44 protein-coding genes and 1 other RNA gene (1 of these 45 running past the window's edge) are annotated in these 42,021 nt (G+C 66.7%); 26 read left to right on the top strand and 19 right to left on the bottom strand.

What is annotated here, in order from left to right; genetic code table 11:
• Together ABE422_RS16365 and ABE422_RS16370 are read left to right on the top strand one after the other, a co-directional pair.
• Positions 1 to 463: the 3' portion of an inorganic diphosphatase gene (locus ABE422_RS16365; protein ID WP_313211503.1), read on the top strand. It extends 173 nt beyond the left edge of the window; only the last 463 of its 636 coding nucleotides appear in the window; its start codon lies beyond the left edge, outside the window; the stop codon is at positions 461 to 463.
• Between the two features lie 80 nt (positions 464 to 543).
• Positions 544 to 783 carry a hypothetical protein gene (locus ABE422_RS16370; RefSeq protein WP_313211505.1) on the top strand — a complete coding sequence of 80 codons (240 nt, stop codon included), beginning with the start codon at positions 544 to 546 and terminating at the stop codon, positions 781 to 783.
• A 13-nt stretch (positions 784 to 796) separates the two neighbouring features.
• Here ABE422_RS16370 and ABE422_RS16375 read toward each other — a convergent pair whose 3' ends face one another.
• Complete coding sequence (locus ABE422_RS16375; RefSeq protein ID WP_313211507.1) at positions 797 to 1,123, bottom strand: tetratricopeptide repeat protein; 327 nt, start codon at positions 1,121 to 1,123, stop codon at positions 797 to 799.
• A 31-nt stretch (positions 1,124 to 1,154) separates the two neighbouring features.
• Positions 1,155 to 1,784 carry a superoxide dismutase gene (locus ABE422_RS16380; protein ID WP_313211509.1) on the bottom strand — a complete coding sequence of 210 codons (630 nt, stop codon included), beginning with the start codon at positions 1,782 to 1,784 and terminating at the stop codon, positions 1,155 to 1,157.
• A 187-nt stretch (positions 1,785 to 1,971) separates the two neighbouring features.
• On the opposite strand from ABE422_RS16380, the gene ABE422_RS16385 reads away from it, so the two are divergent.
• Together ABE422_RS16385 and ABE422_RS16390 are read left to right on the top strand one after the other, a co-directional pair.
• Positions 1,972 to 3,387: a deoxyribodipyrimidine photo-lyase gene (locus tag ABE422_RS16385; protein WP_346483335.1), complete on the top strand. Its 1,416-nt coding sequence runs from the start codon at positions 1,972 to 1,974 to the stop codon at positions 3,385 to 3,387.
• A gap of 151 nt (positions 3,388 to 3,538) precedes the next feature.
• Positions 3,539 to 4,234 (top strand): OmpA family protein, encoded by a 696-nt coding sequence (locus tag ABE422_RS16390; protein WP_088432184.1) that lies wholly within the window; start codon positions 3,539 to 3,541, stop codon positions 4,232 to 4,234.
• Positions 4,235 to 4,588: 354 nt separating this feature from the next.
• Here ABE422_RS16390 and ABE422_RS16395 read toward each other — a convergent pair whose 3' ends face one another.
• Complete coding sequence (locus ABE422_RS16395; protein WP_346483336.1) at positions 4,589 to 5,611, bottom strand: LysR family transcriptional regulator; 1,023 nt, start codon at positions 5,609 to 5,611, stop codon at positions 4,589 to 4,591.
• 367 nt (positions 5,612 to 5,978) lie between these two features.
• Here ABE422_RS16395 and ABE422_RS16400 point away from each other — a divergent pair, with 367 nt between their 5' ends.
• From ABE422_RS16400 to ABE422_RS16425, 6 genes are all read left to right on the top strand, one after another.
• Positions 5,979 to 6,752: an SDR family oxidoreductase gene (locus ABE422_RS16400; protein ID WP_313217951.1), complete on the top strand. Its 774-nt coding sequence runs from the start codon at positions 5,979 to 5,981 to the stop codon at positions 6,750 to 6,752.
• A gap of 91 nt (positions 6,753 to 6,843) precedes the next feature.
• Positions 6,844 to 8,055, top strand: a complete 1,212-nt coding sequence (locus ABE422_RS16405; protein WP_346483338.1) for an efflux RND transporter periplasmic adaptor subunit — start codon at positions 6,844 to 6,846, stop codon at positions 8,053 to 8,055.
• A gap of 160 nt (positions 8,056 to 8,215) precedes the next feature.
• Complete coding sequence (locus tag ABE422_RS16410; RefSeq protein ID WP_313211513.1) at positions 8,216 to 11,386, top strand: multidrug efflux RND transporter permease subunit; 3,171 nt, start codon at positions 8,216 to 8,218, stop codon at positions 11,384 to 11,386.
• A 25-nt stretch (positions 11,387 to 11,411) separates the two neighbouring features.
• Positions 11,412 to 12,149: an SDR family oxidoreductase gene (locus ABE422_RS16415; protein WP_313211514.1), complete on the top strand. Its 738-nt coding sequence runs from the start codon at positions 11,412 to 11,414 to the stop codon at positions 12,147 to 12,149.
• The gene (locus ABE422_RS16420) at positions 12,143 to 13,573 is read left to right on the top strand and encodes an efflux transporter outer membrane subunit (protein WP_346483340.1); all 1,431 of its coding nucleotides are present in this window, start codon (positions 12,143 to 12,145) and stop codon (positions 13,571 to 13,573) included. Before ABE422_RS16415 ends, ABE422_RS16420 begins: the two co-directional genes overlap by 7 nt.
• Positions 13,574 to 13,733: 160 nt before the next feature.
• Positions 13,734 to 14,006 carry a hypothetical protein gene (locus ABE422_RS16425; protein WP_313211516.1) on the top strand — a complete coding sequence of 91 codons (273 nt, stop codon included), beginning with the start codon at positions 13,734 to 13,736 and terminating at the stop codon, positions 14,004 to 14,006.
• Positions 14,007 to 14,087: 81 nt separating this feature from the next.
• Here the strand turns inward: ABE422_RS16425 and ABE422_RS16430 are convergent, their stop codons facing one another.
• The 3 genes from ABE422_RS16430 to ABE422_RS16440 all read right to left on the bottom strand — a co-directional run bounded on the left by ABE422_RS16430 (position 14,088) and on the right by ABE422_RS16440 (position 16,192).
• The gene (locus ABE422_RS16430) at positions 14,088 to 14,960 is read right to left on the bottom strand and encodes an endonuclease/exonuclease/phosphatase family protein (RefSeq protein ID WP_346483341.1); all 873 of its coding nucleotides are present in this window, start codon (positions 14,958 to 14,960) and stop codon (positions 14,088 to 14,090) included.
• Between the two features lie 97 nt (positions 14,961 to 15,057).
• A complete protein-coding gene (locus ABE422_RS16435) occupies positions 15,058 to 15,726 on the bottom strand; it encodes a hypothetical protein (RefSeq protein WP_313211519.1) in 669 nt (222 codons plus the stop codon).
• 55 nt (positions 15,727 to 15,781) lie between these two features.
• Positions 15,782 to 16,192 (bottom strand): g-type lysozyme inhibitor, encoded by a 411-nt coding sequence (locus ABE422_RS16440; protein ID WP_346483343.1) that lies wholly within the window; start codon positions 16,190 to 16,192, stop codon positions 15,782 to 15,784.
• Between the two features lie 270 nt (positions 16,193 to 16,462).
• Here ABE422_RS16440 and ABE422_RS16445 point away from each other — a divergent pair, with 270 nt between their 5' ends.
• Both ABE422_RS16445 and ABE422_RS16450 read left to right on the top strand, forming a co-directional pair.
• Positions 16,463 to 16,639, top strand: coding sequence for a hypothetical protein (locus ABE422_RS16445; RefSeq protein WP_183073778.1), 177 nt, complete (start codon positions 16,463 to 16,465; stop codon positions 16,637 to 16,639).
• Between the two features lie 154 nt (positions 16,640 to 16,793).
• Positions 16,794 to 17,102, top strand: a complete 309-nt coding sequence (locus ABE422_RS16450; RefSeq protein ID WP_346483344.1) for a hypothetical protein — start codon at positions 16,794 to 16,796, stop codon at positions 17,100 to 17,102.
• Positions 17,103 to 17,106: 4 nt separating this feature from the next.
• Here ABE422_RS16450 and ABE422_RS16455 read toward each other — a convergent pair whose 3' ends face one another.
• A complete protein-coding gene (locus ABE422_RS16455; RefSeq protein ID WP_346465569.1) occupies positions 17,107 to 17,376 on the bottom strand; it encodes a hypothetical protein in 270 nt (89 codons plus the stop codon).
• 211 nt (positions 17,377 to 17,587) lie between these two features.
• Between ABE422_RS16455 and ABE422_RS16460 the strand changes: the two genes are divergently transcribed.
• The 3 genes from ABE422_RS16460 to ABE422_RS16470 are packed head-to-tail and all read left to right on the top strand — an operon-like array spanning position 17,588 to position 20,015.
• Positions 17,588 to 19,093 (top strand): MFS transporter, encoded by a 1,506-nt coding sequence (locus ABE422_RS16460; RefSeq protein ID WP_346483345.1) that lies wholly within the window; start codon positions 17,588 to 17,590, stop codon positions 19,091 to 19,093.
• Positions 19,094 to 19,096: 3 nt separating this feature from the next.
• Complete coding sequence (locus ABE422_RS16465; protein ID WP_346483346.1) at positions 19,097 to 19,648, top strand: TetR/AcrR family transcriptional regulator; 552 nt, start codon at positions 19,097 to 19,099, stop codon at positions 19,646 to 19,648.
• Between the two features lie 55 nt (positions 19,649 to 19,703).
• Positions 19,704 to 20,015, top strand: a complete 312-nt coding sequence (locus ABE422_RS16470) for a hypothetical protein (RefSeq protein ID WP_123729002.1) — start codon at positions 19,704 to 19,706, stop codon at positions 20,013 to 20,015.
• 104 nt (positions 20,016 to 20,119) lie between these two features.
• Here the strand turns inward: ABE422_RS16470 and ssrA are convergent.
• Together ssrA and ABE422_RS16480 are read right to left on the bottom strand one after the other, a co-directional pair.
• Positions 20,120 to 20,522, bottom strand: a transfer-messenger RNA (tmRNA) gene (gene ssrA / locus ABE422_RS16475).
• Between the two features lie 108 nt (positions 20,523 to 20,630).
• Positions 20,631 to 20,984, bottom strand: a complete 354-nt coding sequence (locus ABE422_RS16480; RefSeq protein ID WP_121042052.1) for a hypothetical protein — start codon at positions 20,982 to 20,984, stop codon at positions 20,631 to 20,633.
• Between the two features lie 167 nt (positions 20,985 to 21,151).
• Between ABE422_RS16480 and ABE422_RS16485 the strand changes: the two genes are divergently transcribed.
• A complete protein-coding gene (locus ABE422_RS16485) occupies positions 21,152 to 21,901 on the top strand; it encodes a hypothetical protein (protein ID WP_346483347.1) in 750 nt (249 codons plus the stop codon).
• Between the two features lie 18 nt (positions 21,902 to 21,919).
• Here ABE422_RS16485 and ABE422_RS16490 read toward each other — a convergent pair whose 3' ends face one another.
• A complete protein-coding gene (locus ABE422_RS16490; protein WP_313218012.1) occupies positions 21,920 to 22,348 on the bottom strand; it encodes a GNAT family N-acetyltransferase in 429 nt (142 codons plus the stop codon).
• Positions 22,348 to 22,851 (bottom strand): SsrA-binding protein SmpB, encoded by a 504-nt coding sequence (gene smpB, locus ABE422_RS16495; protein ID WP_088433158.1) that lies wholly within the window; start codon positions 22,849 to 22,851, stop codon positions 22,348 to 22,350. Before smpB ends, ABE422_RS16490 begins: the two co-directional genes overlap by 1 nt.
• 57 nt (positions 22,852 to 22,908) lie before the next feature.
• On the opposite strand from smpB, the gene ABE422_RS16500 reads away from it, so the two are divergent.
• Together ABE422_RS16500 and ABE422_RS16505 are read left to right on the top strand one after the other, a co-directional pair.
• Positions 22,909 to 23,337 carry a type II toxin-antitoxin system RatA family toxin gene (locus tag ABE422_RS16500; protein ID WP_026069778.1) on the top strand — a complete coding sequence of 143 codons (429 nt, stop codon included), beginning with the start codon at positions 22,909 to 22,911 and terminating at the stop codon, positions 23,335 to 23,337.
• 3 nt (positions 23,338 to 23,340) lie between these two features.
• Positions 23,341 to 23,601, top strand: a complete 261-nt coding sequence (locus ABE422_RS16505) for an RnfH family protein (RefSeq protein WP_313211557.1) — start codon at positions 23,341 to 23,343, stop codon at positions 23,599 to 23,601.
• 16 nt (positions 23,602 to 23,617) lie between these two features.
• Here ABE422_RS16505 and bamE read toward each other — a convergent pair whose 3' ends face one another.
• Positions 23,618 to 24,010 (bottom strand): outer membrane protein assembly factor BamE, encoded by a 393-nt coding sequence (bamE, locus tag ABE422_RS16510; RefSeq protein WP_019183163.1) that lies wholly within the window; start codon positions 24,008 to 24,010, stop codon positions 23,618 to 23,620.
• A gap of 104 nt (positions 24,011 to 24,114) precedes the next feature.
• On the opposite strand from bamE, the gene fur reads away from it, so the two are divergent.
• Positions 24,115 to 24,522, top strand: coding sequence for a ferric iron uptake transcriptional regulator (gene fur / locus ABE422_RS16515; protein ID WP_070470227.1), 408 nt, complete (start codon positions 24,115 to 24,117; stop codon positions 24,520 to 24,522).
• 126 nt (positions 24,523 to 24,648) lie between these two features.
• On the opposite strand, the gene recN is transcribed toward fur, so the two are convergent.
• Complete coding sequence (gene recN, locus ABE422_RS16520) at positions 24,649 to 26,310, bottom strand: DNA repair protein RecN (protein ID WP_346483348.1); 1,662 nt, start codon at positions 26,308 to 26,310, stop codon at positions 24,649 to 24,651.
• A gap of 125 nt (positions 26,311 to 26,435) precedes the next feature.
• Here recN and hrcA point away from each other — a divergent pair, with 125 nt between their 5' ends.
• The 6 genes from hrcA (at position 26,436) to ABE422_RS16550 (ending at position 33,729) form a co-directional block, all read left to right on the top strand.
• On the top strand, positions 26,436 to 27,503 hold the full coding sequence (gene hrcA / locus ABE422_RS16525; RefSeq protein ID WP_088433152.1) for a heat-inducible transcriptional repressor HrcA: 1,068 nt from the start codon (positions 26,436 to 26,438) through the stop codon (positions 27,501 to 27,503).
• 82 nt (positions 27,504 to 27,585) lie between these two features.
• Complete coding sequence (gene grpE / locus ABE422_RS16530; protein WP_121042061.1) at positions 27,586 to 28,101, top strand: nucleotide exchange factor GrpE; 516 nt, start codon at positions 27,586 to 27,588, stop codon at positions 28,099 to 28,101.
• A gap of 175 nt (positions 28,102 to 28,276) precedes the next feature.
• On the top strand, positions 28,277 to 30,205 hold the full coding sequence (gene dnaK / locus ABE422_RS16535; protein ID WP_259260393.1) for a molecular chaperone DnaK: 1,929 nt from the start codon (positions 28,277 to 28,279) through the stop codon (positions 30,203 to 30,205).
• Between the two features lie 164 nt (positions 30,206 to 30,369).
• On the top strand, positions 30,370 to 31,506 hold the full coding sequence (dnaJ, locus tag ABE422_RS16540; RefSeq protein ID WP_121042065.1) for a molecular chaperone DnaJ: 1,137 nt from the start codon (positions 30,370 to 30,372) through the stop codon (positions 31,504 to 31,506).
• Positions 31,507 to 31,711: 205 nt separating this feature from the next.
• The gene (gene pdxY / locus ABE422_RS16545) at positions 31,712 to 32,620 is read left to right on the top strand and encodes a pyridoxal kinase (RefSeq protein WP_313218022.1); all 909 of its coding nucleotides are present in this window, start codon (positions 31,712 to 31,714) and stop codon (positions 32,618 to 32,620) included.
• Positions 32,617 to 33,729 (top strand): prephenate dehydrogenase, encoded by a 1,113-nt coding sequence (locus ABE422_RS16550; protein WP_313218024.1) that lies wholly within the window; start codon positions 32,617 to 32,619, stop codon positions 33,727 to 33,729. The genes pdxY and ABE422_RS16550 overlap by 4 nt, the downstream gene beginning before the upstream one ends.
• A gap of 147 nt (positions 33,730 to 33,876) precedes the next feature.
• On the opposite strand, the gene ABE422_RS16555 is transcribed toward ABE422_RS16550, so the two are convergent.
• The 5 genes from ABE422_RS16555 to ABE422_RS16575 form a co-directional block, all read right to left on the bottom strand.
• Positions 33,877 to 34,071: a hypothetical protein gene (locus ABE422_RS16555; protein WP_313211565.1), complete on the bottom strand. Its 195-nt coding sequence runs from the start codon at positions 34,069 to 34,071 to the stop codon at positions 33,877 to 33,879.
• Positions 34,072 to 34,138: 67 nt separating this feature from the next.
• Positions 34,139 to 35,905, bottom strand: coding sequence for an ABC transporter transmembrane domain-containing protein (locus tag ABE422_RS16560; RefSeq protein ID WP_346483349.1), 1,767 nt, complete (start codon positions 35,903 to 35,905; stop codon positions 34,139 to 34,141).
• On the bottom strand, positions 35,898 to 36,506 hold the full coding sequence (locus ABE422_RS16565; protein ID WP_346483350.1) for a YigZ family protein: 609 nt from the start codon (positions 36,504 to 36,506) through the stop codon (positions 35,898 to 35,900). The genes ABE422_RS16560 and ABE422_RS16565 overlap by 8 nt, the downstream gene beginning before the upstream one ends.
• A gap of 44 nt (positions 36,507 to 36,550) precedes the next feature.
• Positions 36,551 to 37,513, bottom strand: coding sequence for a hypothetical protein (locus tag ABE422_RS16570; RefSeq protein WP_346483351.1), 963 nt, complete (start codon positions 37,511 to 37,513; stop codon positions 36,551 to 36,553).
• Positions 37,510 to 38,064: an RNA polymerase sigma factor gene (locus tag ABE422_RS16575; protein WP_313211589.1), complete on the bottom strand. Its 555-nt coding sequence runs from the start codon at positions 38,062 to 38,064 to the stop codon at positions 37,510 to 37,512. The genes ABE422_RS16570 and ABE422_RS16575 overlap by 4 nt, the downstream gene beginning before the upstream one ends.
• Before the next feature lie 203 nt (positions 38,065 to 38,267).
• Between ABE422_RS16575 and ABE422_RS16580 the strand changes: the two genes are divergently transcribed.
• Entirely contained in the window at positions 38,268 to 41,150 is a 2,883-nt protein-coding gene (locus ABE422_RS16580) for an EAL domain-containing protein (protein ID WP_346483352.1), read from the top strand.
• Positions 41,151 to 41,171: 21 nt separating this feature from the next.
• On the opposite strand, the gene ABE422_RS16585 is transcribed toward ABE422_RS16580, so the two are convergent.
• Entirely contained in the window at positions 41,172 to 41,765 is a 594-nt protein-coding gene (locus ABE422_RS16585) for a TIGR00730 family Rossman fold protein (protein ID WP_019183145.1), read from the bottom strand.
• Positions 41,766 to 42,021: the final 256 nt, after the last annotated feature.

Genomic DNA, 42,021 nt, shown 5'->3' on the forward strand with positions numbered 1-42,021 from the left:
GTACGAGATCAAGGAAGACGGTCTGGTCCATGTGGACCGCTTCCAGTCCATGCCTGTGGCATACCCGGCCAACTACGGCTCGATGCCACGCACCCTGGCTGGCGACAACGATCCGCTGGATGCGCTCGTACTGACGCGCGAGCCGCTGCATCCCGGCGTCATCGTGCGGTTCCGTCCGATCGGCTTCCTGAAGATGGTCGATGACGGGGAGCAGGATGAGAAAGTGATCGGCGTGCCGACCGACAAGATCGACCCGACCTACGCCAACATCCGCGATCTGGATGATCTGCCGCTGATCGAACGGCAGCGCATCGAAGCCTTCTTCCGGGTTTACAAAGACCTGCCTGCCGGCCGTAATCCGGTCCAGCTCAACGGCTGGGGCAATGCCGCCGAGGCCAAGGCGCTGATCCGTGCGTCCATGCAGCGCTTCGATGCGCAGCAGCGGCGCGCGAAAGGCGATTGACTGTTCCGTCCGCTATCCTCAATGTTGTTCGCCTGCGCATCGTCGATGTCAGGCTTTCCAACGGATTGGGGCGGCGGCACATGGAAGAGGAGATCAAGCGCGGCGTACTGACCGTGATCCACTGGATCGTGGTCGTGTTCATCGTGCAGATTCTGGTGTTCGGTATTGGCCGCGCCACGTTGTTCGCTTTCAGCGGCGGCCGCTTTGGAAAAGACGATTGGACGGCCGCGCACCAGAACTGGACCTATTTCACCGGCTTCGCGGTGATCGCCTTGATGTGGACCCTGATCGCGCTCTACAACAACGGTCTGCTCTGGTAGCGATGCCGGGCGATCACACCCGGCTCGCATTCGCCTTCTGCAGTCGCCGCAGGAACACGGCCATCTCCTTGGCCGCCTGCTTGTCGCCGTTGGTCTCGGCGACGGTACTGCCGTCGCGCCACGCCTGTGCTGCCGCGTCCGTATCGCCGGCCGCCAGATGTGCTTTACCCAGCCATTTCCAGCCTGCCGAGTAGCGCGGGTCCTGTGCGACACAGCCCTGCAGATGGATGACCGCCTCCGCGGTGTCACCCGCGTCGAGCAGGGCCTTGCCCAGGCCGAAGCGGAGCAGGGCACTGTCGCGACCACGCTCGAGCAGACGTTGCAGTGCGGGGATATCCATCGATGTCTCTACCGTGCAGTACCGGCGCCCATCATCGCCCGCCGGCGGCCTGGTAACGGCGCGCCACTTCGGCCCAGTCGATCAGCTCGAAGAAGGCGGCGATGTAGTCCGGGCGGCGGTTCTGGTAGTTGAGGTAGTAGGCGTGTTCCCACACATCCAGCCCCAGGATCGGCGTGCCACCGGAAAGGCCGGCGAACTCGCCCATCAGCGGGTTGTCCTGGTTCGGGCTGCTCTCCACCAGAAGCGTGCCGTCGCGGGTCAGCGTCAACCACGCCCAGCCGCTGCCGAAGCGGCTCTGCGCGGCCTTGGTGAAGGCCTCCTTGAACGCGGCGTAGCCGCCGAGATCGCGCTCGATCGCCTGAGCCACCGTGCCTTCCGGCGTGCTCCCGTTGGCGGTCAGCACCGTCCAGAACAGGCTGTGATTGGCATGTCCGCCGCCGTTGTTGCGGACGGCGTTGCGCACCCCCTCGGGCAGAGAGCCGATATCGGCGATCAGTGCATCGATATCCGTGCTCTGGATCCCGGCATCGGCGAGCGCGGCATTGAGGTTGGTGATGTAGGCCTGGTGGTGTTTGGCATGATGGATTTCCATCGTGCGTGCATCGAAGTGCGGTTCGAGTGCGTCGTAGGCGTAGGGCAGGGCGGGGAGGGTGTAGGCCATGGATATCTCCGGAAGAGCAGATGAGGGCGGTGCCGGCACGCAGCACGGTGATGCCACGATAGAACCTCAAGCACGATTGAGGTCAAGCGCGGCGATGTGGAACAGTGCGGGCCATTCACGCGAGATCGCTGCCTCCCCTTCACCTGTACTGGCTATCATTGCCTCAAGAATCTTCCGGGGTAGTCTCGTGTCGGTAGCGCTGGTGTGGTTTCGTCGTGATCTGCGGTTGCAGGACAACCCGGCCCTGCAGGCCGCCTTGGACGCAGGCCACGTGCCGGTGCCGGTCTACATCCATGCGCCGCAGGAGGAGGGCGACTGGACCCCGGGCGCTGCATCGGATACGTGGCTGCATCGCTCACTCACCGCGCTGGACGCCGAGCTCCGCGCGCGCGGCTCCTCGCTGGTGCTCCGCCAGGGCGACAGCCAGGCACAGCTGCAGCAGCTGATCGAGCAGACCGGTGCAGTCGCGGTGTACTGGAACCGCAAGTACGAGCCGGCCACGCAGCCACGCGATGCGAAGATCAAGCGGGAACTGCGCGAGCAGGGTATCGATGCCGAAAGCCACAACGGCAGCCTGATGTTCGAACCGTGGGATGTGGCGACCCAGCAGGGTGGCCCGTACAAGGTGTTCACCCCGTTCTGGCGCAATGCGCTGACCCGTCTGCAGTTGCCGGCCCCGACCCGATTGCCGGATCGGCTGCCCGCGCACAGCGCCAGCGGCGAGAGCCTCGACACGCTCGGCCTGGCACCGTCGATTCCGTGGGATCGGCAGTTCTGGGACCACTGGCAACCGGGCGAGGCGGGCGCGCACGAGGCGCTGGGCGTCTTCATCGACGGTGCACTCAACGGGTATCGCGAGCAGCGTGATCTGCCGGACCGTGTGGGCACCTCGATGCTGTCGCCGCATCTGCATTTCGGCGAGATCGCACCGTGGCAGATCGCGCGTCGTCTGCAGGGCGAGCGCAGCGCCAGTCGCGATGCCGACATCGACGGCTACATCCGCGAGTTGGGCTGGCGCGAGTTTTCGTATCACCTGCTGCATCACTTTCCGCAGACCCCGGACCACAACCTCAACCCACGCTTCGATCAGTTCCAGTGGGCCACGCCGGACCCGGCGGCATTGCAGGCGTGGCAGCAGGGCCGTACCGGCATCCCGATCGTGGATGCGGGGATGCGCGAGCTGTGGGCCACCGGCTACATGCACAACCGCGTGCGCATGATCGTCGCCAGCTATCTGTGCAAGCACATGCGCCAGCATTGGCGCGAAGGCGCGCGCTGGTTCTGGGACACCCTGGTCGACGCGGATCTGGCCAACAACACCATGGGGTGGCAATGGGTTGCCGGCACGGGGGCGGACGCGGCGCCTTACTTCCGGATCTTCAATCCGGTGACGCAGTCGCAGAAGTTCGATCCGCAGGCGCGCTACATCACGCGCTGGGTACCCGAACTGGGGGCACTACCGGTGAAGGCGCGCTTCGCCCCGTGGCAATCGCCGCAGCTGCTGGCCGAGCTCGCGCCCGGGTATCCGACCCTGCCGCTGGTGGATCTGAGCGAGGGTCGGGATGCCGCGTTGGCAGCGTATCGGCATACCGGCGGGGCGTGACCGGCGTCCCGTAAAAGTCGCTTTCGCCGTAACCGTTTACCTGAACAGGGAGCTGCCGGGCGTGACATTCATCATGCCGGCATCGCGTTGGGCTGTTTATGCTCTTCACGGCCCGCACGCCGGCGCCGTCCGGTAACCAAGGAGAAACCTCATGATTCGACCCGCAACCCGCAACGTGGCCCTGGCCCTGATGACTGCTGCCGCCCTGACGGCCTGCGCCACCGGTGGCTCCTACGTGCAGAGTGACCAGTACGGCAATCCCGTCGAGCAGCAGAACCGTACCGGCCGCAACGCCCTGATCGGTACCGCCGTCGGCGTGGCCGCGGGTCTGCTCAGCGGCAACAGCGCCACCGAGCGCCGCCAGCACGCCATGATCGGTGCCGGTATCGGCGCACTGAGCGGCGCGGCCGTCGGCCAGTACCAGGACCGCCAGGAACGCGCGCTGCGCGAGCGTACCGCCAACACCGGTATCGACGTCTCCCGTAATGGCGACAACCTGGTCCTGAACCTGCCGGACGGCATCACCTTCGATTTCGGCAAGTCCACGCTGAAGCCGCAGTTCTACAGCTCGCTCAACGGCGTGGCCAGCACGCTGGCCGAGTACAACCAGACCATGATCGAAGTCGTCGGCCACACCGACAGCATCGGCAGCGATGCGGTCAACAATCGCCTGTCCAAGGAACGCGCCGACTCGGTCGCCGCCTATCTGGCCGGCCAGGGTGTGCAGCGTGCCCGCATCGAAACCCTGGGTGCCGGCAAGGCCTACCCGATTGCCGACAACAACACCGATGCCGGCCGCGCGCAGAACCGCCGCGTCGAGATCCGTGTGATTCCGTTGCAGCAATAACAGCGCGCCAGCGCGCTGTTATTGCGTGTTGCGACCCGCAGGCTCGCAACACAAAAATGCCGCCCTTACAGGCGGCATTTTTTGTAGGTACCGGCCGTTGGCCGGTACGCCCGGAACAACTCCGTCCGCTCGCACACCCACACGACCGCACACCCACACGACCGCACCGCCCACACGACCGCACCGCCCACACGACCGCACCGCCCACACGACCGCACCGCCCACACGACCGCACCGCCCACACGACCGCACCGCCCACACGACCGCACCGCCCACACAACCGCACCGCCCACACAACCGCACCGCCCAAGGGCGGCGTTGTCGTTCATACGGCACTGCGCTGATGAAGCAGCATTACCCCGCGGTCACCGTGTCCAGAATCCGCTTCCCGGCCGCCTGCAGCTCCGTTTCCACCTGGGTCTGCTGCTGCTTGGCCAGCTTCGCCGCCGGGCATTGCGCGAGCATGTAGTTGGCATCGAAGTTCATCTTCTCGACCAGGAAATCGACGAACGCGCGCACCTTCGGCGAGACCAGCCGGCCGCCGGCGAACACCGCGTTGAAGTCCACTTCCGGCCCGGTCCAGCCGGCCAGCACGCGGCGCACCATCCCGGATTCAACGAATGGCTTGGCCATCACGTCACCGGTCAACAGCAACCCTTCGCCGCACACCAGTGCACCGTTCAACGCCGACGGATCATTGGCCACCAGCAGCGGATTCACCGGGAAATCGAGCAGCTCGCCGCCGTTCTCGCCCAGTTGCCAGAAGAAGCGGTTGTTGTTGAGGTTGCGCGCTTTGCGCATGGCCAGGATGCGGTGGAACTGCAGCTCATCCGGATGCAGCGGCTCGCCGTAGCGTTCGATATAGGCCGGGCTGGCGAATACCTGCGTGCGCAGGCTGCCAAGCTTGCGCGCGACCAGGTTGGAGTCGGGCAGGGTGCCCACGCGCAGTGCCAGATCCGCTTCACCGGCGATCAGGTCGAGCTTCTCGTTGCCCAGATGCATGTCCAGCTGGATTTCCGGGTACTGCGCATGGAACTGGCCGAGCAGCGGCGCGATCCATGTGATGCCGATCGAGTAGGGCACGGTGAAGCGCAGCCAGCCGCGCGGGCCGGACTGCAGCTGGTTGACCGCACCTTCGGCTTCTTCCAGCTCGCGTGCGATGCGCTGGCAATGCTCGTGATAGACCGAGCCGGCCTCGGTGAGGCCGAGGCGACGGGTGGTCCGGTGCAGCAGGCGTGCGCCGAGACGCGTTTCCAGTTCCTGCACTTTGCGGCTCACCGTCGTCTTGGGGAGCCCCAGTGCCGTGGCGGCGGCGATGAAACTGCCTTGCTCGACCACTTTGACGAAGATCAGCGTGTCGTTGAGATCGTGGGCCATGACGGGATCCAAAGTCGGGGGAGGGGAAGAGTGCCGCAAATGATTGTGCCGGGCACGGGATGATTATTCCCCTAAATCCGGACTAATCAAGGGGGAGTTTGAGGACTAATCTGGCGCCATTCCAGATATGAAGGACGACAACCATGTGGTTGCGGAACATTCTTGGCCGCCTGCGTAGCGGCCCCAACGCCCCGCTGGACCTCGCGATGACCGTGGAAGTCCGTCCGGGCTCCTTGTCCCGCAAGGCTTTTCGGGAGTTTACCCCGCCTGCCAACATGCAGCGCGGCGGCAGCTTCCGGCTGGGCTCGCGCAATGGCGACCGACTGGGTCGAATTGGGATTATCCCGGCGACGGGAGTGAAAGTCCCATGAATGGGACATTGGCCCCCGAGGTGCTGGTGCTCGGTGGCACCGGCAGCGTGGGCCAGGGGATCGTGGCGGCCTTGCTGGAGGCCGGCAGCCCCGTGTTGGTGGTCGGCCGCGACCCCGGCCGGCTGGCCGCGCTGCAGGAGCAGTTCGCCGATGAGCCGGGGCTGGAAGTCCTGCTCGGTTCGCTGGGCGACGACGCCTCGGCGCGCACCGTGGCCGAGCGCGTCGGCGGGCGCCCGCGCGCGCTGGCGGCCGTGGTGGATGCGATGGGCGGGCCGTACAACCGTGGGCGGGTGACCGACCGCAGCGGCGATGCGCTGTTGCAGGCGCTGCTGGCCGACGTGATGCCGCACGTGCATGCCGGCCGCCATCTGCTGCCGCTGGTGCGCGGTGGCGCCCAGGTGCGGCGCTACGTGCTGGTCGGCGGGCCGGCCGGCTTCAAGCCGTGGGCCGGGCACGGTGAGTCCTCCATCACCATGTCCGCCACGCGCATGTACGCGCAGGTGCTGCACCAGGAAGCCCAGGCACTGGGCGTGCGCGCGCAGATGCTGGAAGTGTGCGATCCGGTGTGCACCCCGGCCAATGCAGCCAAAGCCTGCATCGAATGGCCGAGCGCGCTGCTCGTCGGCCGTCGTGTGGTTTCGCTGCTCGACAACTGCACCGACAACCGCGCCATCGTGCGCTGCGATGCACGCGATGCCGAACTGCCGCGCGGGCTGCTGCATCTGGACCGCCCCCCGCCGATGTCGCGCGACACGGTCGGCACGGCTTGACCTCTACCAAGGTTCAGGTCCCAGGCTACGCCCCCCACGTCGCCCCACGTTTTCGATTCTGTATCACCACCCCTACGTACGGATGCATGACATGACTTCCAACTCCTCCCCGCATCGTTTCACCCGACGGCTGACCATGGCCGGCGTTTCCATCCTCGCCGCCGCGGTGTTGACCGCCTGCAGTGGCAGCCACGCTGAAGAAGCCGGCATGCCGCCGCCGCCCTCGGTCAGTGCCGCCCCGGTACTGGTCAAGCAGGTCAGCCAGTGGGACGACTTCAGTGGCCGCGTCGAAGCGGTCGAAAGTGTTGAACTGCGCCCGCGCGTCTCCGGCTACATCGACAAGGTCAACTATGTCGAAGGCCAGGAGGTCAAGAAGGGCGATGTGCTGTTCACCATCGACGCGCGCAGCTACCGCGCCGAGCTGGATCGCGCCACCGCCGAGCTCAACCGCGCGCGCACCCAGGCCCAGGTGAGCCGCAGCGAAGCCGACCGTGCCCGGCGCCTGTCCGACCAGCAGGCCATCTCCACCGAGACCTGGGAACAGCGCCGTGCGGTGTCCGAGCAGGCCCTGGCGCAGGTGCAGGCCGCTCAGGCTGCCGTCGATGCGGCGCGCTTGAACATGGAGTTCACCCAGGTGCGCGCGCCGATCAACGGCCGCGCCGGTCGCGCGATGGTGACCGCAGGCAACCTCGTCACCGCCGGCGACAGCGCCAGCGTGCTGACCACGCTGGTCTCGCTGGACAAGGTCCATGTGTACTTCGATGCCGATGAAGGCACCTTCCTGCGTTACGCCCAGATGGCGCGCAAGGGTGAACGCCCGAGCGAACGCGACAGCGAACTGCCGGTGAAGGTCGGCCTGTCCGGCGAAACCGGTTACCCGCATGAAGGCAAGGTCGACTTCCTGGACAACCAGGTGACCCGCAGCACCGGCACCATCCGGGTCCGCGCGCTGCTGGACAACGCCGACCGCGCCTTCACCCCGGGCCTGTTCGCCCGCGTGCAGCTGCTGGGCAGCGGCCAGTTCCAGGCCATGCTGATCGATGACAAGGCCGTGCTGACCGACCAGGACCGCAAGTTCGTCTACGTGGTCGACAAGGACAACAAGGCACAGCGCCGCGATATTGAACTCGGCCGCACCGCCGACGGCCTGCGCATCGTCGAGCAGGGCCTGAAGGCCGGAGACCGCGTGATCATCGATGGCGTGCAGAAAGTCTTCATGCCCGGCATGCCGGTCCAGGCCAAGGCCGTCGCGATGCAGCCGGCTGCCGCACCGGTAGCCGCGCCGGCTGTTGCAAAGAATTGAAGGGCAGCCGACTGACCGTCGGTTCTACATAGCAGCCGACCAACGGTCGGCTCTACCGTGACTGCCATCGCCCCGTGCAGGGGAACCCGCCACCGCTGTCGCCTGCGACAGCGGCCGGGGTCGTGCACGCCGGCGCTGGTGAAACCCCAGGAATCCACCCATGGACTTTTCCCGTTTTTTCATTGACAGGCCGATCTTCGCGGCGGTGCTGTCGATCGTGATCTTCGCCGCTGGCCTGATCGCGATCCCGATGCTGCCGATCAGCGAGTACCCCGAAGTGGTGCCGCCCTCGGTGGTGGTGCGCACGGTGTACCCGGGCGCCAACCCCAAAGTGATCGCTGAAACGGTGGCCACGCCACTGGAAGAAGCGATCAACGGCGTCGAGGACATGATGTACATCAAGTCCGTCGCCGGCTCGGACGGCGTGCTGCAGATGACGGTGACCTTCCGCCCGGGTACCGATCCGGACGAAGCTGCGGTCAAGGTGCAGAACCGCGTCGCCCAGGCGCAGGCGCGCCTGCCCGAGGACGTGCGCCGCCAGGGTGTCTCCACCCAGAAGCAGTCGCCGACCTTCCTGATGGTGGTCCACCTGACCTCGCCGGACGGCAAGTACGACTCGCTGTACCTGCGCAACTACGCCCGCCTGCACGTCAAGGATGCCTTGGCACGCCTGCAGGGCGTCGGTGATGCGCAGATGTTCGGCGGCGGTGACTACGCCATGCGTGCGTGGCTGGACCCGGACAAGATCGCCGCGCGCGGCCTGACCGCCAGCGACGTGGTGCGTGCGATGCGCGAGCAGAACGTGCAGGTCTCGGCCGGCCAGCTCGGCGCCGAGCCGATGCCGAGCAGCGACTTCCTGACCCTCATCAACGCCCAGGGTCGCCTGCGCAGCGAGCAGGAATTCCGCGACATCGTGCTCAAGGCCGGTGACGACGGTGAAGTGGTCCGCCTGTCCGATGTCGCCCGCCTGGAACTGGGTGCCGGTGACTACACGCTGCGCTCGCAGCTGGACGGCAAGAACGCGGTCGGTATCGGTATCTTCCAGGCCCCGGGTGCGAATGCGCTGGAGATCCGTGACTCGGTGATCCATACGATGGACGAGCTGACCAAGCAGTTCCCGGCCGGCGTGAAGTACGAAGCGGTGTACGACACCACCATCTTCGTGCGTGACTCGGTCAAGGCCGTGGTCTCCACGCTGCTGGAAGCCATCGCGCTGGTGGTGCTGGTGGTGATCCTGTTCCTGCAGACCTGGCGCGCCTCGATCATTCCGTTGATCGCCGTGCCGGTGTCCATCGTGGGTACGTTCGCGGCGCTGTACGTGCTGGGCTTCTCGATCAATACCTTGACCCTGTTCGGGCTGGTGCTGGCGATCGGCATCGTGGTCGATGACGCGATCGTGGTGGTGGAGAACGTCGAGCGCAACATTGAAGAAGGCCTGACCCCGCTGGCCGCGGCACACCAGGCGATGCGTGAAGTGTCCGGGCCGATCGTGGCGATCGCGCTGGTGCTGTGTGCCGTGTTCGTGCCGATGGCGTTCCTGTCGGGCGTGACCGGTGCGTTCTACAAGCAGTTCGCCGTCACCATCGCGATCTCGACCGTGATCTCGGCGATCAACTCGCTGACCCTGTCGCCGGCCCTGGCCGCACGTCTGCTCAAGCCGCACGGTGCACCCAAGGATGGCCTGACCCGTCTGATCGATCGTCTGTTCGGCTGGATCTTCCGTCCGTTCAACCGCTTCTTCAAGACCAGTTCGGAGAAATACCACGGTTCGGTCGGCCGCCTGCTGGGCCGCCGCGGCCTGGTGTTCGTGGTCTATGCCGGCCTGCTGCTGGCCACCGGCCTGATGTTCAAGGCGGTGCCGGCCGGCTTCATCCCGACCCAGGACAAGCTGTACCTGATCGCCGGTGTGAAGCTGCCGGAAGGCTCCTCGATCGCACGTACCGACGCCATGCTGGCCAAGGTCGCCGAGATCGCGCGCAACACCGATGGCGTGGCGCACACGATCCAGTTCCCGGGTCTGAACGCGCTGCAGTTCACCAACACGCCCAACACCGGTGTGGCCTTCGTTCCGCTCAAGCCGTTCAGTGAGCGAAAGGGCCGCACCGCCGCGCAGATCAATGCCGAGATCAACGCCAAGATCGCCGGGCTGCAGGAGGGCTTCGCGTTCTCCATGATGCCGCCGCCGATCCTCGGCCTGGGTAACGGCAACGGCTACCAGATGTTCATCCAGGACCGTGGCAACCTCGGTTACGGCGCACTGCAGACCGCGGTGAGCACGATGCAGGGTGCCGTCGCGCAGACCCCGGGCATGGCGTTCCCGATCACCAGCTACCAGGCCAACGTGCCGCAGCTGGATGCCGAAGTGGACCGCGTCAAGGCCAAGGCCCAGGGCGTGGAGCTGACCGAGTTGTTCGACACGCTGCAGACCTACCTGGGCTCGTCGTACGTGAACGACTTCAACCAGTTCGGGCGTACCTGGCAGGTGATCGCCCAGGCCGACGGCCAGTTCCGTGACAGCGTGGAAGACATCGGTCGCCTGCGCACCCGCAACAACCGTGGCGAGATGGTGCCGATCGGCTCGATGGTCACCGTGAAGGAAACCTACGGTCCGGACCCGGTGCTGCGCTTCAACGGCTACCCGGCGGCCGATCTGGCCGGCGAAGCCGACCCGCGCATGCTGTCCTCGGCCGAGGCCATGGCCAAGCTGACCGAGATTGCCGGGCAGGTGCTGCCGGTGGGCATGCAGACCGAGTGGACCGACCTGAGCTACCAGCAGGCCACCCAGGGCAAGGCCGCGTTCATCGTGTTCCCGGTGGCGATCCTGCTGGCGTTCCTGGTGCTGGCCGCGCTGTATGAAAGCTGGTCGCTGCCGCTGGCGGTGATCCTGATTGTCCCCATGACCCTGCTGTCTGCGTTGTTCGGCGTATGGATGACGGGCGGTGACAACAATGTGTTCGTGCAGGTCGGCCTGGTGGTGCTGATGGGCCTGGCATGCAAGAACGCCATCCTGATCGTCGAGTTTGCCCGCGAACTTGAAATGGGCGGCAAGGGCATCGTGGAGGCTGCACTGGAAGCATGCCGCCTGCGTCTGCGCCCGATCGTGATGACCTCCATCGCGTTCATCGCCGGCACCATCCCGCTGGTGATCTCGCATGGCGCCGGTGCGGAAGTCCGCTCGGTGACCGGTATCACGGTGTTCGCCGGCATGCTGGGCGTCACCCTGTTCGGCCTGTTCCTGACCCCGGTGTTCTACGTGGCCCTGCGCAAGTTCGTCAGCCGTAATGGTGGCGGGCAGCTGGTGACCCACGGCGAACCGACCATCCACCACTGATTCCTTCCCCCGCGAGGTTTTTCCTATGAATACCGCTACCCAAAAGATCGCCCTGGTCACCGGTGCCACCCGCGGCATCGGCCTGGAAACCGTCCGTCAGCTGGCCCAGGCCGGCGTGCATACGCTGCTGGCCGGGCGCAAGCGCGACGTCGCCGTGGCCGAGGCACTGAAGCTGCAGGCCGAGGGCCTACCGGTGGAAGCGATCCAGCTGGACGTCGGTGATGCCGCCAGCATCGCCGCCGCCGTGCAGGCCGTGACCGAGCGTCACGGCCGCCTGGACATCCTGGTCAACAACGCCGGCATCCTGCTCGACGACATCAAGCTGGCCCCCTCGGCGCAGACCCTGCAGACCTGGCGCGATACCTTCGACACCAACGTGTTCGCGGTGATCGCCGTCACCCAGGCGTTCCTGCCGCTGCTCAACGCCTCGCCGGCTGGCCGCATCGTCAACGTGTCCAGCATCCTGGGCTCGCTGACCCTGCACAGCCAGCCGGGCTCGCCGATCTATGGCTTCGCGGTGCCGGCCTACAACGCCTCCAAGAGCGCGGTGAATGCGTGGACCGTGCAGCTGGCCTATGAGCTGCGCGAGAGCACCACCAAGGTCAACACCGTGCATCCGGGCTACGTCAAAACCGACATGAACGGTGGCGAAGGTGAGATCGAAATCAGCGAAGGTGCGCGTTCCAGCGTCGGCATGGCACTGATCGATGCCGACGGCCCGAACGGCAGCTTCACCTACCTCGGCGAGGTGCTGCCATGGTGATCCGTCTGTTGACCGTGGCCGTGACCAGCGCGCTGCTGGCCGGCTGCGTCAGCGTCGGCCCCAACTACCAGGCGCCGCCGGCCGAGCCGGTGAGCCTGCAGGGCGCCGCCGCGCCGGTGTTCACCACGACCTCGCCGGTGGCGAGCTGGTGGGCCCAGTTCGATGACCCGGTGCTGGAGCAGCTGGTGCATGAAGCACTGGGCACCAACCTGGACCTGCGCATCGCGATGTCGCGCGTGCGTGAGGCCCGCGCGGTGTTCGTCGAGCAGCGCCTGGACCAGTTGCCGCACGTCACCAGTGGTGGCAGTTACGACCGTCGCAAGCAGCCGGATGCCACCGTCGGTGGCGAGCGTGTCTTCAGCGAAAGCTACCAGCTCGGCTTCGATGCCGGCTGGGAGCTGGATCTGTTCGGCCGCCAGCGCCGTGCCGCCGAAGCGGCGCGCGCCGACCTGGGCGCCGAGCAGGACAACCTCGCCGATGCACAGGTCACCGTCGCCGCCGAAGTGGCCCGCAACTACTTCGAACTGCGCGGTACCCAGAAGCGCATCGCGGTGGCCAAGCGCACCCTGGTCAATCTGCGCGACACCCAGAAGCTCACCGAAACCCGGTGGGAACTGGGCGCCGGCAGCGAGCTGGACGTGCAGAGCAGCCGTGCGCGCCTGAAGGCGATCGAGGCCGACATCCCGCTGCTGGAAGTGGCCGAAGTGCAGTCGCGTCATCGCCTGGCGGTGCTGCTGGGTCAGCGCCCGGACGCACTGGACAGCCTGCTGCAGCCGCGCGAGATGCGGCCGTACGCCAAGGCGTTGCCGCTGGGTGACACCACGGACCTGCTGCGTCAGCGCGCCGATGTGCGCGTGGCCGAGCGTCGGCTGGCCGCGGCGACCGCACGCGTCGGCGTGGCCACGGCAGACCTGTTCCCGCGGATCAGCCTGAGCGGGTTTGTCGGGTTCCTGTCTGGTGATGCCAGTGGCCTGGTCAACGGCAGCAACAAGGCATGGTCGGTGACGCCGTCGATCAGCTGGGCCGCCTTCGATTTCGGTACGGTCAAAGCCCGTCTGCGCGCCAGCAAGGCACAGGCCGATGGTGCTGCCGCCGAGTACGAAAAGGCCGTGCTGCTGGCGCTGGAAGACACCGAGAACGCGTTGACGCGTTACGCCAAGCAGCAGGCTCGCCTGGCGATCGTCGCCGAGCAGGCCCAGGCGGCGGGGCGCGCCGAGGAACTGGCGCAGATCCGCTTCCGCGAGGGGTCGGAAGACTTCCTGACCCTGCTCGATGCGCAACGCACCCAGCTGGCCGCGGACGATGCACTGGCCGAGGCCGAATCCACGGTCAACGTCAGCGTGGTCGGTGTGTACAAGGCCCTGGGGGGTTGGGGCCAGCAGCAGGATGCGGCCAACACCCCGGTGGCGGTCACGCAACGCTGACCCCACCGTTGGGCACGGGGCGGCGAGGGCGCCGTCCCGACAGCAAGAAAGGCAACAGCCGTCACATGCGCTGCGCAGTGCGTCGCGATTGACGGCTTTGCCTCTGCACGGTGTCTGTGCACGGTGCTAAAAGCGTGGGTCGTTTTCTGGAGTGGCCCGCATGCAACCCAATCCGTGGCGTCCTGTCCGCCTGCATCTGCACGACCCGGGACCTGCCTCCGGTGCGGGACTTTCCCGTGGCGTGATCGCGCTGTTGGTGGTGGCGATCCTTGCGGTGGTCACGGGATTCTGTTGCCTGACCGAAGGCCTGTTCGAGATCGGCCTGATCGCCACGGGTGTGTTCATCGCCATCGGCGCGCGGATCTGCCAGGCACGTGAGCAGCACCAGGCGCTGTATCGACTGCTGCAGAAGATGGATGAGCGGCAGCCATGATCGACGCTGTGAAAACGCAGGCCGCCGTACGGCCAACCTGAAGCCGATGGACGGTGCGCTGACCGCCCATCGCGCGTCTGCTTACTTGCCCGCCGATGTTGGCACGGGGAACCGCAGTTCCGCCTGCACCGGATAATGATCCGAGGGCAGCACGCCACCGGGTTTCTGGTCCAGCGTGCTGAAGCTGTCCACGCTGAAACCGCGCACCAGGATCCAGTCCAGTTCCACCGTCGGCTTGCCGGTGAAATCATGGAAGGTCAGGCGCGGGCCATCGACCTTGCCGGCGAGTTTTCGAGCATCGCCCAACGCAGCGGTAAATGCCTTGTAGGTGTCACTGCCGGGCTCACTGTTGAAATCGCCGGTGACCACCACCGGGATGTCCTTGGGCAGTGTGGCCAGCCGCGAGACGATCAGCTTTGCGCCGAGGACGCGGCGCGGCTCATCTTCGTCACGGTAGGGCAGGTGGGTGTTGAACAGATAGAAGCGCTGCCCATCGGCCTGACGCTGGAACAGTGCCCAGGTCACCATGCGCGGGAACAGGTTGCCCCAGGTGATGCTGCCCGGCACGTCCGGTGTGTCGGAGAGCCAGAAGTCACCCGATTCGAGCACCTTCAGCCGCGCACTGTCGTACAGCACGCCCATGTGTTCGTCGCCGTTGCCGCCGCGGCGGTCCCTGCCGAACAGGGTGTAGCCGGGCAGGTGCGCGACCAGGTACTCGCCCTGTTTCTGCACCAGCTCCTGGGTGCCGATCACCTCGGGCTTCTGCTCACGGATCAGCGTGACCATCGCATCGCGGCGGTCCTCCCAGCGCTTGCCCGGGTCGGTATCGGCCGGCGTGCGTACGTTGAACGACATCACCTTCAACGCATCGGGTGCCTGCGCCCAGGCGCTGGCCAGCGGGGCGGCGAACATCATCAGGGCCAGCAGCGCGGGCCGATGGAAACGAGACAGCATGTGGAATCCCTCCATTCCATGAAAACGTTCCCAAAGGGTCGCATGGAAGGGCAGGAAAAGGATATGCAGGACATGGCGGTTGATCGGCAGTGCCCCCTCAGCTCGACAGCAGGATCACGCCGATCGTCATATTGATCGCTGCTCCCAACACCAGCACCCACACCGTGGACAGGATCGTGTTCAACCACGAGCGCTGCAGCGCGATCTTCAGCCACCCGGCCTGCACCACCGCATACCAGAGCGCGGCGAGCACGCCGACCGCGACGCCCAGCGTGGTCGACAGCTGGCCCGGCAGCCGCACGAACACCATGCTGGTGGACAGCGCCACCGCGAACGGTGCGGTCAGGTAGCACTGCATGAAAAACGGACGGCGCAGCGACTCGCGGGTCATCGGCACGTGCTTGCGACGCAACAGGTGCGTGGTAGTCACCAGGGGCCAGATCGCGAACGTGATCGAGCGGTACAGCAGCAGGCTCTCTTCATTGCCGAAGATCGAGCGCGACAGCGCCCCGGTACCGACCACCTGCTGGTGCAGCATCAGCTCCACCCCGTGCGCGACCAGCACCGCCAGCATCAGGAACATGGGCGGGCTGATCGCATCGTCGAACTGGCGCTCCAGCTTTTCCTTCAGCTCGGTATCCACGTACTGGGCCATCCGCCGCGGATACACGATCACGCGGTACAGCGTGCGTGGGAAAAACAGGAACCAGGTGCACAGCTCGTAGAGGAACTCTTCCAGCGACCGCAGCAGTTTGAGGAAGTCCATCCCGGGGTCCTTGCGAGGGGGAAGCCAGCACCGCCGAGGATACCCGGGACAGGGCTCAGCGGATCGCGACTGTCAGGCTGTGCGGTGCCTTTTCATTGCGACGCGCCTGGGCACGCATCTGGTAGACCTGCACGACATAGGTGCCGGTGGTCGGCAACGTGCCGCTCCAGCGCCGCTTTTCGTCGTTGCTGCCCAGTGCCTCCCCCTGGCCGGGCGTCACGCCGGGCGCGAACACATTGAAGTTGGCATTCGGGCTGCCGTCGATCGTCACCGCCATGGTCTGGCCGGCGCGCGCGGCAATCGTGTAGCGGACGGTGTCATAGCCGGACAACGTGCCACGCATGGTGGCACTGCTGGCGCCCTTGGTGAAGTGCACGGGGGTGGTGGTGACCTTGTCCGCTGCCGCGGCCAGCATCGGCGTCAGGGCGAGCAGGGTGGTCAACAGCAGTGAGCGGAGCGGCGTCATGGCATGTCCTTGGTGGGGCCCGGCAAGGGCGTTTCGTCCCGAGCATGGGCATGACCCCATCAAGGGATTGTCGATGCGCTGCGACCCTCGCCGCACTGCGATGAACGCAGCGTGCTCTACCGGTCTCGGTTTCCAGTGCGTTCTGAATTGTTTACGCAGGTGCCCGGCGCGTGCATGCACCAGCCTCTTCCACGCACACATGGGTAACGCCGGCAGGCCTAGCGTGGATTCACCGGCACCACTTCGATGCCGAACACCGGAGATACGGCAATGGCCAACACCCCGAACCCGCAGCAGGGTCAGAATGATCCGCAGCGCAATGCCCCGCAGCAGGGCCAGCAGGAGCAGCAGGATCAGCGCGATCGCGATGCCCAGAAGCAGCAGCAACAGCAGGACCAGGATCAGCAGGGCCAGCGCTCGGGCCAGCAGAGCGACCAGGAAGAATAAAACGGGTCCGCACGCACCGTGGCCCGGTCGGGTTGGCCGGGCCGTTTGTGTTGCCGCCAGCGAGAGAGCATCGCGTGTTACTGAACGTCTTCCAGCGCTCGCCCGGCTGACCGGCTACCATGCCCGCATGAGCATCCCCGTACCAGATAGCAGCGTGCCGCGCCTGCTGGGTTTTGACGTCCCGACATTGCAGACCATTGTCGATCACGGCGCGGACGAGGCCATTGTCGCCATGCTCGATGTTGTTCCCGATGCCCACTGGTTGAAGCTGTTCGACGAACGGGTGGCCGCGCTCAAGGGCGAACTCGGCCTGGCCGGGGTCGAACTGGACGGCACTTCGATTCTGTTCTTCGGCTCCATCGCGGACAGCCGTCGCCTGGCGACCGCCGTGTCGGCCCTGATCAATGCCATCAACATGGAAGTGGCCGGCCACACCGATCCGTTCCAGCCGATGGCGCCGTAGCTCCTCACGAGTCGATACGGCACGTGCGCAGCAGCACGCTGTCACCCAGGCCCGCATCTGCCGTGCGGTACGGAGCAGGGCAGGTGCCGCGGATCTCGGTCACCCACAGCACCATCATGCCGACGATGCGATGGGCCTCGTTGGGCCACTGTGCGACCAGCCGATCATGGATCGCGTCATACACCGCCCAGCGCTCGGCGGCCGACACCCCGCCTGCCCAGCACTGCGCCAATTCGGCCTGCGCCAGCCGAAAAGCCTCTTTCTGTCCGTCCATAGCGTTCCCCCAACACAGTCCATATCGGACAGGCGCCTGCCTGCCCGGGTGAGCCCCCTGCAATGAGGTAAACGCAGTTGGGGCAGCGCAGCGGCCAGCGCGCAGTGCGCACACGGTGCGCCGCCGTAGGCTGAACGCGTGGGCGCCAGGTTGGTAAAACATAACAGGACGTCCTGTATAGTTACGATCCCGTCGCCCCCCCTTGCGCACCATGACCCCGACCAAGACCCAGCGCTGGAGCCTGCTGCTCACCGTTGCCGCCGGCCTGTTGCTGATCACCCTCGACAACTCGGTGCTCTACACCGCCTTGCCCACGCTGACCAAGGAACTGGGCGCGACCCCGCTGCAGGGCCTGTGGATCATCAACGCCTATCCCCTGGTGATGGCTGGCCTGCTGCTGGGTGCCGGTACCCTCGGCGACCGGCTGGGGCACCGGCGCATGTTCCTGATCGGCTTAGTGATTTTTGGGATCGCCTCGCTGCTGGCCGCGTTCGCGCCGGACGCCAATCTGCTGATCGCCGCCCGCGCGCTGTTGGCCGTGGGCGCGGCGGCGATGATGCCGGCCACGCTGGCGCTGATCAGCCTGACCTTCGAGGACGAACGCGAGCGCAATCTGGCCATCGCCGTATGGGGCTGCATTTCCATCGTCGGCGCGGCCCTCGGCCCGATCGTCGGTGGCGTGCTGCTGGCGCACTTCTGGTGGGGCGCGGTGTTCCTCATCAATGTGCCGATCGTGCTGCTGGCCATGGTCGGGGCAGTGCTGTTCGCGCCCCATGGCACGCCCGATGCAAGCAAGCCGTGGGACCTGATCTCCTCGTTGCTCAGCCTGGTCGCCTTGTCCGGGCTGGTGGTGGCGATCAAGGAGGTTGCGCATGCGCCGCCGAACGGGGGGCTGGCAGCCGGTGCGGCGCTGGTCTTCGTGGTGGGGCTGGTGCTGTTCCTGCGCCGCCAGCGCCGGCTGCCGTACCCGATGCTCGACGTGGCCATCTTCCGTAACGCTCCGTTCCTGGCCGGCGTGCTCTCGGCCGCGTTCGCGATGTTCGCCATCGCCGGCCTGCAGCTGCTGACCACCCAGCGTTTCCAGCTGGTGGCCGACTACACCCCGTTGCAGGCGGGCCTGCTGGTGTCTGTGGTGGCGATCGGGTGCCTGCCCAGCGCCATTTTCGGCGGCATGTTCCTGCGCCGCGTCGGGCTGTTGCCGCTGATCACCGGCGGGCTGGGCGTGGGCACCGCCGGTGTGGTGCTGGTCGCGGCCACCTTCGGCGGCCACCTCGGCTGGACCCTCGCCGGATTGCTGCTGACCGGGCTGGGCATGGGCGCCACCATCTCCGTCGCCTCCACCGCGATCATCGGCAACGTGCCCCCGCATCGCGCTGGCATGGCCTCCTCGGTGGAGGAAGTGTCCTATGAGTTCGGCAGCCTGTTCGCGGTCTCTCTGCTGGGCAGCCTGATCGCCGCGCTGTATTCGGCCACCGTGACGCTGCCGGACGGTGTGGACGCCGGTGCGGGCCAGAGCATCCAGCAGGCGCTTGCACTGGCCGCACAACCGGGCGGCGCCGCCGGGTGGCTGGCAGCGGCCAGCACCGCCTACGACGCCAGCTACGTTTGGGTACTGTATGTGATTGCCGCGGTGCTGCTGGTCGGCACCGTCACCACCGGCGTGCTGCTGCGCCGCCATGGCCCCGGCACGGCCACCACCGTCTCCCACGCCCACTGACCCATGCGCCCGAGCAACCGAACCAACATCCTGGATGCCGCCGTCCGCGTGATCGAACGCGACGGCATCACCGCACTGACCTTTGAAGCGGTCGCCAGCGAATCCGGCATCGCCCGGGGCGGGCTGCTGTATCACTTCCCCTCGCGCGATGCGCTGCTGCAGGGCATCCACCAGCACCTGGCCGGCGTGTGGGAGGCGAGCATGATCGAGGCCGCGGGCAAACCTGCCGACGCGGCAGGGCCCCCCGAGCGCTACCAGGCCTACGCGCTCACCTGCGCACAGACGGCCACCCGGGCCGAACTGCAGCTGATGTTCGATGCGGCCGCCACCGACGAGAACATGCAGCCGTGGACCGAAGTGGTCGAGCGCTGGTCGCCGCCCACGCCGCAGGACCTGAGCGACCCGGCTGCGCTGGACCTGTTCATCGCCAAGCTCGCCGCCGACGGCATGTGGGTGTTCGAAGCGCTGTCGCGCTCGCGGCTGGCGCCGGAGGTGCGGCAGGCCATCGCTGACCGGCTGGCACAGATGATCGCGGCCGCCTCCAAGACAGCGTGATGCCTGCCATGCGGGTACCCTTGGCGGTTCACTTCTTGAACAACGGGTCCGCCTGATGGATTACCAACTTGTGATCAAGTTCTGGCGCAAGTCGCTGGATGATGAGGCCTTCCTGGCCACGCTGGAGGCCGAGCTGACCACCGCGCTCGGCAAGGCCGCGACGCTGGACGGTTACGACGTCAGCGCGAAAGAGATCAACCTTTTCATGTTCACCGCGGATCCGCGCCCGACCTTCCGGAAGACCAAGGATGTGCTGGAGGCGATGGGCGTGCTGCACAGCGTGTCCGCGGCGTACCGGCTGGTGGGCGGTGCGCAGTTCACTTCGGTGTGGCCGCTGCGGATGGCGCGGAAGTTCACGTTGCCGTGAGGGGCTGAGCGGCTGTCTGGCTGGCGGAAGACGGGCACAAAAAAGGCCGGGACCTTCGATTTCTCTAGGGTTCCAGCCTTTGATGCACCGTCGAAACGGCTAATTGGTGGAGGTGGGCGGAATTGAACCGCCGTCCGAAGGCACTCCATCCCCGGTACTACATGCTTAGCTCACCGTTGAATCTCATCCTGTGGCAGCACGGTGTGCAAAGCGCACCCCAGGACCAGCCTGCTTTAGTTAAGTCGTGACTGACAGGCAGCCATCACAACCGGTTCCGTGATAATGACCCTACATCTACGAGCACGGGCACAAGTAGGTTCGGGGGTTCGCCTAAGGCGGCTGTAGAACTAAACGCTAAAGCTGTTTTTAGGCAGCGATTGCGAAGTCGTTCGAACCGTAGTTGTCGTCGTTGGCAACTAAAAGTTTGCTGCTGGATTAACGAGGAAAGCTGCCCCCTCGGCATGCACCAAGTAACTTCACAACCCCCGTCGAAACCAATGCACCCCCGGTTTCTTCAAGAACCGCACTTCATCCGGAAAAACAGCACCGGAACTCTACTTGACGGAATGGATGCTACTCCAATCCAGCTGAACAGTCACCTTGGCCGTCTGCGGCTTACTTCTGCAGCTGGCGGCGGCTGTCGGCCTTGTGTCGGGCCTTTTCCTTCTTCAGGCGGTTGTGCTCGTTGCGCACGGTCATCGCCTGCTTCTTGGCCTGCGGTTCAACCCGGGCCATCAGCGATTCCACCTGGGCCACCAGGCGGCGGTGCTCCAGGCTGTCGTAGCTCTGGGTCTCCGAGGCGACGCGCTTGGCGTTGCGGATCAGGTAGGTCAGCACCTTGAGCAGCGCGGCCGGGTCCATGGCGCGGGCGAGTTCGTCAAAGATGAACTCCAGCGCCGCCACGTCGGCGCGCAGGGTGGTCAGTTCGTCCGCCGCCAGTGCGGGTGCCGGGGTAGTTTCGAGAGTCACGCGCGGATCCTTTCCGTATCAATGCGGGGATTCTGACAGTTGTGCGGGGTTGGCGGGGAAAGATCGTTATCCCGCTGGCGTCCGCGGCTCAGGTGGGGCGGGCACCCGGGTGAACGAGCGGACTACAATCCGGCCCCGGAAGAGTGGTTGCAGACAGGGACGAGGCGTTGAAGAAGCAGGTGTGGATTGCAGTGGCGGTGCTGGTGGTGGCGGTGATCGGAGCCGCCAGCGTTTGGCGGTCGACATCCGGTGCGCAGGCGCCGGGCGGGGCAGGGCAGGCGTCGACACCGGCCGGACAGGCGGCCACGCCTTCGGTTGAAGCGGCGCCGACCGCCTCGACCAGACCGCCGCACCCCGTTCCCGATCTCGCCCGCACACGGGAGAGCCTGGAAATCGCCCAGGACCCCTTCAGCAGTGGTCATCCGGAGGAGCGGCGCTGGCTCGACCAGCACGGCTTCCCCAATGGCGCGCAATGGACCCGCTATCAGCAGGCCTCCGACGCCGAGCTCGACCAGGCGGCGCGGGCAGGCGACACGGTGGCGGCCACGATGTTCGATGCGCGGCGGCTGGGCGCCGATCCGACGGCTGAAAGCCGTTTGCTGGCCGCGGGCGCGGAAGGCGATCTGTTCGCGCTGAGTCTGCTGTCGTCCTGGAAGGCGGGCGCCCATGCGGCAGGGATTCCCGAGGCCTACGCGATATCCCGGGTGGCCGAGATGCGCGGCGATCTCACCGCAGCGTTGCACCGGGAGATGATGCTGGGGGCGCGGCTGAGCGGCGACCAGCGCCTGCTGGCCGAGGCCGAGGCGCTGCATCTGAATCTGCATCTCAATGCGTTGTACCGCCAGAAGCACGGCGTGGACCCGCCGCCGGTGGAGATGCGACCCTACCAAGCCGATCCGGAAGATACCGCGCGCTGACCGCGCGCCGCGCAGGGCCTACAGCCGCTTGCGCAGATACAGGCGCTGATGACCCGGCGGAAAATCCTGCAGCCGGCCGAACACTTCATAGCCCTGCTTGAGGTAGAAGCCCTCCGCCTGCCAGGAGAAGGTATCCAGCGTCACGGCGTGCGCGCCGAGCGCGCGGGCCTGCTGCTCGGCATCGGCCAGCAGGGCCTGGCCTAATCCTTCGCCGCGGCGGGTGTCATCCACCCAGAGCGCATGCACCATCAGCCAGCCGCCACAGACATCAGCGGCGATCCCGGCCACAACGCGGCCGGCAGCATCACGTATGACCCGGTTGACCGGCTGGTCGTCCAGGGCGTCGCCACTGGCGGCCTGGTTGAAGGCCAGCAGACCAGCGAACACCGCGCGGGTGTCCTCGGCGCTGGCCGGCTGGATGCCCGCTGCGGGCACCGTGCGCGTCATCAGGCGTCGCGGTTGTGCCGGCGCATCGTGCGCGACTTCTCCCGCGCCCAGTCCCGGTCCTTCTCGGCATCGCGCTTGTCGTGGGTCTGCTTGCCCTTGGCCAGCGCGATCTCGAGCTTGATCTTGTTCTTGCTCCAGTACATCGCGGTGGGCACGATCGTGTAGCCATCGCGCTGCACCTTGCCGATCAGCTTGTCGATCTCACTGCGATGCAGAAGCAGCTTCCGCTCGCGACGGTCGTTGGCCACCATGTGGGAGGAGGCCTGGATCAACGGGGTGATCTGCGCGCCGATCAGGTAGATCTCGCCATCACGCACGTAGGCGTAGGCATCGATGATGTTGCCGCGCCCGGCGCGGATCGACTTGACCTCCCAGCCCTGCAGGGCCAGGCCGGCTTCGAAGCGATCTTCGATGTGGTACTCGTGACGGGCACGCTTGTTGAGCGCGATGGTTTTGTTGGCCGTCGCGTCCTTTGCTTTATCCTTGCCGCTGTTCTTGCTCATTCCCCTATTGTCTCCGATTCGGGCACGCCCGGTCGATTCATCAGACATCTGTATCGCATGCCAACTATCCGACGTAGTGCCCTGGTCGAACATTCGGCTGCCCGCATGTTCGACCTGGTCAATGATATTGACGCCTATCCGCGCCGCTTCCGCTGGTGTTCGGCCTCGCAGATCCTGGAGTCTGGCCCGGACCGCCTGGTCGCGCGCCTGGATCTGGGCTTTGGGTCGTTCTCGACCTGGTTCATGACCGAGAACACGCTGCAGCGCCCGCACAGCATCGATATGCAGCTCAAGGACGGGCCGTTCAAGCGTCTGCACGGGCGCTGGGAGTTCCATGCGCTGGCCGAGGACGCCTGCAAGGTCACGCTGACGCTGGAGTTCGAGCCGACCTCACGTCTGCTTGGTCCGGCCCTGGCGCTGGGCTTCCAGGGCCTGGCCGACCGCATGGTGAACGATTTCGTCCGCGTCGCCGACGCCCAGGACTGAGCGGTGATCACCGTCGAGGTGGTGCTGGCCTGGCCCGATCGGGCCGCGTCGCGGGTGCTGTCGCTGCCCGAAGGCGCCACGATCGCCGAGGCCATCGCGGTGGCCGCCATTGACGGCAGCGCGCAATGCCCGGCCGTAGCCGTGCACGGCCTGCTGGCCAAGCCGGATCAGGTGCTGCGCGAGGGCGACCGGGTCGAGCTGCTGCGTCCGCTGCTGGCCGACCCGAAAGACAACCGCCGCCGGCGCGCACGCGCCGGCAGCTGAGTGAAGAAGGCAGGCCTCAGCGGCCGCGCTTCTTCTTGTCCTTGGGCAGGTTGCGGCCGAACTGGCGCAGCGTGCTGCGGGCCAGCTGGGCGTCGTCGCTGGCGAAGTACTCGCCGTCCCAGCGGGTGACCGCATCGTTCTCGAAGTAGACGGTGAAGTTCTTCACTTCCGTCTTGCCCACGCGGTTCACGCGCTGGCTGGCGGTGTAGTCCCAGCGCTGGGCGTGGAACGGGTCCGGGATGGAGGGCGTGCCAAGCAGGGCGTTGACCTGCTGCTTGCTCTGGCCCACCTGCAGCTGACCGACGGCCTGCTCCCGGATCAGGTTGCCCTGATAGATGGGTTGCTTGTAAATGATGCCGCAGCCCGTGGTGGACAGGGCAACGGCGGCGACCAGCAGGAGATTGCGCATCGGGGAATGGCGTTTGGGGAAATCGAGTCGATGATACACTCCCGACGTGTCGCCGCGACCCAATCCGAGGCAGCTGGCGCTAAATCGCCAATGAACGGAGAACTATGGAAACCCACGACCTGCGCAAAGTCGGCCTCAAGGTGACCCACCCGCGTATGCGGATCCTGGCGCTGCTCGAGCAGCGCAATGCCAGCCACCACATGACCGCCGAAGACATCTACCGCCAGCTGCTGGAGCACGGTGATGAGATCGGCCTGGCCACGGTGTACCGGGTGCTGACCCAGTTCGAGGCCGCCGGCCTGGTGCTGAAGCACAATTTCGAAGGCGGCCAGGCCGTCTACGAGCTGGATCGCGGTGGCCACCACGACCACATGGTCGATGTGGACAGCGGCAAGATCATCGAATTTGAAAGCCACGAGATCGAAGAGCTGCAGCGCAAGATCGCGGCCGACCATGGCTACGAGCTGGAAGAGCACTCGCTGGTGCTCTACGTGCGCAAGAAGCGCCGGTAACGGGCCGCTGGCGGCCCGGATGCGATCAAAAAACCCCGGGCATGCCCGGGGTTTTTGCTTTCAGCGCCAGGCGCCGGTTCCGGCGGGGAGCCGGCCAGCGGCCGGCACTACCCATCACGGGGGGGCTCAGACCTGCAGCAGCTTGCGCGCCGCAGCCCGGGCTTCCTTGCTGACTTCCACGCCGCCCAGCATCCTGGCCAGCTCTTCCTCGCGGGCCTTGGTATCCAGCTTCTCGACCGCGCTCTGGGTCATGCCGTCCACCGGCGCCTTGCTGACCCGGTAGTGGGCGTGGCCCTTGGAGGCGACCTGCGGCAGGTGGGTGACGCACAGCACCTGACGCTTCTCGCCCAAGGCGCGCAGCTTCTGCCCGACGATATCGGCCACGGCGCCGCCGATGCCCGAATCGACTTCGTCGAAGACCATGGTCGGCACCGCATCCAGGCCCAGCGCGGCCACTTCGATCGCCAGCGAGATACGGGACAGCTCACCGCCCGAGGCGACCTTGCGCAGGGCACGCGGCGGCTGGCCGGCGTTGGCGGCGACCAGGAACTCGACCCGCTCGGCGCCGTTCGGGTCCGGCTTGACCACGGTCTGCGGCTCGATCTCGATCAGGAACTGACCGCCGCCCATGCCCAGCTCACCGATCAGGGTGGTGGTGGTGTCCGAGAGGGCCTTGGCGGCCTTCCGGCGGCTGGCGCTGAGCACCTCGGCCACGGCTTTCCACTGGCCAGCGGCACGGTCGATCTCGCCGGCCAGGGCCTGCAGGCGCTCGTCGGCACCCCGCAGCTGCTCGACTTCGGCCTCCATGGCGTCGCGATGCTCGCCCAGCCCTTCCATCGGCACGCGGTGCTTGCGGGCGAGGTCGTGCAGGCGGCCGAGACGGCGCTCGATATCCTCGAACTGCTCCGGGTCGGCATCCAGGTCGTCATGGACGCGGTCGAGCAATGACAGCGCTTCGTCCAGCTGGATGGCGGCGCTGTCGAGCAGGGCATCGACCTCGCCGAGCCGGCTGTCGTGTTCGGCCACGCGGGCCAGATCGTGGCGGGTCTGCTGCAGCAGCTGCAGCACCGAGACCTCGTCATCGCCATTGAGGCGGCTGACGGCCACGTCGCAGGCGCCGATCAGCGCGCTGGCATGGGCCTGGCGGCGGTGGCTGCTGCCCAGGGTGGCGATCGAGGCCGGGTCCAGGTCTTCGCGCTTGAGCTCGCTGAGCTGGTGTTCCAGATAGCCGATCCGGTCGCTCACGTCGCCCTGGCGCGAGAGTGCCTCGGCTTCGTCCACCAGCGTCTGCCAGCGTGCGGCGGTCTGGCGGACCTGGGCGCGCTCGGCATCGTTGCGGGCAAATGCATCCAGCAGCGAGAGCTGCGAGGGGCGCGAGAGCAGGGCCTGCTGTTCGTGCTGGCCGTGGATCTCCACCAGCATGCCGGCCAGCTCGGTCAGCTGGGTCAGCGTCACCGGGCGGCCGTTGATGAAGGCGCGCGAGCCACCGTCGGCACGGATCACCCGTCGCAACTGGCACTGTTCTTCGTCGTCCAGCTCGTTGTCGCGCAGCCACTGGCGCGCCGGGGCGTCGGCCAATGGCGCGAATTCGGCCGAGAGCTCGGCGCGCGCGGCGCCGTGGCGGACCACGCCGCTGTCGGCGCGCAGCCCGGACAAAAAGCCCAGCGCGTCCACCATCAGCGACTTGCCCGCGCCGGTTTCACCCGAGACCACGGTCATGCCGGCGCCGAATTCCAGCTCGGTGGCGCGGACGACCGCGAAATCCTTGATCGATAGATGTCTAAGCATGGTCTACGTTGTACACGAGGGGTGTCTCCAAGCCGCGCACGCTAGCATGGGCGGGGGGCGTCTCCAATGACTTGCCAACGCCCCGTGCAGCCATTATCTAAGTGGGCGTCTCACAGGCTGATTCCATGCATCCTTCCGCGTCCCATCTCGCCCCGCGTGCCCGCCATCTGCTGCGGACGCTGATCGCGCGCCACATCCAGGATGGCGAACCGGTCGGCTCGCAGACCCTTGCCCGGCATGCCGGCCTGGACGTCAGTCCGGCCACGATCCGCAACATTCTGGGCGACCTGGAAGACCTGGGCCTGCTCAGCTCGCCGCATACCTCGGCCGGTCGGGTGCCGACCGCGCACGGCTACCGGGTGTTCGTGGACAGCCTGGTCAAGATGCAGCCGCCGGGCGAGGGCGAGCTCAGCCGCCTGCGCACCGAGCTGGCCACCGGCACCGGCACCCAGGCCCTGCTCGGCAGTGCCTCGGAGCTGCTTTCGGCGATGAGCCATTTCGTCGGGGTGGTCAGCGCCCCGCGCCGGGAGCAGTTCGCGTTCCGGCATATCGATTTCGTGGCGCTGGACGCGCGCCGGGTGCTGGCGATCCTGGTGTTCGCCGACAACGAGGTGCAGAACCGGGTGATCGAGCCTCGCCGCGGCTTCAACCCCGGCGAGCTGGAGCAGGTCGCCAACTACCTCAATGCGAACTGCGCCGGTCGGCCGCTGGCCGAGATCCGGGCCCGGCTGCTGCTGGAGCTGCGCGATGCGCAGTCGGAAATGGAGCAGTTGCTGGCGCACAGCATCGAACTGGCCGAGCAGGCGATGGTGCCGCCGGCCGATGACATGGTGCTGGCTGGGCAGACCCGCCTGATGGGCGTGCAGGACCTGTCCGATCTGGAGCGCCTGCGCGAGCTGTTCGATGTGTTCGCCAGCAAGCGCGAGATCCTGCAGTTGCTCGAGCGCACCATCCAGGCCCCGGGCGTGCGCATCTTCATCGGCGAGGAGACCGGGGTGATGCCGCTGGAGAGCGTCTCCCTGGTCACCGCCCCGTACTCGGCCGATGGCCAGGTGCTGGGGGTGCTGGGGGTGATCGGCCCGAAACGGATGGCCTACGACCGCATGATCCCGCTGGTGGAAGCCACCGCCCAGGTGCTGGGGGCCGCGCTGGGCTCGCCCGCGGGCGGCGGATTGTCCCGCGATCGCGCATAAAGCGGCCCTGGACTCTTGAATCCCGTAGCCGCGCCCACATAGGGGTGGGTGGAGGCGGAGAGTCACCGCCAAGGATCCGGAAATGAACCAAGATCAGTCAGATATCGCATCCCAGAATCCCGCCGGCGAGCCGGGCGCTGAGCCGTCCCTGCAGCAGCAGCTGGACAGCCTGCACAACGAGCTGGCCCTGCTGCGCTCGGAGTCGCTGCGCGAACGCGCCGACCTGGACAACCAGCGCAAGCGCGTTGCCCGTGACGTGGAACAGGCGCGCCGCTTCGCCAATGAAAAGCTGCTCGGCGAGCTGCTGCCGGTGTTCGACAGCCTCGATGCCGGCCTCAATGCCGCCGGCAGCGAGCCGAGCCCGCTGCGCGAAGGTCTCGAACTGACCTACAAGCAGCTGCTCAAGGTCGCCGCCGACAATGGCCTGACCCTGCTCGACCCGACCGGCCAGACCTTCAACCCGGACCACCACCAGGCCATCAGCCAGGTCGACGCGCCCGGCGCGGCGCCCGGCAGCGTGGTGCAGGTGTTCCAGAAGGGCTACCTGCTCAACGACCGCCTGCTGCGGCCGGCGCTGGTCGTGGTGGCCCGCGACTGACCCACGGGTCGGACCGCCGGGCCAGGCCCGGCGGTCCGACCGGACGCTGAACGCGTTGGGTCGCCATCGAACACTGTGTTTGATGGACGGCTTGAAAGTGTCCGCAGCGTCCCACACATCCCATTCATAACCCGGCAGCTGCCGGATGTACCCAGAACTTTCAGGAGTCTCCCTCATGGGCAAGATCATTGGTATTGACCTCGGCACCACCAACTCGTGTGTGGCGATCATGGACGGCGGCAAGGCCCGCGTCATCGAAAATTCGGAAGGCGATCGCACCACGCCCTCCATCGTCGCCTACACCAAGGACGGCGAAGTCCTGGTCGGCGCCTCGGCCAAGCGCCAGGCGGTGACCAACCCGAAGAACACCTTCTACGCTGTCAAGCGCCTGATCGGCCGCAAGTTCACCGACGCTGAAGTCCAGAAGGACATCGCGCACGTGCCCTACGGCATCCTGGCCCATGACAACGGCGACGCCTGGGTCCAGACCAGCGACGGCAAGAAGATGGCCCCGCAGGAAATCTCCGCCCGCGTGCTGGAGAAGATGAAGAAGACCGCCGAAGCGTTCCTGGGTGAGACCGTCACCGAGGCCGTGATCACCGTGCCGGCTTACTTCAATGACAGCCAGCGCCAGGCCACCAAGGACGCCGGCCGCATCGCCGGTCTGGAAGTCAAGCGCATCATCAACGAGCCGACCGCTGCTGCCCTGGCCTATGGCCTGGACAAGGGTGACGGCCGTGACCGCAAGATCGTTGTGTACGATCTGGGCGGCGGCACCTTCGACGTGTCGATCATCGAGATCGCCAACGTCGACGGTGAGAAGCAGTTCGAAGTGCTGGCCACCAACGGTGACACCTTCCTGGGCGGCGAAGATTTCGACAACCGCGTCATCGAGTACCTCGTCGACGAGTTCAACAAGGACCAGGGCATCGACCTGCGCAAGGATCCGCTTGCCCTGCAGCGCCTGAAGGACGCCGCCGAGCGTGCCAAGATCGAGCTGTCCACCAGCCAGCAGACCGAAGTGAACCTGCCGTACGTCACCGCTGACGCGTCGGGCCCGAAGCACCTGAACATCAAGCTGACCCGCGCCAAGCTGGAAGCGCTGGTGGAAGACCTGATCAAGAAGTCGATCGAGCCGTGCCGCATCGCGCTGAATGATGCCGGCCTGCGTTCGAGCGACATCGGTGAAGTGATCCTGGTCGGCGGTCAGACCCGCATGCCGAAGGTGCAGCAGGCCGTGACCGAGTTCTTCGGCAAGGAACCGCGCAAGGACGTCAACCCGGACGAAGCCGTGGCACTGGGTGCTGCGATCCAGGGCGGCGTGCTGGGCGGCGACGTCAAGGACGTGCTGCTGCTGGACGTGACCCCGCTGTCGCTGGGCATCGAGACCCTGGGTGGCGTGTTCACCAAGATCATCGAGAAGAACACCACCATCCCGACCAAGGCCTCGCAGGTGTTCTCCACCGCCGAGGACAACCAGTCGGCCGTGACCGTGCACGTGCTGCAGGGTGAGCGCGAGCAGGCCCGCTTCAACAAGTCGCTGGCCAAGTTCGACCTGTCCGGCATCGAGCCGTCGCCGCGCGGTCTGCCGCAGGTGGAAGTGTCCTTCGACATCGACGCCAACGGCATCCTGCACGTGTCGGCCAAGGACAAGAAGACCAACAAGGAACAGAAGGTCGAGATCAAGGCCGGTTCGGGTCTGTCCGAGGACGAGATCGCACGCATGGTCGCCGACGCGGAAGCCAACCGCGAAGAAGACAAGAAGTTCCATGAGCTGGTCCAGGCCCGCAACCAGGCTGACGCGCTGATCCACGGTACCCGTACCGCGATCACCGAGCACGGCAGCAAGGTCGGTGGCGACGTGATCGGCAAGGTGGAGTCGGCCCTGGCCGATCTGGAAACCGCGATGAAGAGCGACGACAAGGCACAGATCGAAGCCAAGTCGAAGGTGCTGGAAGAAGCCGGCCAGGCCCTGTTCGCAGCCTCCGCGGCGGCCGAGCAGGGCGGCGCGGCACCGGGCCCGGATGCCGGTGGCAACAGCGGCGCGCACGACGATGTGGTCGACGCCGAGTTCACCGAAGTCAAGGACGACAAGAAGTCCTGATCCGGACACGACACGGGACGTTGCGCAGGCAGCGTCCCGTTGTCCTATCCCCCTTCTGGTCCTGACAGCCGTCTCCCGGCCTGTCGGGGCGCCCGGCGAAAGAGCGGACCTGGTGCCGCTCTTCCGCTTTGACGAATCCCGACTTCCGGAACCCGATTCAAGTTATGAGCAAGCGCGATTACTACGAAGTGCTGAGCGTGTCCCGCACCGCCAGCGATGAAGAACTGAAGAAGGCCTATCGCCGTTGCGCGATGAAGTTCCATCCGGACCGCAATCCGGGTGACAACGAGGCAGAGGCCGCCTTCAAGGAATGCAAGGAAGCCTACGAAACCCTGTCCGACGGCAACAAGCGCCGGATGTACGATGCCCACGGCCATGCGGCATTCGAGCACGGCATGGGCGGCGGTGGCGGTGGTCCGGGTGGCCCGGACATGGGCGATATCTTCGGTGACATCTTCGGCAACATCTTCGGCGGTGGCGCCGGTGGTGGTGGTCCGCGCCAGGCCCGTCGTGGCGCCGATATCGGCTACGTGATGGAACTGGACCTGGAAGAAGCGGTGATGGGCGTGGAGCGCCGCATCGAGATTCCGAGTCTGGTCGAGTGTGATGACTGCAACGCCAGCGGTTCGGAAGACGGCAAGGTCGAGACCTGTTCGGTCTGCCGTGGCCAGGGCCAGGTGCGCATCCAGCGCGGCATCTTCGCGATGCAGCAGGCCTGCCACCACTGCAACGGCCGTGGCCAGATCATCCAGAACCCCTGCAAGACCTGTCACGGCAATGGCCGTGTCGAGGAAGACAAAGTGTTGTCGGTCAAGGTGCCCGCGGGCGTCGACACCGGCGACCGCATCCGTCTGTCCGGTGAAGGCGAGGCCGGTCCGGCCGGCACCCCGGCGGGCGATCTGTATGTGGAAGTGCGGGTGCGTGAGCACGCGATCTTCCAGCGCGACGGCGACGACCTTCACTGCGAAGTGCCGATCCGCATCTCGCAGGCGGCCTTGGGCGATACCGTCCGTGTAGCGACCCTCGGCGGCTATGCCGAGATCCGCATTCCGGCCGAGACCCAGACCGGCAAGCTGTTCCGCATGCGTGGCAAGGGCGTGCGTTCGGTACGCAGCCGCAGCGAAGGCGACCTGTACTGCCGCGTGGTGGTGGAGACCCCGGTCAACCTCACCCCGGAGCAGCGCAAGCTGCTGGAACAGTTCGAAACCACCTTCACCGGTGAGGAAGCGCGCAAGCATTCGCCGAAGTCGGCGACCTTCATCGATGGCGTGAAGGGCTTCTGGGACCGGATGACGTCGTAAGCGTCACGGGTTTCAGTGAATTACCGAAGGCCCCCTGGAAACAGGGGGCCTTTTTTGTGCGCGCAGACCGGGGGTAGAGCCACCCCATGGGTGGCTGCACGCGGTGCCGGGTGGATCGACAGCCACCCATGGGGTGGCTCTACCGTGGATCGACAGCCACCCATGGGGTGGCTCTACCGGGCGGCACCGGGCGTAAAATGTCGGCATGAACGAATCCCTCGAAAGCCACCTGGTCCACGGCCGCCGCCAGCGCCCGGACGGTCCGTCGCCGGTCGACGTCATCTCGGTGCAGTCCCAGCTCGTTTACGGCTATGCCGGCAACAGCGCGGCCGTGCCGCCGCTGCGCGCGCTGGGCGTGCGCGTGGCCGAAATCCCCACCACGCTGCTCAGCAATGCGCCGTTCTACGAAACCACGCGCGGCCGCGTGCTGCCCTCGGACTGGTTCGCCGATCTGCTGCTGGGCGCGGGTGAGCGCGGCCTGCCGCAGCGCGCCCGCATGCTGGTCTCCGGCTATTTCGGCAGTGTCGGCAATGGGGCGGCCTTCGCCGACTGGCTCGATGCGGTGCTGCCGTCTTCGCCGCAGCTGCGTTATTGCCTGGACCCGGTGATTGGCGACACCCACACCGGCCCTTACGTCGAGCCGGGACTGGAAAAAGTTTTTGCCGAACGCCTGCTGCCGCATGCCTGGCTGGTCACGCCGAATGCCTTTGAACTCGGCCGCCTGACCGGCATGCCCAGCCTGGCCCAGGACGATGCGATCGCCGCCTCGCAGGCGCTGTTGGCGCGCGGTCCCGAGTGGGTGCTGGCGCACAGCGTCGGCGGCGATCCGGGTCAGCTGGTCACGCTCGCGGTGAGCCGTGACGCGATCTGGCGCTGGTCCTCGCCGCATCTTCCGGTGGACGTCGCCGGCACCGGCGATGTGCTGATGTCGTTGCTCGTCGCGTTCCTGCTGCGTGGGGAAACCTTCGAACAGGCGATCTCACGCGCCATCGCCGGCGTGCATGTCGCGCTGGAGACCACGCTGGCCAACGGGCATGAAGAGTTCGATGTGCTGGCGGCGGCGCCGGCGGCACTGGCACTGCCGGATCGCTTCGTCGCCGAGCGCCTGGCGTGAGTCTGACACCGGTGGTTGGCATTGTCGGCAGCGACGGTGCCTACGGGCGCTGGCTGCGCCGCTTCCTGGAGCAACGCCTCGGCCTGGAAGTGATCGGCCATGACCCGGCCGACCCCGCGTCGGACAGTCCGGAAACGCTGCTTGATCGCGCCGACGTGTTGATCTTCTCGGCGCCGATCCGGCACACGCCCGCGTTGATCGCCGAGTACGTTGCGCGCTCGGCTGGTCGCGAAGCCGGTCGTCTGTGGTTGGATGTCACCTCGGTCAAATCGGCCCCGGTCGAGGCGATGCTCGCTTCGCAGGCCGAGGTGGTGGGGCTGCATCCGATGACGGCTCCGCCCAAGGCACCGACGCTGAAGGGCAGGGTGATGGTGGTCTGCGAGGCGCGCCTGACGCAGTGGCAGCCGTTCGTGCAGCAGCTGTGCGAGGCACTGGAGGCGGAGTGCGTACGTGCCACGCCCGAGCATCACGACCAGGTCATGGCGCTGGTGCAGGCGATGGTGCATGCCACCCACCTGGCCCAGGCCGGTGTGCTGCGCGAGTACGCGCCGATACTCGGTGCCTTGCCGGCCTTGATGCCGTACCGCTCGGCCTCGTTCGAGCTGGATACCGCGATCATCGCGCGCATCCTCTCGCTCAATCCGGCGATCTACGAAGACATCCAGTTCGGCAACCCGCACGTGGCGCCGATGCTGGACCGCCTGTTGGCGCAGTTGCAGCAGTTGCGGGCACAGCTGGAGCAGGGCGATGACGCGGCGCGCGCGGCGTTCCGCCAGCAGTTGCTGCTGGACAACCGTGACAGCATGGGTGCGGAGGTGCTGGCCGACGGCAACTACACCTTCGAGCGGGTCGGCTACCTGCTGGCCGATCTGACCGAACGCAACGCGATCAGCGTGCACCTGCCCGAAGACCGGCCCGGTTCACTGCGTGAGTTGCTGCATGTGTTCGAGCGGCACGGCGTCAGCCTGGCCTCGATCCATTCCTCGCGGACGCCAGCAGGCGAGGTGCACTTCCGGGTGGGGTTCGTGGTGGGCAGCGATGCCCTCGCGCTGCAGGCGGCGGCCATCGAGATCGATGCCTCGGGTATCGGCCGCGTGCTGGTGCGCTGACACGGTGCGCTGCAGCATTCATCCACAGGGGGTGTGGATGATCTGCGCACAAACATGTGGATAAGTGCGTACGCGCCTTGCGGTAAAAGGCTGTCAAGATGATTGGTCAAAAATTGACCAACATCCGCGTAACTTTTTTTCAACGCCTCAGGTGACGAGGGTAAGCTCGCCGCCTGCCGTCCGGAACTCACGGCCGTCGCGGATCAGATGGCGGCCATCGGCCAGCTCGTAACGCGCGCTCTGGCCGGTGCCTGGGGCGGCATCTGCCTGCTCATCCTTGAACTCGATGATGACGTAATCGTCGCCGTTGGCGTCGGTGGCGGGGAACTGTCGGAACGACATGAAACACCTCCTGCAGCGCATCCAGTGAGGGCTGCAGGATGCGATGGCCGGTGTTACCGGCCCGTCATCAATCGATGAATTGCAGGCGCGCCAGTTCGGCGTAGAGACCGCCCTCGGCCAGCAGCTCGGCATGCGTGCCCTGGGCGACGATCCGGCCGTGGTCCATGACCACGATGCGGTCAGCCTTCAGCACGGTGGCCAGGCGGTGCGCGATCACCAGCGTGGTGCGACCGGCCATCAACCGCTCCAGCGCCTGCTGCACCGCGCGCTCGCTTTGTGCATCCAGTGCACTGGTGGCTTCATCGAGGAGCAGGATCGGCGCGTCCTTGAGCAGGGCGCGCGCGATCGCGATGCGTTGCTGCTGGCCGCCGGACAGGCGCGCACCGCGCTCGCCCAGCTCGCTGGCATAGCCTTCGGGCAGGGCCTTCAGGAATTCATCGGCCTCCGCGGCTTCGGCCGCGCGCTGCACTTCCTCGTCCGTTGCCTCCAGGCGGCCATAGCGGATGTTCTCGAACGCACTGCTGGCAAACAGGGTCGGCTGCTGCGGCACCAGCGCCAGCTGTTCGCGCAGCTGCGCCGGATCGACCTCGCGCAGATCCACGCCATCGACCAGGATGCGACCGGCCGCGGGATCGTGGAAGCGCAGCAGCATCGACAGGATGGTGCTCTTGCCTGCGCCGGAGGGGCCGACCAGCGCGACCGTTTCACCCGGGCGCACGTGCAGATCCACATGGTCCAGCGCAGCGGTATCCGGGCGCTGCGGGTAGTGGAACACCACATCCTCGAAACGGATCTCGCCGCGCAGTGGCTGCGGCAACGCGGTGGGATGGGCCGGGGCAGTGATCTCCACGTCTTCCTGCAGCAGTTCGGCGATGCGACCCATGCCACCCGACGCACGCTGCAGCTCGTTCCAGACCTCGGCCAGCGCGCCGACCGAACCGCCGCCGATCAGCGCATACAGCACGAACTGGCCCAGCGTACCGGCGCTCATGTTGCCGTCGATCACCTCGTGCGCGCCCAGCCACAGCACGCCGACGATGGCGCCGAACACCAGCACGATGGCGCTGGCGGTGACGATCGACTGGGCGCGGATGCGGCGGCGTGCGGCACCGATCGCATCGCCCAGCGCGGCATTGAAGCGGCCGCGCTCATACGGTTCGCGGGCGTGGGCCTGGACGGTGCGTACCGCCCCCAGGGTTTCCGAGGCCAGGCTGTTGGCATCGGCGATGCGGTCCTGGCTGGCGCGCGCGATGTTGCGCAGGCGGCGGGCGCCGATGATGATCGGCAACACCGCCAGCGGAATGCCGACCAGCGACCACGCCGCCAGGTGCGGGCTGGTCACGAACAGCATCACCAGGCTGCCGACCACGGTCACGCTGCTGCGCAGGGCCACCGACATGGTCGAGCCGATCACGCTGCGCAGCAGTTCGCTGTCGGCGGTCAGGCGCGAGACCAGCTCGCCGCTGCGGCTGCGGTCGTGGAAGCCGGCACCCAGCGTGATCAGATGGGCGTACAGGCGGCTGCGCAGATCGGCGACCACCTTTTCGCCCAGCAGCGAGACGAAGAAGAAGCGCGCGGCGGTGGCCAGGGCCAGCACCACCGCGACCAGGAACAGCAGCGCGAAGGCCTTGTTGATCTGGCCGCCGCTGGTGAAGCCGTGGTCGATCATCTGGCGCACCGCGACCGGCAGGCTCAGGGTGGCCACCGAGGACACCGCCAAGGCCACCAGCCAGGCGCTGAACAGCCCGACGTGCCGGCGGACGAACGGCCACAAGGTGTTCAAGCTGCCCAATCGGCGCATCGGCGTGTCGTTCGGAACGGGTGCGTCAGTCATTCGATGGGCCTGGTTCGATGCGGGATTCAATACGGACACGATCACGAGTGGCGTCGCGGAGGCGGTTTTTCAACGGTTGGACCTGATCTGCCGGCAAGCGCAGGTGCAGGTTCACGCCGTCGGCGGTGAACGCTTCGTCCACTTTCTCGGCCAGATGGGCGCCCAGGGCGGCATGCAGCGGGCCCAGATCCTCGAAGCCGGCCTGCACGTCCAGCTCGGCCATGGCGATCAGGGGCAGCCGCGGGGCTACCCGCAGGCACTCGGCGGCAGTGCCGCCATAAGCACGGACCAGGCCGCCGGCACCGAGCTTGATGCCGCCGTACCATCGTGTCACCACGACCATCACGCGATCGAAGCCCTGGCCATCAATGGCGGCCAGGATCGGGCGTCCGGCGGTGCCGGACGGCTCGCCGTCGTCGCTGGAGCGGTAGTCGTTGCCGTAGCGGTAGGCCCAGCAGTTGTGGGTGGCATCGGCGACGGCGACCTGCTGCAGGAACGCCAACGCAGCGGCTGCATGCTGGATTGGCGCGGCATGGGCGATGAAGCGGCTGTGCTTGATCTCCAGGCTGTGGCTGACGGGGGTGGCGAGCGTATCGGGCATTCCCATCATTCTAGTGGGGATGCCTGATCACCGTACGCGCCGCGTCAGTTCTCGAGCAGCTGGCGGAGATCGCGCGGGATGCGCACTTCCGGGTACTGCTGCAGGTAGCGCTCCAGGCTGGCGCGTGCGGTATCCACATCGCCGGCATCGCGTCGCTCGCGGATGCGCTTGAGCCATTGCTTGCGCGGCAGGCTGGCATCGGCAGCGACCGCCTGATGCAAAGCCTGCACGGCATCGTCCGCCGAGGCGGGGGCCGCCATCGGCGCGGCGGCGCGGCGCATCACGCCGGGAGCGCTGGGTGCGGGTTTGGCCGGCGGTGCGTTTTTGAATGCGGCACGCGGCGCAGCGCGCTCGAGCGTCGAACCGGTCACCATGACGCTGTCCAGCGCCGGTTCGCTTGTGTCCATGGGATACGCCGAGGCTGCCTGCGGTGCCGGGGCCGACCTCATTGGCGCCGGGGCCTGCACCGGTGCCGGGGCGGGCGGTGCTGGCGCGGCGATGGCCTCGGGGCGGGGCGAGGACATGTCCCGCCCACGCTCGGTCGCAGGCGGTGCGGTGGCTGGGGCAGGTTCGAGCGCCGTTGTCTTTGCCGCGCGCGGCTGCTGGACCACCGGCGGTGCCGCGGCGGGGGGCGGTGGCGGCGCGGCCTCCATCGCCGGCGCAGTCCCGGTCACCGCGGCGCTGGATGCCGGTGCGGCGACCGGTTCGGCCAACGGCGGGGCGGGCGGGTCTTCGGGCTTGAGCTGCCAGGCGATGCCCACGGCGAAGATCACCGAGGCGGCCAGCCCGAACACGGCCGGCAGGCGTGAGCGCGGACGTCGCGCAGGCACGGCGGTGTCCGGCGGCAGCGTCCAGGTGGCAGCGTCTGCGGCCGGTGCTTCCACTGCCGTACGGGCGGCCGCAAGCACCGCCTCGTCGATCGCCGGCGCCGGGCCGGTGGCACTCGGGCGACCCAGCAGCCGGGCCAGTTCGCGTTCTTCCGGGGTCAGTGGATCCGGGCGGTTCATCCGCTCAACCCCGTCCGCAGTTTGTCCATGGCATAGCGCAGCCGTGATTTGACTGTCTCACGGCCGACACCGGTGATCTCGGCAATCTCTTCCAGGCTCAGTTCCTGTTCCAGGCGCAACTGCAGGACCTCGCGCTGCTCGGGCGGCAGCTGCTCCATGGCCAGCTGCAGCTGGCGGCGTTGTTCGAACTCGGACAGCTGGGTTTCCGGCGTGCGCGCATCGGCGATCGCCGCGACCCGCTCATCGGCGTCGATCGGGGCTGCAGGCCGGTGCCTGGCCGCACGCCAGTGGTCGTTGAGGCGGTTGTGGGCGATCCGGAACAGCCAGGTGGTGAAGGCGGCATCCGGCTGCCAGCCGGCGCGCGCGGCGATCACGCGCTGCCAGACGTCCTGGAACATCTCATCGGCCAGCGCGCCGTCGCGCAGCTGGCGCAGCAGGAAGCTGTACAGACGGCTGCGATGACGGCCATACAGCGCCTCGAATGCACGCAGGTCGCCGCCGGCCCAGGCCAGCATCAGCGCTTCATCGGTCGGCAGGGCAAGGGCGTCCACGCCGCACAGAGTAAGCGCTGCGGGGGTGTTCGCATAGTCGATGGCGCGCGGGGCGGCAGAGCGGGATGGCATGGTGATGACCTGGGGCACAGCACGAACAACGTCCAGCAGCGCCGGACGGGGTTGAAGCGCTTCCATTGCCCCCCGGTCCGCGCGTTATGCTCGCAGGACAGGGGCGGTGCCGGGCAGTCGGCACGCGAGAGATGAGCAACGTGACCAGCCAGATGGTGACCTCTTCAGTGCAACGGGACGGTGATGCGGTGATCCCTGCCGCGGTCGCCACGGCGTTGTGCGCCCTGTTGCCGGCAGGGGCGGCGATCACGCTGGCCTGGTCGGATCCGGTGCTGGGCGAGGGTGCCCTGGCCCATCCTGAGGGCCGCAGCCCGCCGGTGGGCCCTGGTCCCGCGCGGCGTCAGGCGGCCTCGGCCGGCATGGCGCTGCAGCAGTGCTGGAACCACCGCGGCGCCGTCCTGACGCTGGACGTGACCCCGGCCGCCGGGACGACACCGCCGGACACTTGGTGGGCGTTGGCGCGCTCCCTGTTCCAGAGCACCCTGCTGCTGGCGCGGCAGCGCCGCGAGATCGCCTCCCTGGAAGACTCCAAACGCCTGCAGCAGGCGCTCTATGAAATCGCCGATCTGGCCGGTGCGGACCTGGAAATGGCCGAGATGCTGCGCCACTTCCATCGCGTGCTCAATTCGCTGATGTACGCGCAGAACTGTTTCATCGTCGAATACGACGACATCCGCCACCGGGTCCGCTTCCTGTATTTCGCCGACCAGAAAGATGATTTCGTTGCCGACCCGGATCGCAGCTACGAAGAGCATGAAATGCCACGCAGCCTCACCTTCGCGCTGCTGCGGCATGGTGAGCCGTTGAGCGGTCCCTCGCGGGAACTGCTGGCCGTCCTTGATGACGAACATGACCCCGAGCGTGGCCCGGAAAGCCTGGACTGGCTTGGCGTGCCGATGCTGCGCGATGGGCGCGTGTGCGGCGCGATCGTGGTGCAGAGCTACGAACACCGCGCGCGCTATGGCGAGGCCGACCGCACCCTGCTGGGCTATGTCGCCCAGCACATCCTGACCGCGATGGACCGGCGCCAGGCGCAGGTGCAGTTGGAGCGGCAGGTCGAGCGCCGCACGGTCGAGCTGCAGCGTGCCAACCGCAATCTGCAGGAGGAGGTGGTCGAGCGCCGCCGTGCTGAGAAACTGCAGATGGCGCTGTTCAACATCGCCGAGCTGGCGATGAGCGCCGAGTCGCTGTCGCAGTACTACGGCCAGGTGCATGGCGTCGTCGGCACGCTGCTGGATGCGCGCAACTTCTATATCGCGCTGGTCAATGAACGCGGGGATGGGCTGGAGTTCGTGTACTCGGTGGATGAGTACAACCCCTCGCGCGCACCACGGCCCTTCAGCGAAGGCCTGACCGAGTTCATCGTGCGCAACCGGCAACCGCTGCTGGCCACGCGTGAGCGCATCGATGCGCTGCGCGACAGTGGCGTGGTGCGCGAGTTCGGTGCGCGCTCGAACTGCTGGCTGGGTGTGCCGTTGTTGAGCGACGACGATGTGGTCGGCGTGATCGTGGTGCAGAGTTATTCACCGGAGGTGGTGTTCACCGTGCACGACCAGCGGCTGCTGACCTTCGTGGCACAGAACATCGGCAACGGACTGGCGCGCCAGCGTGACCAGGAGCGGTTGCGCAACGCGCATGCCGATCTGGAAAAGCGCGTGGACGAGCGCACCCGCGAGCTGGCCGACGTCAACGACAAGCTGCTGGGCCAGATCGGCGAGCGCCTGCGTGCCGAACAGCGCCTCACCCACCAGGCCATGCACGACGCGCTGACCGGACTGCCCAATCGCCTGCATCTGCTGGACCGGTTGGAAGACGCGATCGTGCGTGCGCGCGCCAACGAAAGCCAGGGCTTTGCCGTGCTGTTCCTGGACCTGGACCGGTTCAAGCTGGTCAATGACAGCATCGGCCATGCCGCTGGTGACCAGATGCTGGTGGAGGTGGCCAAGCGCATCGTCTCGATGATCTCCGCTCAGGATGTGGTCGCACGGCTTGGCGGGGATGAGTTCGCGATCCTGCTCCAGTGCGGCGATGGCCTGGCCTCGGCGCTGGAGTTTTCCCAGCGCATGCTGGTGGCGCTGGAAGAATCGATGTGGGTGAAGGGGCGCGAACTGTTCCCCTCGGGCAGCCTGGGTATCGCCATGTGGAACCCGCGTTACCGCAACGGCGAGGAACTGGTGCGCGATGCGGATGCGGCGATGTACCGCGCCAAGGCGCAGGGCAATGATCGCTGCGCCGTTTTCGATGAGGCGATGCGCGAGCAGGCACTGCGCAGCCTGGACCTGGAGGCGGACCTGCGCCGGGCCATCATCAACCGGGATTTCATGCCGTTCTATCAGCCGATCGTGCGGCTCAGCGATGGTGAGCTGGTCGGCCACGAAGCACTGTTGCGCTGGCAGCACGAGCGCCGCGGGCTGCTGCTGCCGAGTGCGTTCCTGGATCTGGGCGAAGAGAGCGGCCTGATCGAACAGGTGGACTGGTTGCTGTACGAACAGGTGATCACCCAGCTCGCGCGCGGTGGCCGTGGGTATCTGTCCGTCAATGTGTCGCCACGGCACTTCCGCTCGGCCGATTTCAGCACGCGCCTGTTCGGCCTGATCGAAGCGGCCGGCGCCGATCCGCACCGGTTGCGGCTGGAGATCACCGAGGTGGCGCTGCTGGATGATGGCCCGCGCACGCTGCGCATCCTGCAGACCCTGCGTGAGCGCGGGGTGCTGGTGCAGCTGGATGATTTCGGCACCGGCTTCTCGGCGCTGTCCTACCTGCACCGGTTCCCGATCTCGACGCTGAAGATCGACCAATCCTTCATCGCCGGCCTGCACGGCCAGGACATGCAGAGCACGCACGCGCTGGTGCAGGGCGTGCTGTCACTGGCGCGCACACTGGGCATCGAAACGGTGGGCGAGGGCATCGAAACCCAGGCCCAGCACGATACGCTGCTGCAGCTCGGCTGCGATTACGGCCAGGGCTATCTGCTCGGCCGGCCGGCCCCGATGGTGATCCCCGCGACGGCCTGAACCGTCGCGGTGCCGCAGGCATCAACGCAGCGCGTTGGCCCGCTTTTCGTCGATCCACTTGGAGGCCTGCGCCGGCTCGTAGGCACGCATCCAGGCCAGCATTTCATCGATGTCCGAGCCATACCACAGGTCCGCGCGCTGGGCCGGGTGCAGGAAGCGCTCTTCGACCATGCGATCGATCATGCCGATCAGCGGGGCATAGAAGCCGTCCACATCCAGGAACGCGCAGGGCTTGTTGCCGATGCCCAGCTGGCGCCAGGTCAGCATCTCGAAAATTTCTTCCATGGTGCCGAAGCCGCCGGGCAGGGCGACGAACGCATCGGACAGATCGAACATGCGCGACTTGCGCTCGTGCATCGAACCGACGATTTCCAGCTCGGTCAGGCCACGGTGGGCCACTTCCCAGTCCGCCAGCTGCTGCGGGATCACGCCGGTGACCTCACCGCCGCCGGCGAGCACGGCGTTGGCCACGGTGCCCATCAGGCCGACGTTGCCGCCGCCGTAGACCAGGCGCAGGCCGTCGCGGGCGATGCGGTCGCCCAGCGCGATGGCGCGCTCGGTGTAGACCGGCTTGCTGCCGGGGTTGGAACCACAGTAAACGCAAATCGACTTCATTGGATCTTCCTGTTGTCCGAATCTGTAGCGACCGGAAACGAAAAAGCCCCGCCGATGACCGGTGCGCTGGTCTCGTGACGGGGTGTCGTTCCGCAGGTGCGGTGGCGGATTATCGCGCGTTTCGGGCGCGGGGGCCAATCGGGCGCCGGGGGTGGCGGCTGGGTAGTGGTTGCTCTGCCGGGTTTGTGGCAGCCGACCAACACGCCGCTAAAAACAGGGTTTTAGGGGGTTAATACAAACAGGTTGATGTGCGGAT

The sequence above is a fragment of the Stenotrophomonas sp. TWI1151 genome, from assembly GCF_039673135.1.
In the GTDB taxonomy this organism is placed as follows: domain Bacteria; phylum Pseudomonadota; class Gammaproteobacteria; order Xanthomonadales; family Xanthomonadaceae; genus Stenotrophomonas.

Coding starts and splice junctions, on each gene's coding strand:
- ABE422_RS16400 (WP_313217951.1), top strand. CDS start 5,979: ATGAATGGGACATTGGCCCCCGAGGTGCTGGTGCTCGGTGGCACCGGC.
- ABE422_RS16565 (WP_346483350.1), bottom strand. CDS start 36,506: ATGCCCGATACGCTCGCCACCCCCGTCAGCCACAGCCTGGAGATCAAG.
- fur (WP_070470227.1), top strand. CDS start 24,115: ATGGAAACCCACGACCTGCGCAAAGTCGGCCTCAAGGTGACCCACCCG.
- ABE422_RS16445 (WP_183073778.1), top strand. CDS start 16,463: ATGGCCAACACCCCGAACCCGCAGCAGGGTCAGAATGATCCGCAGCGC.
- ABE422_RS16380 (WP_313211509.1), bottom strand. CDS start 1,784: ATGGCCTACACCCTCCCCGCCCTGCCCTACGCCTACGACGCACTCGAA.
- ABE422_RS16585 (WP_019183145.1), bottom strand. CDS start 41,765: ATGAAGTCGATTTGCGTTTACTGTGGTTCCAACCCCGGCAGCAAGCCG.
- grpE (WP_121042061.1), top strand. CDS start 27,586: ATGAACCAAGATCAGTCAGATATCGCATCCCAGAATCCCGCCGGCGAG.
- recN (WP_346483348.1), bottom strand. CDS start 26,310: ATGCTTAGACATCTATCGATCAAGGATTTCGCGGTCGTCCGCGCCACC.
- pdxY (WP_313218022.1), top strand. CDS start 31,712: ATGAACGAATCCCTCGAAAGCCACCTGGTCCACGGCCGCCGCCAGCGC.
- ABE422_RS16390 (WP_088432184.1), top strand. CDS start 3,539: ATGATTCGACCCGCAACCCGCAACGTGGCCCTGGCCCTGATGACTGCT.
- dnaJ (WP_121042065.1), top strand. CDS start 30,370: ATGAGCAAGCGCGATTACTACGAAGTGCTGAGCGTGTCCCGCACCGCC.
- ABE422_RS16415 (WP_313211514.1), top strand. CDS start 11,412: ATGAATACCGCTACCCAAAAGATCGCCCTGGTCACCGGTGCCACCCGC.
- ABE422_RS16555 (WP_313211565.1), bottom strand. CDS start 34,071: ATGTCGTTCCGACAGTTCCCCGCCACCGACGCCAACGGCGACGATTAC.
- ABE422_RS16430 (WP_346483341.1), bottom strand. CDS start 14,960: ATGCTGTCTCGTTTCCATCGGCCCGCGCTGCTGGCCCTGATGATGTTC.
- ABE422_RS16465 (WP_346483346.1), top strand. CDS start 19,097: ATGCGCCCGAGCAACCGAACCAACATCCTGGATGCCGCCGTCCGCGTG.
- ABE422_RS16420 (WP_346483340.1), top strand. CDS start 12,143: ATGGTGATCCGTCTGTTGACCGTGGCCGTGACCAGCGCGCTGCTGGCC.
- bamE (WP_019183163.1), bottom strand. CDS start 24,010: ATGCGCAATCTCCTGCTGGTCGCCGCCGTTGCCCTGTCCACCACGGGC.
- hrcA (WP_088433152.1), top strand. CDS start 26,436: ATGCATCCTTCCGCGTCCCATCTCGCCCCGCGTGCCCGCCATCTGCTG.
- dnaK (WP_259260393.1), top strand. CDS start 28,277: ATGGGCAAGATCATTGGTATTGACCTCGGCACCACCAACTCGTGTGTG.
- ABE422_RS16405 (WP_346483338.1), top strand. CDS start 6,844: ATGACTTCCAACTCCTCCCCGCATCGTTTCACCCGACGGCTGACCATG.
- ABE422_RS16490 (WP_313218012.1), bottom strand. CDS start 22,348: ATGACGCGCACGGTGCCCGCAGCGGGCATCCAGCCGGCCAGCGCCGAG.
- ABE422_RS16470 (WP_123729002.1), top strand. CDS start 19,704: ATGGATTACCAACTTGTGATCAAGTTCTGGCGCAAGTCGCTGGATGAT.
- ABE422_RS16460 (WP_346483345.1), top strand. CDS start 17,588: ATGACCCCGACCAAGACCCAGCGCTGGAGCCTGCTGCTCACCGTTGCC.
- ABE422_RS16395 (WP_346483336.1), bottom strand. CDS start 5,611: ATGGCCCACGATCTCAACGACACGCTGATCTTCGTCAAAGTGGTCGAG.
- ABE422_RS16375 (WP_313211507.1), bottom strand. CDS start 1,123: ATGGATATCCCCGCACTGCAACGTCTGCTCGAGCGTGGTCGCGACAGT.
- smpB (WP_088433158.1), bottom strand. CDS start 22,851: ATGAGCAAGAACAGCGGCAAGGATAAAGCAAAGGACGCGACGGCCAAC.
- ABE422_RS16560 (WP_346483349.1), bottom strand. CDS start 35,905: ATGACTGACGCACCCGTTCCGAACGACACGCCGATGCGCCGATTGGGC.
- ABE422_RS16440 (WP_346483343.1), bottom strand. CDS start 16,192: ATGACGCCGCTCCGCTCACTGCTGTTGACCACCCTGCTCGCCCTGACG.
- ABE422_RS16425 (WP_313211516.1), top strand. CDS start 13,734: ATGCAACCCAATCCGTGGCGTCCTGTCCGCCTGCATCTGCACGACCCG.
- ABE422_RS16410 (WP_313211513.1), top strand. CDS start 8,216: ATGGACTTTTCCCGTTTTTTCATTGACAGGCCGATCTTCGCGGCGGTG.
- ABE422_RS16570 (WP_346483351.1), bottom strand. CDS start 37,513: ATGAACCGCCCGGATCCACTGACCCCGGAAGAACGCGAACTGGCCCGG.
- ABE422_RS16500 (WP_026069778.1), top strand. CDS start 22,909: ATGCCAACTATCCGACGTAGTGCCCTGGTCGAACATTCGGCTGCCCGC.
- ABE422_RS16455 (WP_346465569.1), bottom strand. CDS start 17,376: ATGGACGGACAGAAAGAGGCTTTTCGGCTGGCGCAGGCCGAATTGGCG.
- ABE422_RS16580 (WP_346483352.1), top strand. CDS start 38,268: ATGAGCAACGTGACCAGCCAGATGGTGACCTCTTCAGTGCAACGGGAC.
- ABE422_RS16370 (WP_313211505.1), top strand. CDS start 544: ATGGAAGAGGAGATCAAGCGCGGCGTACTGACCGTGATCCACTGGATC.
- ABE422_RS16435 (WP_313211519.1), bottom strand. CDS start 15,726: ATGGACTTCCTCAAACTGCTGCGGTCGCTGGAAGAGTTCCTCTACGAG.